Source organism: Brevibacterium sp. HMSC08F02 (assembly GCF_001807555.1).
Taxonomy (GTDB): domain Bacteria; phylum Actinomycetota; class Actinomycetes; order Actinomycetales; family Brevibacteriaceae; genus Brevibacterium; species Brevibacterium ravenspurgense.
The window spans coordinates 1-48,398 of the sequence record NZ_KV789354.1 but is presented as its reverse complement, the minus strand read 5'-3'; the positions used below and the strand labels follow the sequence as shown (position 1 = coordinate 48,398).

The 48,398-nt window shown below is 62.1% G+C and carries 45 protein-coding genes; 19 read left to right on the top strand and 26 right to left on the bottom strand.

What is annotated here, in order from left to right; genetic code table 11:
• Positions 1–1,126: 1,126 nt before the first annotated feature.
• From HMPREF3172_RS04990 to HMPREF3172_RS04945, 10 genes are all read right to left on the bottom strand, one after another.
• Positions 1,127–1,411 carry an HU family DNA-binding protein gene (locus HMPREF3172_RS04990; protein ID WP_019174298.1) on the bottom strand — a complete coding sequence of 95 codons (285 nt, stop codon included), beginning with the start codon at positions 1,409–1,411 and terminating at the stop codon, positions 1,127–1,129.
• A gap of 58 nt (positions 1,412–1,469) precedes the next feature.
• Entirely contained in the window at positions 1,470–1,775 is a 306-nt protein-coding gene (rpsN, locus tag HMPREF3172_RS04985) for a 30S ribosomal protein S14 (protein WP_019174297.1), read from the bottom strand.
• A gap of 6 nt (positions 1,776–1,781) precedes the next feature.
• Complete coding sequence (gene rpmG, locus HMPREF3172_RS04980; protein WP_019174296.1) at positions 1,782–1,949, bottom strand: 50S ribosomal protein L33; 168 nt, start codon at positions 1,947–1,949, stop codon at positions 1,782–1,784.
• Positions 1,949–2,185 carry a 50S ribosomal protein L28 gene (gene rpmB / locus HMPREF3172_RS04975; RefSeq protein ID WP_019174295.1) on the bottom strand — a complete coding sequence of 79 codons (237 nt, stop codon included), beginning with the start codon at positions 2,183–2,185 and terminating at the stop codon, positions 1,949–1,951. The genes rpmG and rpmB overlap by 1 nt, the downstream gene beginning before the upstream one ends.
• 373 nt (positions 2,186–2,558) lie before the next feature.
• Positions 2,559–3,893, bottom strand: a complete 1,335-nt coding sequence (locus HMPREF3172_RS04970; protein ID WP_070515879.1) for a dihydrolipoamide acetyltransferase family protein — start codon at positions 3,891–3,893, stop codon at positions 2,559–2,561.
• 8 nt (positions 3,894–3,901) lie between these two features.
• A complete protein-coding gene (locus tag HMPREF3172_RS04965; protein ID WP_070516093.1) occupies positions 3,902–4,867 on the bottom strand; it encodes an alpha-ketoacid dehydrogenase subunit beta in 966 nt (321 codons plus the stop codon).
• 32 nt (positions 4,868–4,899) lie between these two features.
• The gene (gene pdhA, locus HMPREF3172_RS04960; RefSeq protein WP_061944717.1) at positions 4,900–6,048 is read right to left on the bottom strand and encodes a pyruvate dehydrogenase (acetyl-transferring) E1 component subunit alpha; all 1,149 of its coding nucleotides are present in this window, start codon (positions 6,046–6,048) and stop codon (positions 4,900–4,902) included.
• A 145-nt stretch (positions 6,049–6,193) separates the two neighbouring features.
• Positions 6,194–7,600 carry a PGAP1-like alpha/beta domain-containing protein gene (locus tag HMPREF3172_RS04955; RefSeq protein ID WP_070515877.1) on the bottom strand — a complete coding sequence of 469 codons (1,407 nt, stop codon included), beginning with the start codon at positions 7,598–7,600 and terminating at the stop codon, positions 6,194–6,196.
• The gene (locus HMPREF3172_RS04950) at positions 7,597–8,232 is read right to left on the bottom strand and encodes a hypothetical protein (protein WP_070515875.1); all 636 of its coding nucleotides are present in this window, start codon (positions 8,230–8,232) and stop codon (positions 7,597–7,599) included. Before HMPREF3172_RS04950 ends, HMPREF3172_RS04955 begins: the two co-directional genes overlap by 4 nt.
• A complete protein-coding gene (locus HMPREF3172_RS04945) occupies positions 8,229–8,438 on the bottom strand; it encodes a hypothetical protein (RefSeq protein ID WP_141741580.1) in 210 nt (69 codons plus the stop codon). Before HMPREF3172_RS04945 ends, HMPREF3172_RS04950 begins: the two co-directional genes overlap by 4 nt.
• A 141-nt stretch (positions 8,439–8,579) precedes the next feature.
• Between HMPREF3172_RS04945 and recQ the strand changes: the two genes are divergently transcribed.
• A complete protein-coding gene (recQ, locus tag HMPREF3172_RS04940; protein ID WP_070515871.1) occupies positions 8,580–10,412 on the top strand; it encodes a DNA helicase RecQ in 1,833 nt (610 codons plus the stop codon).
• Between the two features lie 7 nt (positions 10,413–10,419).
• Positions 10,420–11,853, top strand: coding sequence for an adenylosuccinate lyase (gene purB, locus HMPREF3172_RS04935; protein ID WP_070515869.1), 1,434 nt, complete (start codon positions 10,420–10,422; stop codon positions 11,851–11,853).
• A 126-nt stretch (positions 11,854–11,979) separates the two neighbouring features.
• On the opposite strand, the gene HMPREF3172_RS04930 is transcribed toward purB, so the two are convergent.
• Together HMPREF3172_RS04930 and aceA are read right to left on the bottom strand one after the other, a co-directional pair.
• On the bottom strand, positions 11,980–13,632 hold the full coding sequence (locus tag HMPREF3172_RS04930) for an aldolase/citrate lyase/malate synthase family protein (protein WP_070515867.1): 1,653 nt from the start codon (positions 13,630–13,632) through the stop codon (positions 11,980–11,982).
• A 156-nt stretch (positions 13,633–13,788) separates the two neighbouring features.
• The gene (gene aceA / locus HMPREF3172_RS04925; protein WP_062022969.1) at positions 13,789–15,063 is read right to left on the bottom strand and encodes an isocitrate lyase; all 1,275 of its coding nucleotides are present in this window, start codon (positions 15,061–15,063) and stop codon (positions 13,789–13,791) included.
• Positions 15,064–15,288: 225 nt separating this feature from the next.
• Between aceA and HMPREF3172_RS04920 the strand changes: the two genes are divergently transcribed.
• Entirely contained in the window at positions 15,289–16,827 is a 1,539-nt protein-coding gene (locus tag HMPREF3172_RS04920; protein ID WP_070515865.1) for a helix-turn-helix transcriptional regulator, read from the top strand.
• Here the strand turns inward: HMPREF3172_RS04920 and HMPREF3172_RS04915 are convergent.
• The 3 genes from HMPREF3172_RS04915 to HMPREF3172_RS04905 form a co-directional block, all read right to left on the bottom strand.
• On the bottom strand, positions 16,734–17,528 hold the full coding sequence (locus tag HMPREF3172_RS04915) for a hypothetical protein (protein WP_070515863.1): 795 nt from the start codon (positions 17,526–17,528) through the stop codon (positions 16,734–16,736). The genes HMPREF3172_RS04920 and HMPREF3172_RS04915 overlap by 94 nt on opposite strands.
• Positions 17,529–17,675: 147 nt before the next feature.
• Positions 17,676–19,334 carry a SulP family inorganic anion transporter gene (locus HMPREF3172_RS04910; RefSeq protein ID WP_070515861.1) on the bottom strand — a complete coding sequence of 553 codons (1,659 nt, stop codon included), beginning with the start codon at positions 19,332–19,334 and terminating at the stop codon, positions 17,676–17,678.
• A 243-nt stretch (positions 19,335–19,577) separates the two neighbouring features.
• Complete coding sequence (locus HMPREF3172_RS04905) at positions 19,578–20,360, bottom strand: GntR family transcriptional regulator (protein ID WP_070515859.1); 783 nt, start codon at positions 20,358–20,360, stop codon at positions 19,578–19,580.
• 224 nt (positions 20,361–20,584) lie between these two features.
• Here HMPREF3172_RS04905 and HMPREF3172_RS04900 point away from each other — a divergent pair, with 224 nt between their 5' ends.
• The 7 genes from HMPREF3172_RS04900 (at position 20,585) to HMPREF3172_RS04870 (ending at position 27,329) form a co-directional block, all read left to right on the top strand.
• Positions 20,585–21,724, top strand: a complete 1,140-nt coding sequence (locus HMPREF3172_RS04900; RefSeq protein WP_070428765.1) for an ABC transporter substrate-binding protein — start codon at positions 20,585–20,587, stop codon at positions 21,722–21,724.
• On the top strand, positions 21,721–22,677 hold the full coding sequence (locus tag HMPREF3172_RS04895) for an ABC transporter permease (RefSeq protein WP_256173207.1): 957 nt from the start codon (positions 21,721–21,723) through the stop codon (positions 22,675–22,677). The genes HMPREF3172_RS04900 and HMPREF3172_RS04895 overlap by 4 nt, the downstream gene beginning before the upstream one ends.
• On the top strand, positions 22,665–23,525 hold the full coding sequence (locus HMPREF3172_RS04890; protein WP_083281421.1) for an ABC transporter permease: 861 nt from the start codon (positions 22,665–22,667) through the stop codon (positions 23,523–23,525). Before HMPREF3172_RS04895 ends, HMPREF3172_RS04890 begins: the two co-directional genes overlap by 13 nt.
• A 95-nt stretch (positions 23,526–23,620) precedes the next feature.
• Entirely contained in the window at positions 23,621–24,592 is a 972-nt protein-coding gene (locus tag HMPREF3172_RS04885) for an ABC transporter ATP-binding protein (protein ID WP_256173206.1), read from the top strand.
• The gene (locus HMPREF3172_RS04880) at positions 24,589–25,350 is read left to right on the top strand and encodes an HAD family hydrolase (RefSeq protein ID WP_070515853.1); all 762 of its coding nucleotides are present in this window, start codon (positions 24,589–24,591) and stop codon (positions 25,348–25,350) included. The genes HMPREF3172_RS04885 and HMPREF3172_RS04880 overlap by 4 nt, the downstream gene beginning before the upstream one ends.
• A 5-nt stretch (positions 25,351–25,355) precedes the next feature.
• Positions 25,356–26,309 (top strand): endonuclease/exonuclease/phosphatase family protein, encoded by a 954-nt coding sequence (locus tag HMPREF3172_RS04875; RefSeq protein WP_070515850.1) that lies wholly within the window; start codon positions 25,356–25,358, stop codon positions 26,307–26,309.
• A gap of 162 nt (positions 26,310–26,471) precedes the next feature.
• Positions 26,472–27,329 carry an NUDIX hydrolase gene (locus tag HMPREF3172_RS04870; RefSeq protein ID WP_070516089.1) on the top strand — a complete coding sequence of 286 codons (858 nt, stop codon included), beginning with the start codon at positions 26,472–26,474 and terminating at the stop codon, positions 27,327–27,329.
• A gap of 35 nt (positions 27,330–27,364) precedes the next feature.
• Here HMPREF3172_RS04870 and HMPREF3172_RS04865 read toward each other — a convergent pair whose 3' ends face one another.
• Together HMPREF3172_RS04865 and HMPREF3172_RS04860 are read right to left on the bottom strand one after the other, a co-directional pair.
• Entirely contained in the window at positions 27,365–27,799 is a 435-nt protein-coding gene (locus tag HMPREF3172_RS04865) for a hypothetical protein (RefSeq protein ID WP_070428761.1), read from the bottom strand.
• An 83-nt stretch (positions 27,800–27,882) separates the two neighbouring features.
• A complete protein-coding gene (locus tag HMPREF3172_RS04860) occupies positions 27,883–29,088 on the bottom strand; it encodes a PucR family transcriptional regulator (protein ID WP_176746129.1) in 1,206 nt (401 codons plus the stop codon).
• Positions 29,089–29,122: 34 nt separating this feature from the next.
• On the opposite strand from HMPREF3172_RS04860, the gene HMPREF3172_RS04855 reads away from it, so the two are divergent.
• Positions 29,123–31,162 carry a hydantoinase/oxoprolinase family protein gene (locus HMPREF3172_RS04855; protein ID WP_019174274.1) on the top strand — a complete coding sequence of 680 codons (2,040 nt, stop codon included), beginning with the start codon at positions 29,123–29,125 and terminating at the stop codon, positions 31,160–31,162.
• Positions 31,159–33,117: a hydantoinase B/oxoprolinase family protein gene (locus tag HMPREF3172_RS04850; protein WP_070428759.1), complete on the top strand. Its 1,959-nt coding sequence runs from the start codon at positions 31,159–31,161 to the stop codon at positions 33,115–33,117. The genes HMPREF3172_RS04855 and HMPREF3172_RS04850 overlap by 4 nt, the downstream gene beginning before the upstream one ends.
• 75 nt (positions 33,118–33,192) lie before the next feature.
• Here the strand turns inward: HMPREF3172_RS04850 and HMPREF3172_RS04845 are convergent, their stop codons facing one another.
• Complete coding sequence (locus HMPREF3172_RS04845) at positions 33,193–33,639, bottom strand: hypothetical protein (RefSeq protein WP_070515846.1); 447 nt, start codon at positions 33,637–33,639, stop codon at positions 33,193–33,195.
• A 414-nt stretch (positions 33,640–34,053) separates the two neighbouring features.
• Here HMPREF3172_RS04845 and HMPREF3172_RS04840 point away from each other — a divergent pair, with 414 nt between their 5' ends.
• Both HMPREF3172_RS04840 and HMPREF3172_RS04835 read left to right on the top strand, forming a co-directional pair.
• Positions 34,054–34,269: a heavy-metal-associated domain-containing protein gene (locus HMPREF3172_RS04840; RefSeq protein WP_070515844.1), complete on the top strand. Its 216-nt coding sequence runs from the start codon at positions 34,054–34,056 to the stop codon at positions 34,267–34,269.
• Positions 34,266–36,503, top strand: a complete 2,238-nt coding sequence (locus HMPREF3172_RS04835; RefSeq protein ID WP_083281418.1) for a heavy metal translocating P-type ATPase — start codon at positions 34,266–34,268, stop codon at positions 36,501–36,503. Before HMPREF3172_RS04840 ends, HMPREF3172_RS04835 begins: the two co-directional genes overlap by 4 nt.
• Positions 36,504–36,624: 121 nt before the next feature.
• Here HMPREF3172_RS04835 and HMPREF3172_RS04830 read toward each other — a convergent pair whose 3' ends face one another.
• A complete protein-coding gene (locus HMPREF3172_RS04830; protein WP_070428756.1) occupies positions 36,625–36,897 on the bottom strand; it encodes a hypothetical protein in 273 nt (90 codons plus the stop codon).
• 104 nt (positions 36,898–37,001) lie between these two features.
• On the opposite strand from HMPREF3172_RS04830, the gene HMPREF3172_RS04825 reads away from it, so the two are divergent.
• The 3 genes from HMPREF3172_RS04825 to HMPREF3172_RS04815 are packed head-to-tail and all read left to right on the top strand — an operon-like array spanning position 37,002 to position 40,335.
• A complete protein-coding gene (locus tag HMPREF3172_RS04825) occupies positions 37,002–38,138 on the top strand; it encodes a CaiB/BaiF CoA transferase family protein (RefSeq protein WP_070428755.1) in 1,137 nt (378 codons plus the stop codon).
• A gap of 34 nt (positions 38,139–38,172) precedes the next feature.
• Positions 38,173–39,078 carry a response regulator transcription factor gene (locus tag HMPREF3172_RS04820; protein ID WP_070424152.1) on the top strand — a complete coding sequence of 302 codons (906 nt, stop codon included), beginning with the start codon at positions 38,173–38,175 and terminating at the stop codon, positions 39,076–39,078.
• 3 nt (positions 39,079–39,081) lie between these two features.
• Positions 39,082–40,335, top strand: a complete 1,254-nt coding sequence (locus HMPREF3172_RS04815) for a sensor histidine kinase (RefSeq protein WP_019174266.1) — start codon at positions 39,082–39,084, stop codon at positions 40,333–40,335.
• Between the two features lie 51 nt (positions 40,336–40,386).
• On the opposite strand, the gene otsB is transcribed toward HMPREF3172_RS04815, so the two are convergent.
• From otsB to HMPREF3172_RS04790, 5 genes are all read right to left on the bottom strand, one after another.
• The gene (gene otsB, locus HMPREF3172_RS04810; protein ID WP_083281417.1) at positions 40,387–43,044 is read right to left on the bottom strand and encodes a trehalose-phosphatase; all 2,658 of its coding nucleotides are present in this window, start codon (positions 43,042–43,044) and stop codon (positions 40,387–40,389) included.
• Positions 43,041–43,697: a hypothetical protein gene (locus HMPREF3172_RS04805; RefSeq protein ID WP_070424134.1), complete on the bottom strand. Its 657-nt coding sequence runs from the start codon at positions 43,695–43,697 to the stop codon at positions 43,041–43,043. The genes otsB and HMPREF3172_RS04805 overlap by 4 nt, the downstream gene beginning before the upstream one ends.
• Entirely contained in the window at positions 43,681–44,070 is a 390-nt protein-coding gene (locus tag HMPREF3172_RS04800) for a QcrA and Rieske domain-containing protein (RefSeq protein WP_061944645.1), read from the bottom strand. The genes HMPREF3172_RS04805 and HMPREF3172_RS04800 overlap by 17 nt, the downstream gene beginning before the upstream one ends.
• Positions 44,071–44,148: 78 nt before the next feature.
• A complete protein-coding gene (locus HMPREF3172_RS04795; RefSeq protein ID WP_070515842.1) occupies positions 44,149–44,733 on the bottom strand; it encodes a DUF421 domain-containing protein in 585 nt (194 codons plus the stop codon).
• The gene (locus HMPREF3172_RS04790; protein WP_070515840.1) at positions 44,730–45,404 is read right to left on the bottom strand and encodes a trimeric intracellular cation channel family protein; all 675 of its coding nucleotides are present in this window, start codon (positions 45,402–45,404) and stop codon (positions 44,730–44,732) included. The genes HMPREF3172_RS04795 and HMPREF3172_RS04790 overlap by 4 nt, the downstream gene beginning before the upstream one ends.
• Positions 45,405–45,566: 162 nt before the next feature.
• Between HMPREF3172_RS04790 and HMPREF3172_RS04785 the strand changes: the two genes are divergently transcribed.
• On the top strand, positions 45,567–46,793 hold the full coding sequence (locus tag HMPREF3172_RS04785) for a pyridoxal phosphate-dependent aminotransferase (protein ID WP_070515839.1): 1,227 nt from the start codon (positions 45,567–45,569) through the stop codon (positions 46,791–46,793).
• 65 nt (positions 46,794–46,858) lie between these two features.
• Positions 46,859–47,470 carry a uridine kinase gene (gene udk / locus HMPREF3172_RS04780; RefSeq protein WP_019174259.1) on the top strand — a complete coding sequence of 204 codons (612 nt, stop codon included), beginning with the start codon at positions 46,859–46,861 and terminating at the stop codon, positions 47,468–47,470.
• Between the two features lie 90 nt (positions 47,471–47,560).
• Here udk and HMPREF3172_RS04775 read toward each other — a convergent pair whose 3' ends face one another.
• Both HMPREF3172_RS04775 and HMPREF3172_RS04770 read right to left on the bottom strand, forming a co-directional pair.
• Positions 47,561–47,812, bottom strand: a complete 252-nt coding sequence (locus HMPREF3172_RS04775; protein WP_141741577.1) for a hypothetical protein — start codon at positions 47,810–47,812, stop codon at positions 47,561–47,563.
• A 185-nt stretch (positions 47,813–47,997) separates the two neighbouring features.
• Positions 47,998–48,249: a hypothetical protein gene (locus HMPREF3172_RS04770; RefSeq protein ID WP_062022920.1), complete on the bottom strand. Its 252-nt coding sequence runs from the start codon at positions 48,247–48,249 to the stop codon at positions 47,998–48,000.
• Positions 48,250–48,398: the final 149 nt, after the last annotated feature.

The following is a 48,398-nucleotide window of genomic DNA, read 5'->3' as shown; positions in this document are numbered from 1 at the left end:
TTACTGCTAAAGCGCAGATCCCGGCTAACGGGTGCCTCCTTGCGGCTAACGGGTGGATCCGTGCCTAAAGCGCAGATCCCGGCCGCCGGGTGCCCGCGGCCAGCAACAAGCCCCCTCCCACCACGAACACGAGGCGCCGCTCCCCTGACCACCAGCACCCACCTCCGCGACCCGGCACCTCGGCCGTTTCCTGCAGCCAGCCCAACCTGACACCTCGGCGCCTCGCCCCACTTCCAGCAACCACCCACGCTTTAGCAACAAAAACTCCCCTTAGCAGTCACTGCTAAGCCGCAGAAACCGGCTAACGGGTGTCCCCTTGCGGTTAACGGGTGGATCCGTGCCTAAAGCGCAGAATCCGGCCACCGGCCCCTCCTCCAGCGTCCGCCCACGCTTTAGCAACAAAAACTCCCGTTAGCAGTTACTGCTAAAGCGCAGATCCCGGCTAACGGGTGTCCCCTTGCGGCTAACGGGTGGATTCGCGGCTAAAGCGCAGATCCCGGCCGCCGGGTGCCCCCAGCGCCAAATGACCCCAGGAATCCAGCAGCCCCACCAGCAGCCCCTCCAGCGCACAAGCAGCACAAACCAGCAACCACCCAACCAAACGCCTCGACGCCTCGCCCCACTTCCAGCAGCCAGCCACGCTTTAGCAACAAAAACTCCCGTTAGCAGTTACTGCTAAGCCGCAGATCCCGGCTAACGGGTGCCCCCGTGCGACTAACGGGTGGATTCGTGCCTAAGCCGCAGAAACCGGCCACCGGCCCCTCCTCCAGCGTCCGCCCACGCCTTAGCAACAAAAACTCCCGTTAGCCGCTACTGCTAAAGCGCAGATCCCGGCTAACGCGTGTCCCCTTGCGGCTAACGAGTGGATCCGTGGCCAAGCCGCAGATCCCGGCTAACGGGTGCCCCCAGCGCCAAATGACCCCAGGAATCCAGCAGCCCCACCAACAGCCCCTCCAGCGCACAAGCAACACAAACCAGCAACCACCCCACCAAACCCACCCCAAACCGCACACACAAAACAACGAGGGGACCCCGACACACGTCGGGATCCCCTCGCGAGCGCTCTCCGCTGCGCCTAAGCGCCGCGGTCAGAGCTCAAGAACGTTGAAGTCCTCAGTCTGCTTGATCAGGGCTTGCCTGCAGCAGCCTTGAGCTTCGAACCAGCCGAAAGCTTCACGGAGTAGCCAGCGGGAATCTGGATTTCCTCGCCGGTCTGCGGGTTGCGGCCCTTGCGAGCTGCACGTTCGGTGCGCTCAACGGACAGCCAGCCCGGGATGGTGAGCTTTTCGCCCTTGCTGACGACATCTGCGAAGGCGTCGAAGACACCATCGAGAACGTCGGAGACCTGCTTCTGGGTCAGGCCGGACTTGTCTGCAACTTCTGCGACAAGCTCGCTGCGGTTCTTAGCCATAAGAACGTCCTCCTCTAGGACTTAGGTTTCGGTATAACCGAGACGAACAGGAAAAACCTTACCAGCTCGACTTGGTAACGCCGGGAAGCTCGCCCTTGTGGGCCATTTCCCGGAAGCGAACACGGGAAACACCGAACTTGCGGAGGTAACCGCGCGGACGACCGTCAACCTGGTCGCGGTTGCGCAGACGGACCGGCGAAGCATCGCGGGGCAGCTTCTGCAGACCCAGGCGTGCTTCCTCGCGCTGTTCGTCGGTGGAATCGGGGTGAACCAGCTGACGCTTGAGTTCGGCGCGGCGTTCAGCGTAGCGCTCGACGATGGCCTGGCGCTGCTTTTCGCGTGCGATCTTAGACTTCTTAGCCATTGACTATCAGCGCTCCTCGCGGAATTCGACGTGCTTGCGGACCACTGGGTCGTACTTCTTCATGACGATGCGGTCGGGGGTGTTGCGGCGGTTCTTCTTGGTCACGTAGGTGTAACCGGTTCCGGCCGTTGACTTCAGCTTGATGATGGGGCGTACGTCCTGTGCTTTTGCCATCAGAGCTTCACTCCCTTAGCGATGAGCTCGTTGACCACAGCGTCAATGCCGCGCGCGTCAATGACCTTGATGCCGCGGGTCGAAACCGTCAGCGTGACCTTGCGGCGCAACGACGGCACGTAGTAGCGCTTCTTCTGAATGTTGATGTCGAACCGACGACGGGTGCGGCGGTTCGAGTGGGAGACGTTGTTCCCAAAACCAGGGGTGGCCCCGGTTACCTGGCAGACTGCTGCCATGACTCTCCTCCAGTTGACTTCTGCCGGCGGCGTTGTCCTCGCATTAAGTGCGTGAGGGCAGCCGCCGAGACATCTTCACAGTTCCACCGGGCTCGTTCCCCTGTCGGCGTTCGCGCCGACGTGAACACAGCGGTGGTTGCTCTTTGCCCGGTGAAGGGCTTGTGCGAAACCTCGGGGTGGATAGTCCCTAGTTCCGACGATGTCTCACCAGCGTGTGTCAGGCCTGTGAGAGAAGGGCCTGTGCTCAGCATCGCTGTGTGAGCGCGTTGGGGCACAATTCGGCCACAACAGGGAATTATTCTAAACCGATGCGCGCCGATGCGCCAAATCGGACTGCAGCTCTGGTACAGCCGAGGCGCATCGGCACCGCACCTTAGGCCAGCATGACCGCCGGGTCTTCGAGTGCGCGACCCACATCGGCGAGGAACTTCGAGATGATCTCGCCGTCGACCAGCCTGTGGTCTGCAGACACTGCCAGCGTGGTGATTTCGCGCGGCACGATTTCTCCGTCGACAACCCACGGGCGCTGGCGCACCTGGCCGAAGGCGAGGATGGCGGCCTCGCCGGGGTTGATGATGGGTGTTCCGGCATCCACGCCGAACACTCCGACGTTGGTGATGGTGATGGTTCCGCCGGTCTGCGCAACCGGGGTGGTCCGGCCGTCGCGCGCGGTGAGTGCCAGTTCGCGGATCTCTCCGGCAAGCTGACCCAGTCCCATCGCGTGGGCGTCCTTGATGTTCGGCACGACCAGGCCGCGCGGCGTTGCTGCCGCAATGCCCAGGTTGACGTAGTGCTTGACGACGATTTCGTCGCCCTCCAGCGAACTGTTGATCCGCGGGTTGCGGGCAACAGCCCAGGTCACAGCCTTGGCAACGACTGCCAGCGGCGACAACTTCACATCGCCGAGAACGCCGGAGGCCTTGAAGCGGCGCACCAGTTCCATCGTGGCGGTCATGTCCACGTCGAGGAACTCGGTGACGTGCGGCGCGGTGAACGCCGAATCGACCATGGCCTGCGCCATGAACTTGGTGACGCCCTTGAACGGGATGCGCTCTTCGGTTCCCGGTGCGGCAGCAGCTGCCGAGGTGCCGGTCGCCGGGGCGGCCGCGGTGCTCGTCTGCCCGCTTTCCATGAAGTTCATGAGGTCGGCGCGGGTGACGATGCCGCCTTCGCCGGTTGCCGGGACATCGGCGAGGTTGATGCCGTTGTCCTTTGCGAGTTTGCGCACGGGCGGCTTGGCCAGGGCGTGTCCGGCACGGGCCGGGGCGGCCGGTTCCGGCTGGGCTGCCGGCTTGGCTTCAGCTGCTGGGGCCGCTGCCGGCGCTGCCGCCGGAGCCTGCTGTCCCTTGCGGGGGCGGCGGCGCTTGGACTGCGCGGTCGTTCCGTAGCCCACGAGGTTAGGGCCGGAGCCTTCATCGTCTGCGCTGTCATCGGCAGCGTCCGCTGCAGGAGTGTCACCGGATGCGGAGCCATCGCCTTCGAACTGGAGGATCGGCGTGCCGACTTCGACGGTCTGGCCTTCCTCTACCAGCAGCTTGGCGATCACACCGGCGTGCGGGCTGGGCAGTTCGACGAGCGATTTAGCGGTTTCGATTTCGACGAGGATCTGGTTGACCGTGACGGTGTCGCCTGCGGCGACCTTCCACGAAATGATGTCAGCTTCGGTCAGCCCCTCGCCCGGGTCGGGCAGGAGAAATGTGTCTGTCATTGGGTTCCTTAGAAGTCCATAGCGCGGTCGACGGCATCGAGAATGCGGTCAAGGTCGGGCAGGTAGTGCTGTTCGAGCTTCGAACCGGGGTACGGGGCGTGCGGTGCGCCGACTCGCAGTACGGGAGCTTCGAGGTGGTAGAAGCAGCGTTCGCTGATCCGTGCGGCGATTTCCGACCCCAGGCCCAGGAAGACGGGGGCTTCATGGGCGACTACCAGACGGCCCGTCTTCTTCACGGACTCTTCGATAACCGGGAAGTCGATGGGGTTGAGACCGCGCAGGTCGACGACTTCAAGGTCAACGCCTTCTTCGGCAGCGGCAGCCGCAGCGTCGAGCGCCTGCGGAACGAGCGGACCGTAGGCCACGAGCGTGCAGTCCTTGCCGGGGCGGGCGATCTGCGCGCTGTAGGCGGTGGTGGCGGGGTTCTCAAGGTCGACGTCGCCGCGCAGCCAATACTGGCGCTTGGGCTCGAAGAAGATAACCGGATCGGGGCTCTTGATGGCTTCCTGGATCATCCAGTAGGCATCGTTCGCATTCGACGGCGTCATAATCTTGAGCCCTGCATGGTGGGCGAAGACCGTTTCGGGGCTTTCCGAGTGGTGTTCGGGCGAGCCGATGCCACCGCCGTAGGGGATGCGGATGACGACCGGCACATTGAGCTTTCCGCGGGTGCGCGCGTGGAGCTTCGCCAGCTGGGTCACGATCTGGTCGTAGGCCGGGAAGACAAACGCGTCGAACTGGATTTCGACAACCGGACGGTAGCCGCGGATGGCCATGCCGATTGCGGTGCCGACAATGCCGGATTCGGCCAGTGGGGCGTCGATGACGCGCTGTTCGCCGAAGTCCTTCTGGATGCCTTCTGTCACACGGAAGACACCGCCGAGCTTGCCGATGTCCTCACCGATGAGAACGACCTTGGAGTCTTCTTCCATGGCCTTGCGAAGGCCCGCGGTGATGCCCTTGGACAGGGGCATCTTCTGGATCGAGTCGAGGGTGGAAGCTGCGGTCACAGTGCACCTTCCTCTGCAAACGAGTCGAGGTATTCGAGGTACTCGCGCTGTTCGGCTTCGATGAGAGGGTGCTTTTCGACGAACACGGAGTCGAACATTTCTGACGGTGCCGGAGGTTCCATGGCCATGCAGGCCGCGCGGATGCGGGCTGCGAGAGCATCCGCTTCTTCGTCGATCTCATCGAAGAACTTCTGGTCGGCGTAGTCCTCGTGGTGCAGGAAGCGGCGAACCCTGTCGATCGGGTCCTTTTCGAGCCACGATTCCGTCAGTGCGTCTGAACGGTACTTGGTGGGGTCGTCAGCCGTGGTGTGTGCGCCCATGCGGTAGGTGAACGCTTCGATCAGCATGGGGCCCAGGCCTGCGCGAATCGAGTCGGCGCTGGCCTTCGCCACGGAGTACATGGCCAGAACGTCGTTGCCGTCGACGCGCACACCGGGCACACCGAAGCCGGTTCCGCGCTTGAACAGCGGGGCTGCCATCTGTGCGGAGTTCGGTTCCGAAATGGCGAACTGGTTGTTCTGGATGAAGAACAGGACGGGTGCGTGGAAGACCGCTGCGAAGTTGAGGCCTTCCGAAACGTCGCCCTGGCTGGTTGCACCGTCGCCCATGCAGGCGACCGAGATGGTGTCGCGGTCGAGGTCGCCGGTGGCGACGTCGCCGTCGAACTTCACGCCCATGGCGTAGCCGGTGGCGTGCAGAACCTGCGAGCCGATGACGATCGTGTAGGTGTGGAAGCGGTTTTCCTGCGGGTCCCAGCCGCCGTGGTGCTGGCCGCGGAACATGCCCAGCAGCGTTTCGGGTTCAACCCCGCGGCACCATGCCAGACCGTGTTCACGGTAGGTGGGGAAGACGAAGTCCTGTTTGCGCAGTGCGCGGCCCAGTCCGATCTGTGCGGCTTCCTGGCCTTTGAGCGGTGCCCACAGGCCCAGCTGTCCCTGACGCTGCAGGGCATTGCCCTCTGCGTCTACTCGACGGATGAGCACCATGTCCCGGTAGAACTCCCGCATGTCCTCGCCTGTGAGGTCTGCTGCGTAGGAATCGTACTCTCCGGAGCGGACTCGCTTGCCTTCTGGCGAAAGCATCTGAATCATCGGACGATCTGAATCTTGTGCAGTATTGGTGTTGCCTGCGAGATTCGAAGTCATAGCTTCTCCTCTAGTCGTGGCCGAGTGGCTTGTGGCCTCTTTGCCATACCAACCGAGCGCTCGGCTGTTCGCCTAGGCGTCGGTGACGCGTTTCACATTGTGAACACAATCTAACGGAAGTGACGACCTATGCCAAGATGAGCGCTTATTTTTCCTTCCGGACCCCTTCGAATTCGCGTGACTCTTCGACCGTGCCGCCAAGAAAACCGCGGTTGTCTTTCGAAAACTGCACAACATCGGGCTGTCGACTCTTCTCGAGATCGCGGATGACCTCAGTGTACGCGTCAGAGGAGTGCGCGCCCAGCGGACTGTCGACGGGTGGTGAGTCGGCGATGATTGTGGTCCAGTTGCGCTTGTCGGGATTGTCAGTGCCGTCGAGTGCCGGAATCACGTCCCGGTCCTGTTCGATGGACAGCACCTTGGTGTTGCCGACGTCGAAGCGCCCGATGGGGCTGCCGACCGTGACCACCTGCCTCACGTTCGCCTGTTTGCGGAATTCGGGATCGGCCGCCAACGATGCCGCGACAATCCCGCCCTGCGAATATCCGACGAGCATGATTTCGTCATCCGGCCCGATGCCGCTTTCCTTTATTGCCGTCCTCACCACGTGGCGCATGGCGGATTCGCGCTGGGCCATGGTCTGCACGTTCGTAGCGGTGTCCGTTGTGTTGCGCCCTCCTTTGACACTCCAGTCAGTTGTTGCGGGCACATACACGATGTAGCGCTTCTTCCCGTCCGGCCCGCGCACGGCGTCCACCCGAACCCTGCCGTTGTCGCGCCCGGAGTGCGCAGCGACTTCACGTTCGTAAAGACCTGACAGGGAACGCGGCGACCCACCGGGCGTCGCCTTGTGGGAGCGGACCTCCGGCGGTTCTGTCGGGAAGGCTCCGCTGGCTTCGCCCGTCCTGGCCAGGGAGCGCGTGAGCGGTCCGGCTCGCATCGCGTCGATGATCGGAGGCAGCGGGGGCAATCCGAACAGGCCGGTGGCGAAACCGGAAAGTCCCGAATCGAGGACTCTGCTGAAAGCGCTCGTGTTGTTTGCCAGCGCCTGTTCAAAGATCCCGCGGGCTGCTGCCATGGCCTTCTTGCCGAATTCGGGGCTGTTGCCGGTGGCAAGCGTGACGAGGCCGTCGGCCACCGCAATCCATCCGGCCGCTGTCAGCGCTGCGATGACCGCCGGCACCGCCCATAGGGGTGCTGTCACCCGCACTGCGACACCCAGTCCCCAGCCGGCGGCCCAACTGCCGATCTGCTGCGCCGCTCGGGCCGCGGAATCCGCCGTTTCATAGCCTGCTGCCGCCAGCAGCGCCTGCGTGCCGAGCTTCGTAATGCTGTCACTGAGCCCGCGTGTGCGCATGAAGAACGCAGTGCAGGCGTATTCAACCTTCGCCCACGTCACTGGCGAATCCAGCAGTGAACTCACGCCCGGCGGCGGTGGGGTTGCCCGTACAAGGTCTCCGACGGTGCCGCCCAGACTTTCCAGCGCACCGCCGGCACTGCGAATGTTTTCCAGTCGGGCAGAGAATCCGCGCTCACCTCCGATGACCCTCATGATTCGACCCATTCATAAGCCGCGGCGAGCGCTGCGTCGAGAACCGCGACAGTGGCAGCGGGGCGGTCGGCGGCCGTGAATTCGACGTACTCGAAAACGTGTCCCGGCTGGCCTTCAGGCGTAAGCGCACCCACGGCGAAAACGCCGTCACTGTAGCCGGCGGCGAGTATGTCGCCGAATATCTGCGGAAGGTCACCCAGATCGCAGAAGGTTCCCCGCAGCAGGCGTCCGCGCACGGCCTCACCCAGGTCTGCCGGAACACCGTCGGCGCCTAAATCACCGCTGTCCCGACGCACGATGACCGCGGCGGTTGCCGGATCGAACACCGCGTGGATTACCAGCGTGCCCGGCGGCCCCCACGCACACGCGGAAAAGACAAAGGGGCTCGAGGCGAAGGCCACTGCGAACGCAAGCTCAGCACCGTCGACGGGCTCCCCAGGGGAGCCCTCCCCACCAGCACCCACTCCACCAGCACCCGAGGTGCCACTCCCCTCCCCCGGAACCGGCACCTCGTCAGCTGGATCACCAAGATCCGGGTCCAAGAGGGCCGGCACGACCCCGAGTGGCAGGAGCGCGACGAGGTCCGGCGGCAAATCGGCAAAAGCGCGAGGATCAAGATCCAGCCACGTCATGGCGCCACCTGCCTGACGTGCTCGGCGAAGGCGAGCACGACCTCACCTGCCATGCGTTCAGCCTCAGAGCAGGCTCGTGCGCGTTCCCGCAGCTGCCAGCGGAAGGCGTCAGCCGCCGCGCCCTCCCAGTAATCGGGGTCGGCGGCGGCGACAGCCCGTGCCAACACCGCCCATTCGCCGCTGGCGGCTTCCCATTGCTTCATCATTGCGTGCAGTTCGTCCATGGCCCGATCTTCTGCACCGCCGCCCCACAGCCACCAAATCCTGCAGCGCCCTGTGGACAAGCGCGCAGTTGTCCACAGCCGGTCGACACTCAGCCGCACACTCCCCAGCAACACGGATAGGGTGTGCCCGTGACTGCCGAACAGCGAACCCCCGCCGAAGTTCTCGATTCCGTCTTCGGCTATTCGTCATTTCGGGGCCAGCAGGAAGAGATCATCGATCACCTATGCACAGGCGGTGACGCGGTAGTCCTCATGCCCACCGGCGGCGGGAAGTCGCTGTGCTACCAGATTCCGGCCCTCGTGCGCCCCGGGACCGGCGTGGTCATTTCGCCCCTCATCGCGCTCATGGAGGACCAGGTCCTGGCCCTCGAAGCGCTCGGGGTCAAGGCCGCCTACCTCAATTCGAGCCTGAGCCCAGAAGAGGCTCACGAGGTGCAGGCCCGCTTCCGCTCGGGTGCTTTGGATCTTCTGTACTTGGCTCCCGAAAGGCTCGTCCAAGAAAGGACGCTTCGCCTCCTCGAACAGACAGAGGTTTCGCTGTTTGCCATTGATGAAGCGCACTGTGTGTCCCAGTGGGGTCATGATTTTCGGACTGACTACCTGGGTTTGTCGGTTCTGCATGAGCGTTTTCCCACCGTGCCGCGTGTCGCACTGACGGCAACCGCCGCCCCGGCTGCCCATGATGAACTGACGCGGCGGTTGGCCATGGGTGAGGCGCGTCATTTTGTTTCGAGTTTTGATCGGCCGAACATTCAGTACCGGATTGCCGAGAAGACGTCCCCGCGCCGGCAGCTGGTGCAGCTGATCAAGGATGAGCATCCGGGTGAGGCGGGCATTGTCTACTGTCTGTCGCGCAAGTCGACGGAGCAGTTTGCGGACTACCTGTGTGAGCAGGGCATTGATGCGCTTGCCTATCACGCGGGTTTGCCGCAGGAGGAGCGTTCGGCCCGGCAGGCCCGATTCCTGCGGGAGGACGGCGTTGTCATGGTCGCCACGATTGCGTTCGGCATGGGCATTGACAAACCGGATGTGCGCTTTGTTGCCCACGTGGATCTGCCGAAGTCCGTTGAGGGCTATTACCAGGAAACGGGCCGTGCTGGCCGTGATGGTCTGCCGGCGACCGCGTGGATGGTGTACGGCTTGGGCGATGTGGTTGCTCAGCGCAGGCTGATCAGTCAGTCGGAGGGTTCGCCGCAGCACCGGCAGAACTTGAGCCGGCATTTGGATTCGATGCTGGCCCTGTGTGAGTCGCTCACGTGCCGCCGACAGCAGATTCTGCAGTACTTCGGCGAGGAATCCGGCCCGTGCGGCAACTGCGATACGTGCCTTCATCCGCCGCAGGCGTGGGATGCGACGGTGGCGGTGCAGATGCTGCTGTCGACCATCATCCGCTTGGAGCGCGAGCGGGGTCAGCGGTTCGGCACGGGGCAGATCATCGATGTGCTGCGCGGCAAGAACAATCCGCGCTCGGACGAATCTGACCACAAGAGCCTGTCGGTGTGGGGCATCGGCGCTGATCTGAGCGAAGCCCAGTGGCGTTCGGTGTTCAGGCAGACCACGGCCCGCGGCTGGACGGTGCCGGTCGGCGAGTACGGCGTGTTCATGGTTGATTCTTCTGCCGACCCGGTGCTGCGCGGTGAGGTCAGGGTCGAACTGGCCAAGCCGAAGAGGCAGACCAAGGCGAGCTCCGCCTCGTCAGGGGGTGTGCGGAAGTACCACCTGACAGAAGACCAGGAGGAGATCTTCAACCGGCTGCGCGCCTGGCGGAAGACCACCGCCGCAGGCTCAGGTGTCCCCGCATACGTGGTGTTCCCGGATGCGGCGCTCATGCACATTGCGATTGCCCAGCCGCAGTCGCTGGCTGCTCTGCGGAAGGTCAGCGGGGTCGGCGACAAAAAGCTCGAGGCGTATGGAACCGAGGTCGTGGAAATCGTCACCGGAGCGGACGTGGGATGATGGGGCTATGACTCGCGTGACTTTGGCTGATCTTGACCCCGCTATTGCCCTGAGCCCGCTTGATGGCCGCTATCGTGCCGATGCGGCGGGCCTCGTCGACTACCTGTCTGAGGCCGCGCTCAACCGCGACCGCATCCACGTGGAAGTGGAGTGGCTGATCCACCTGTCTGAAAACGGCGTGATCGACGGTGTGCGCGCTGTGACGGAAGAAGAGAAGGCCGGCCTGCGCGGTCTGGTCGAGAACTTTGACGCTGACACGATTGCCAAGCTCAAGGACATTGAGAAGGTCACGGTGCATGACGTCAAGGCCGTCGAGTACGTCATCAAGGACCGTCTGGCTGAGCTGGGCGGGGATGATCTGCGCGAGTTCGTGCACTTCTGCTGCACGTCCGAAGACATCAACAACCTGTCCTACGCCCTGGGGCTCAAGGGCGCGGTGGAAAACCAGTGGCTGCCGCGGGCGGAAGCTCTCATTGATCAGCTGACGGACATGGCGCAGGAACTCGCGGACGTTCCTATGCTCGCCCACACGCACGGTCAGCCGGCTACGCCTACCACCATGGGCAAGGAAATCGCGGTGACCGCGCACCGTCTGGCCCGCCAGTTCAAGCGGGTGAAGAACACCGTCTACCTGGGCAAGATCAACGGTGCAACCGGCACCTACGCAGCCCACTCAGTCGCGGTTCCCGGCGCTGACTGGCCGGAGATCGCCCGCAGCTTCGTGGAAGACCGCCTGGGGCTTACGTTCAACCCGCTGACCACGCAGATCGAATCGCATGACTTCCAGGCGGAGCTGTACTCCGACATCGACAGGTTCAACCGGATCGCCCACAACCTGGCGACGGACTTCTGGACCTACATTTCGATGAACTACTTCAAGCAGATTCCTGTTGAGGGTGCGACCGGTTCTTCGACGATGCCGCACAAGGTCAACCCCATCCGCTTTGAGAACGCAGAAGCGAACCTCGAAGTGTCCTGCGCTCTGCTGAACACCCTGGCTGACACGCTTGTCACCAGCCGTCTGCAGCGCGATCTGACGGACTCCACCATGCAGCGCAACATCGGTGTGGCGTTCGGCCACTCGATCCTGGCGATGAACAACCTGGTCAAGGGCCTGAAGATGCTCGACATCAACCAGGAAGAGCTCAACGCCGACCTCGAAGGCAACTGGGAAGTGCTCGGCGAAGCCGTCCAGTCGGTCATGCGCGCGGCCTACCTGCGCGGTGTTCCCGGCATGGAAAACCCCTACGAAAAACTCAAGGAGCTCACGCGCGGCCACCGCATCGGCCAGGCTGACCTGCAGGAATTCACTGCGGGCCTGGGTCTGCCGGAAGACGACGCCGAGCGTCTGAAGGAGCTGCGCCCGCAGACGTACATCGGTCAGGCCCGCCAGCTTGCCGCCGATCACGCCGAACGCTGGAGCGCGCTGAAGAACGGCTGACCGTTCCACTCACTCCCTGCTGACCCCAGCAAAAACTGACGAGGTGCCGCTCACCTGGAGCGGCACCTCGTCAGTTTTTCTGTGTGTGCGGTTCTGTGTGTTTCGGTTCCGTGCGCGAGAACCGGATCACGAGGCCCGGCGTGCGGCCCGCTCCACGAGGAAGCGGTCATAGGCCAGCCGCACGAAGGACTCCGTGAAATCTGGGTGGTCGACGGTTTCGCGCAGCATGTCCGCGATTTCGTGGAAGTAGTCGGCGGCGTGCAGCGGCACAACCGCGAGTTCTTCCGCGACAGCACGCGTGAAGACCGTCGTGTCGAAGGTCCGGCCGTCAGTGAGCTCGACGCTGTTGCGCAGCCACTGCCACAGCTGACTGTGGGACAGTTCCGCCGCGGCGGTGCCGATGATTCGGCCGTCTTCGCGGTACTCGCCCAGACCCGACAGGTAGGTGTCGGTGTAGCCGAGCACGCGGCGGATGTTGGCGTGAACATCGTCGATGCTGATGTTCGGGGTGCGGGCACCCACGATGAGGGCGGTGCGGCCAGGATCAGTGGTCGGCTGGGTTTCGCCGGCGGCCACGCGGGCGCGGGTGGTGTTCAGGAGTTCGCGGGCTTCTTCCACAAGGGCGGGGTCGCCCACGCGGATGCGAGTCATCTCAGGCCGCGTGGAGTCGTATTCAGCGCTGAACAGGGCGCCGTGTGCTGCGCTGAGAGCTGCCGCGCGGTCCAGCAGAGCGGTAACGGACGGTTCGTCGTAGTTAAGCGTCGTCCAGTCGTCGAACGAAATGTCTGCGAAGTCGCGGGCTGCGGAAATGAGCGAGGACATGTAGGCGCGCACACCGGTTGTGACGGTTTCGCAGTGCTCGCGCAGGGCAAAGAGGATGTCCTCAAGGAAGGACGCACCGCCGAAGGTGTCCACCTGGACGGTGGCGCGGATGAAGCCGCGCTCAAAGCCCATGCGGTCTTCCGCGTAGGCGAAGACGCTGTTCCACAGGGCGGCTTCGGCTGCCGTTTCGATGCCCGGCAGGTGCGCCCGCAGGTGTTCACCGCGCATGTACAGGCCGGCTGCGTTGTGGAAGAAGAACAAGCCGAAGTCAACCAGACCGGCAACTGAGCGGACGCGCCGACCGGAGTCGGACTCCCACACCAGGTGAGCTTCGCGGGCGTGGAGGTCACGCGGGCGGATGCTCACCTTCGGCATCTGCCGAGTGCGGATGCTTACCCGGTGACCGTTGTGCGGATCGACGGCGAAAGCCTCTCCCCGCACAACGGCCCTCAGATTCTGCTGAGCGGTGACGACGTTCTTCCACCGGTGGCTCAAACCGGTGTGGAAGTCAGCCACCCACAGCTGTGCTCCCGAACGCAGCGCGTCGGAAATCTGCTGACCCAGAGCAGGAGCAACCACCTCGACAAAGCCGGTGCTGCGGCTGTCAGTGCCACGGGAGGTGTCGCCCGAGATCCCGGCGGTGCGCGGGACGTCCGCGTCGGCAGTGCCAGTCGGGGTGTCTGGGGAGGAACAGACATCTTGACCGGCGCCGACAACGCGGAAGCCCGGCATCGTGCGCGGATCTTCGTCGGACTCTCCCGAGGCGGACTGGACCGAGACCGGCTGCCCCGAGGCGGGCAGGCGACCCACGTCTGAACGCGACCGGGAGACCTGCCGACCGTGCAGCACTGTGCGCAGTTCGGTCTCGAACTCACTGTGCAGAGCCGCAGCGAACTCGAGAGCCGGAGTGGAGAGCACTCGGCCGAACTCGGAAGTCTGGGTTCCGCGGACAATCATGCGAGACACGGTGTGATCCTTTTCTGGGTTAACGTCGGCCCTGGCAGGGGCTGTGACTTGGCTGCCTCCGTGGGGTGGCTTGGCTGCCGCCGTGGAGTGGCTTGGCTGCCGCCGTGGCTGCCAGAGCCGACGTTCTAGGGGTTCTTCTGACGTGGGTCAGAACTGAGCGGACTCGGTGGAGCCCTTCATTGCGGTGGTCGAGGACTGCGGGTTGATGATGTTGGCAACCTGGTCGAAGTAGTCCACACCGACCTCGCGCTGGTGGCGGGTTGCGGTGTAGCCGCGGTCTTCGGAGCCGAATTCGCGTTCCTGCAGTTCGACGTAGGCCTTCATCTGTTCGCGGGCGTAGCCGTGAGCCAGGTCGAACATCGAGTAGTTGAGCGCGTGGAAGCCGGCCAGGGTGATGAACTGGAACTTGTAGCCCATCGCACCGAGTTCGCGCTGGAACTTGGCGATCGTGGAGTCGTCCAGGTGCTTCTTCCAGTTGAACGAAGGCGAGCAGTTGTAGGACAGCATCTGGTCCGGGTATTCCGCCTTGACGGCTTCTGCGAACTGCTTGGCGACTTCGAGGTCAGGCGTCGAGGTCTCCATCCAGATCATGTCGGAGTACGGAGCGAATGCCTTGGCGCGGGCAATGCAGGGCTCGATGCCGTTCTTCACACGGTAGAAGCCTTCCGCGGTGCGCTCACCCGTGATGTAGGGCTGGTCGCGTTCATCAACGTCCGAGGTGATGAGGGTCGCTGCCTCTGCGTCGGTGCGGGCGATGATGAGCGAGGGCACGTTCTCGACGTCGGCTGCAAGACGGGCCGTGTTGAGGGTGCGGATGTGCTGTGCGGTCGGGATGAGCACCTTGCCGCCCAGGTGACCGCACTTCTTTTCCGAGCCCAGCTGGTCTTCCCAGTGGACACCTGCAGCACCGGCGTTGATCATGCCGCGCATGAGTTCGTACACGTTCAGCGTGCCGCCGAAGCCTGCTTCAGCGTCAGCGACGATCGGAGCGAACCAGTCTTCGACGGTCTTCTTTCCGTCGGCCGTTTCGATCTGGTCGGCGCGCATGAGGGCGTTGTTGATGCGGCGCACAACGGCGGGAACCGAGTTGGCCGGGTACACCGACTGGTCGGGGTAGGTCTGGCCTGCGAGGTTCGCGTCAGCGGCAACCTGCCAACCGGACAGGTAGATGGCCTTCAGACCGGCCTTGACCTGCTGGACGGCCTGGTTACCGGTAAGCGCGCCGAGTGCGTTGACGAAGTCTTCCGTGTTGACCAGTTCCCACAGGCGTTCGGCACCGTGGCGGGCGATGGTGTGCTCTTCGATGAGCGAGCCGCGCAGCTTGACGACGTCTTCAGCCGTGTAGTCGCGTTCGATGCCCTTCCAGCGGGGGTTTTCGTCCCAGTCCTTCTGGATTGCCGAAGCGTTGTGCAGGTCAGTCATGGTTTCTCCTTTGTGAGCCGTTGTGAGCCGTTGCACCGGGGAAGCTGGTGCCTCTGGGGCTGTGCCGTTGTGGCTGTGCCTTGGGCGGTGCTGCCGGTTCCGGTGTTGGATTCAATCTTTCTCTGTGATCCAGGTCTCCGGAAGACTTTCTGAGGAGAATTTCAGCTATTTTTCTGCTGTATAGAAATTACTGTCTTATTTTGCATTTGGTGCGATACTGGCCCTATGACGAGCTCACCTGAAAACAGCTTTCTGCCCTCCGGGGCCAGCCAGTCTGACCCTGCGGAAGCTGACGCCCTGTCCATTGGCCTCAACCTGCGTCACTACCGCGGGCAGGCCGGGATGACGATGGCGGAGCTCGGCGGCCTCGTGGGACGGGCGGCATCGCAGATCTCTGCTTTTGAAACCGGCAAACGCGCACCCAGCCTCGACATGCTCGGCACTTTGGCCAGCGCACTGGATGTTTCGGTTGACGACCTCCTCAACCCCACCCCGGCTGATCCTCGCGCGGCGCTGGAACTCGAAGTTGAGCGCCGCCAGAATTCTTCGCTGTACTCCGTCCTGGGCCTGCCGACTGTTCGGGCCAAATCACTGGGCAATGACGAACTCCAGGCGATTGCCTCATTGCAGCGAGCCCTGGCGACAGTCTTGGAACAGCGGGCCGCAACACCAGAGGAGGCTCGCCGAGCCAACCGAGTGCTGCGCGAAGAAATGCGCGCCCAAGACAACTATTTCCCGGACATCGAAGCCGCCGCAGCACAGCTGCTTGGCGCCATTGGGTCGGGCGACGGCCCCCTGTCACAGGCACAGACCGCCGCAATCGCCAACCACTTGGGCTTTTCCCTGCACTACGTGCCGGACCTCCCGGAGTCCACGCGGTCAGTGTCGGACACGCGCAATAAGCGGCTGTACCTGTCGAACGATTCACAGGCACTGGGCGATCCGCGCTCCCACGTGCTGACCGCTTTGGCGTCGCACGTGCTCGGCCACACGCCGCCGAAAAACTTCCAGGATTTCCTCCGCCAGCGCGTCGAAGTGAATTATCTGGCCGCAGCGCTGCTCGTGCCAGAAAAATCAGCCGTTGAGCAGCTGCAGAACGACAAGAAAAACCGGCGTATTTCTATTGAGGAGCTGCGTGACCGTTTTTCGGTTTCCTACGAAACGGCCGCACACAGGTTCACAAACCTAGCTACGCGCCACCTGGATCTTCCGGTGCACTTCATGAAGGTCGCCAAGACGGGAACCATCCACAAGGCGTACTCAAATGATGGGCTACCCTTCCCCCAGGACCCCCTGGGGTCTGTCGAAGGGCAGTTTGCGTGCAAGCGGTTCACGTCGCGTGCCGTGTACCGGGTGGAAGACCGTTTCAGCCCGTATTTTCAGTACACGGACACCCCGGAGGGAACCTTCTGGTGCACCGCTCGAGTGCTGCCCGGAGGCGAGTACTCGATCAGCGTCGGCGTGCCGTTTGCCCACGTCAAGTGGTTCATGGGGCAGGAAACGCCCCACCGGTCGGTATCGAAGTGCCCGGACCCCAGCTGCTGTTCGCAGCCCCCTGAACAGCTCAGTGCCAAGTGGGAAGACGCCTCGTGGCCGGCAGCCCGAACCCACGCCTCGCTCCTTGCCGCGGTCCCACCGGGAGCGTTCCCCGGTGTTGACCGCACCGAGGTCTACGCCTTCCTCGAGCGCCACGCGCCGACGGACACGGCAATCAATGCGAACAATGCAAGCGCGCCGATGAACCAAAGGATCACGTCGAGGTAAGTGAAGTCGTAGAACTGCCCAGGGCCGCCATAGGCTGTGATGGGCAGAGAGAAGATCGACATGAGCGTCGGCAGTGACAGCACTGCAAACAGGGTGAACAGCTTCCACGGCTGCGCGCAGCCGCTCAGTTCACGGGCGCGCAGGGCGCACGTGAGCGCCGCGGTCATAAGCAGCAGCGCCAGGATCTGGGAGGCAGGGAAGGCCACATTGTTGTTGAGGATGCCTTCGAGGAAGACCCCGAACACAGTCACGGCAAGCACTGCAGCATAGAGAATCGCGCACAGAAGCCAGGCCGAAGCTTCGGCAGACAAGGCTGCGGGAAAGGCTGCGGCCAGGCAGATTGCTGCTGCAATGATGAGTGCCGGCAGGGCCACCAGCATGAGGAAGCCGGGAAATTCGCCGAACAGCGCCTTCTCTGCGCTGGTGTCAAGCAGCACAAGGACACTGCCGATAACCGCGGACAATCCTAAGCCGATGAGCGCGCCCTTGCGTCGCGAGGATTGGCCGTGCTGCTGCCCCGGTGCGGCGAGGACCATTGCGAGACCTGCCGCTGCGAACACGGCAGTTCCGATAAGGGCGAATCGGTAGGAAACAACGTCGAGGAGCCCATCACTGAAGCCGTTGATGCTTGCCGCAATGACAAACAGAGCCCCGGAAACAAGCCACAGTGAGCCACCGGGCTTTCTACTCGAATCACGCATTGATTTCCCTTTCCACACCGGGGAGCGCAGCTCTGGTTCGGTGCTTCTCTGCACTCAAGCTGCGCTTCTCAGCGGCGTTTCTCAGCGGCCTCGGCGCTCCTGTGCTGCCGAAGTCAGATTCGCTCAGCTTAACCTACAAGCGGCGAGTCAGCCGCGTTTTGCGGCGACGATTTCGCGAGCCTGAGCTACAGCGTCCGGCAGTGAGGCAATGATGTAGTCGTCTTCGCGCAGTGATGACAGGACGCCAGTCGAGGTCGCCAGGTGTTTGTGCCGTTCTTGCAGACCCTTGACGATCACGGTGATCTTGCGCCTGCCGAAGACTTTGATGAGTTCGGCGAGCACGCGCGCTCCGGAAGAGTCCATGAACCGCAGCTGGGACAGTTTGAGGATGACGACGTCAACGTCGTTGATGCCCTCAATTGCTTCGACAGCGGTGAGGATGCGGTCGCCGATGCCGAAGTACAGCGCACCGTCGAAGCGGACGATCGCAATGTGCTTGTCTTCCGGCTGGTGGGGTTCGGGAATCTCTTCGTGTTCCACGGCAGCGGTTTTCGACAGGGCGCGCAGTGCGAACACTGCGGTGACCGCAATGCCGATGAGCACTGCGAAGATCAGGTCGAAGGACACCGTGATGAGTGCTGTCAGGGCGAAGATGAACGCGTCCTGCCGGCTGCTTCGGATGATCTTGCCGGCGTTGTGGTAGTCGACCATGTTGACGGCTGTCACCAGCAGAACACCGGCGAGCGCGACCATCGGGATCTGGCTGACCAACCCTGAGGCCAGGTAGACGACCCCGGCGAGGAACAGTGCGTGGACGATGGCGGCCAGGCGGGTGCGTGCTCCCGCGCGGACGTTCACGGCGGTGCGGGCGATGGCACCGGTGGCGGGCATGCCGCCGAAGAAGCCGGAAGCGACCCCGGCCAAGCCCTGGCCGAGCAGTTCACGGTCACCGTCATAGGCTCCGGCCGATGTCATGCCGGAGGCCACGCGGGCTGACAGCAGGGATTCGATGGCGGTGAGTGCTGCAACCGCGAATGCGGGGCCGATGAGTGCTTGCAGCAGCGCAAGATCAGCGTCCGGCGCACTCGGTGCGGGAAGTGATGTGGGCAGTTCCCCGATCACGGCGAGAGGCGCCTCGGCGACCTGAGCAATGACCGCTACCGCGATGATCGCGAGGATCGAACCGGGCAGACGTTCGTGCAGGCGGGTTGACCCGACCATGATGATGGCCACGACGGCGACCATGGCCAGCGACCACAGCATCTGGGTGGTGTTGATGTGGGCGAAGGATTGGACGGCCGCGATGATGGCGTTCGTCGACTCTCCCGGCTCTGACCCCAGGGCCGCGGGCACTTGCTGCATGAAGATGATGATCGCGATGCCCAGCGTAAAGCCCTCGATGACGGGCCACGGGATGAAGGCGACCACGCGACCCAGTTTGAGCACGGCGGCGGCGATCACCAGGATTCCGCCCATGATGGCCACAATCGGCAGTGCCTGATAGCCGAATTCGGTGGCGATCGGCAGGAGGATGACGACCATGGCGCCGGTCGGGCCGGACACCTGCACGTGGGAACCGCCGAAGATTGCGGCGACAAAACCTGCCACCACCCCGGTGATGAGCCCCATTTCGGCGGGTGCTCCACTGGCAATTGCAAAGGCGAGCGCCAGGGGAATCGCAACGATGCCGACGGTGATGCCGGCCATGATGTCGCGCAGCCAGCTGGAGCGCAGTTCAGCGTAGTCGGACAGGCGCGGGGACAGACGCGTGAATCGCTTTGCCGCTGCTTCTGCCCGCTGTCCCATGAATCTGCTCCTTGTACTTGCGCTGCATCTGTCCAGTGCCAGCACTGTATCCGCGCGTCGAATCAACTGAGGGCCCTGGTGAGCGGCCCCCACCTGGAGTTTATAGGCGGACCGGGCAGGCACCTCGTGATGTGCGGTAGAAAACCACGAGGCGCCAGATGGCTCGGTCTTCTTTCGCGGCCGGGTGCGGGCCTGCTGGTAGCGCGCCTGGTGGTGGGGCCAGTCGTCGATGGTTTCGGCGGCCTAATCGCCCTCCGGTGTGATCCACTGCAGCGGATTGGAGTGCCACGAGTTTCCAACTGAAACCATGACCTTGCCCGCAATGTACTTGTCGATTGACCACTCCAAACGACGCCCGGAAGGATCGCGGGTCACTCGTCGATGGACAAGAAGGGCGGCACCCTCAGCCACACCCAACAACTTCGCGGTCGCAGCATCTGCAGATTCTGCACCAAACCTGTGTTCTGCATGGCTGAAGCGCACACCGTGCTCATCCGCCAAAAGCCTGGTCACCGAACTGGCGTTGTCCGGCAATGACGTAATGATCTGGCCAAGCCACTCCGGGTAATGCGTTTGCTCCAGCATGACGTTCTCGCCATCAAGCAGACGCTGACGCACAACAGCAAGCACGCGCTGGCCTTGAGCGACTTTCAGCAGCTGTTCGTCTGAAGCATCGGCTATCTGCCACTGCATTGACACCACCAGTCCACCCGGCTGGTGCCCCGCCTTCCATGCCCACTGGGCAAAGGAATGGAACTCGGAGAACGATGCCATCGGACGGGGCTTCTTCACCACTCGCTTACGTCGGCCGCGAGTCCCATCAACAATGCCTTCTGTCACCAGCTGGTTAACCGCAACGCGAACCGTGCCAGGCGACACATTGAACCGTTCGCTCAAAGCCTTTTCAGATGGCAGTGAATCCCCCACGGCGTACTCACCCGAAAGGATGTCCGCCTTCAGCGCTTCAGCAATCTGCTCAAAAGCAAAGTCCTTCGACGCCGCGGCACCGGAACTCGGTTCGGTCACCTTGCGCCTCCTACGCGTGCTCGCCACGCATCCATAATTTGGAATCTGTCACAACCATTGTCTGTCTGAACATCACCAAGTTGGCACGAAGAACGGCGCAGCAGATCCAAAGTTCATCTTTAATTCATCCTCACTAGTGAACTTATACACCGAAACGCGAACTTCACTAGTGATATTGATCTTGGCGTTCACAACCCCACTACGTACAGCGAAGGAGAGCTTCCGTGAAAAAACGAACCCTCACGTTTCTGGCTGCAGGCCTGGCAGCCGGTTCACTCGTTCTGTCGGCCTGCGGCGAATCTGGAGCAACAGCCACAGAAGGATGGCGCGACGCAACGTCAGCAGCCGACGGCGGCGGCATGGACAAACTCATCGAAGATGCCAAAGCTGAAGGCGCATTCAACGCCATGGGACTCTACGAAGACTGGGCAAACTACGGCGAACTGCTTGAAGCGTTCTCTGAAAAGTACGACATCGAAATCAACAACGACACCTCAACCGGAAGCTCCCAGGACCTCATCAACGCAGTAGTCAACCGCAAGGGCCAGGACGATTCCCTTGACTACCTGGACACCGGCATGAGCTTCGCGCAGACCGCTGACGAAGACGGACTGCTGGCACAGTACGCACCCGAAACGATCGATACCATCGACAAGCAGTACATCGGCGAAAACGGCACGTGGATCAACCACCTGGGCGGGACCATGGCTATCGGCTGTGACGCCAACGCCGTTGACAACTGCCCAGAATCCTTCGCAGACCTTAAGAAGCCCGAATACAAAGGCAAAGTTGCCATTACCGGAAACCCTACAACCGCTGAGGCTGGATTCATGGCAGTCCACGCAGCAGCCGTCGCCAACGGCGGCAGTGTTGACAGCATCCAGCCGGGCCTGGACTTCTTCGCAGAGCTGAAGAAGAACGGCAACTACCTGCCCGCTGAAGCAAATGCCGGAACCATCGAAACGGGCGAAACCCCGATCGTCATCAACTGGGACTACCTGCTCAAACCGATTGCTGAAGACCTCAAAGAATCCAACGGCCACGAACTGAAGATCATCGAACCGTCTGATGGCACCGTGTCGTCGTTCTACGCTGCATCGATCAACGCCGACGCACCGCACCCGGCGACCGCACGCCTGTTCTACGAATTCCTGTTCTCCGACGAAGGCCAGAACCTTCTGATGAAGGGCTACGTCACCCCGGTCCGCCTGAGCTCCATGCTTGATGAAGGCACGGCAGACCAGGAAGCTGTTGACGCTCTTCCGGGCGAAGACCCCGAAATCACCGCTCCTATGCCAACGCTTGAAGAACGTGCCGCGAACCAGAAAGTGGTCGAAGCCGAGTGGCCTAAGGCGATGCAGTGACGCAGACAATAGCCGCGGCCGCTGCGGATGAGGTCAGCATCGGGCACACACCCGAAGCACCCGATGCTGACCAACCCCGCAGCGCCTCGCACAGCCGACTGACCAAAATCCTCAAGGCATTGAAGTCACCAGCTGCGACGTCCCTTGCACCCTTGGCACTCATCATCGCAGCCTTCTTCGTGCTGCCGATTGTCGTGATGACGGTGCTTGCGTTCACCGTGAAAACTGACGGCTCAACACACTTTGGGCTGGGGAACTTCGCTGGATTATTCGATGCTCACCGCAGTGCACTTCTCAACTCGGCTCTTGTATCCGGAGTCGGTTCGCTGATCGCCGCTGTCGTGGGTTCGATTACCGCACTGTGCATTGCACAGATCAAGTCAAAGCGACTGGACTCCATCACCGCCGTGTTTTCCTCTGTCCTTGCAAATGATGGCGGCGCACCACTGGCGTTTTCGTTCATCGTGACACTGGGCAACAGCGGCGTCATTTTCGCAGCGCTCGGACTAGAGAAAATCGGTTTCACACTGTATTCATGGCAGGGGCTCGTGGCCATGTATCAGTCATTTCTGATTCCCACCATGATCATGGTGACGTTGCCAACTTTCCGCGGGCTTCGCCGCGAATGGGCCGAAGCCAACACATCCTTGGGCGGAAGCCCCTGGACCTACTGGCGCCGAGTGGGCATCCCCGTTTCGCTGCCCGCGCTGTTGGGCGGATGGGTGCTGCTTTTCGGCTCCGCCTACGCCACCCACGCCTGTGCGGCAGTTCTTTTGGGATCTGGCGGTTTCCAGCTGATCCCGCTGAACATTGCATCACAGCTGAGTTCGGGAACCTCAAGCGGCGGCGAAGCTGCGGCAATGGCTCTCGGTGTTTCCATGATCGTCATTGCGATCATCACCCTGTTCCTCTTTTCTCGCCTGCAAAGGAGGAGTGAGAAATGGCTAGCATGACGCAAGCCCCAGCTCCCGCATCGACGCCAAGATTCTCGGCCGTCCGCGCACTCAGCTGGGGACGCTGGCTGCCGGTCTTGGCAGTTGCGGCCTACGTGATCATCCCGCTGATCTGCTCGATTGCGTTTGCAGTGTTTCCCGGCGGCAGCTTTTCGCTCGATGCGTTCCACGTGCTGGGTTCTGACGCGAAACTCTCCAGCGCGATTATTCGCACACTGCTCATTACGGCTGTCACAATCGCGGTGCTCATAGCAGCACTCGTTCCAGCTGTTGTCGCGGTCCACCTGTGGGCCCCACGCCTGCGCACCATACTTGAAATTCTGTGCACGCTCCCGCTGGTGGTCCCACCCATCGCGCTGGTCGCCGGCGTTGTAGCAATCCTTCGGTGGGGTGCACAGCAGGGACGCGGCAGCACTCCCAATGCCATCAGCCAGTTCCTGCAGAACCAGGACCTTCCGCTGATCCTGGTGGGAACATACGTTGTTTTGTGTCTGCCGTTTACTTTCCGCTCTATCGATGCCGGCCTTCGGACCATTCCGCTGAAAGCAATAGTGGAAGGTTCTCAAGTGCTCGGTTCCAGCATGTGGGGAACCATCTGGCGTGTGGTGCTGCCCAACATGCGGGGCTCCATTCTGTTTTCGGTGTTCTTCGCCACCGCACTGTGCTTCGGCGAATTCACGATCGCTGCAACGCTGAGCCAGCAAACAGTACCGGTATGGCTCTACACCGTGTCCTCAACCCAGTTCCGTTCCTCAATCGCAATCGCAGTGCTGTTGAACCTCATTACATGGGCACTCATGTTGATCGCCACCTTTGCAACAGGCAAGGAAAACCGCACCCGGGATTGAGCGCCCGTGATCCACGTGATCGCACACGAATGAATGCCACCTGACGGCAACCGATACTTCTGGAGATAGTTGTGACTGATAATTCAAACGGCGTTGTGTTCGACAGCGTTTCAAAATCCTTTGGAACGCAGACGGTTCTGAACAACCTCAATTTGTCGCTTGCCCCTGGGGAGCTCGTGACTGTCCTTGGGCCATCGGGCTGTGGAAAGACCACGGCTTTGCGTGTGCTTGCTGGTTTCGAGCGGCCGACATCCGGCCGGATCCTCATTGACGGTAAGGACGTCACCGCGGTTCCTGCGAACAAGCGTGGAATCGGCATGGTGTTCCAGGCCTACAGCCTTTTTCCGAATCTCAGTGTTCTAGACAATGTCGAATACGGTCTGCGTATTCGTCGCGTTGGCCGGGGCGAGCGCCGTCGCCGCGCACAGGAGTTGTTGGAAATGTGCGGCCTTGGCCCGTTTGGTGAGCGTTTCCCGCATCAGCTGTCCGGTGGTCAGCAGCAGCGAGTCGCACTTGCCCGAGCTCTGGCCGTTCAGCCTTCTGTGCTGCTGCTGGATGAACCGCTGTCGGCTCTTGATGCTGCGGTGCGCACCCAGATCCGTGATGAGATCCAGCGCTTGCAGCGGGAATTGGGGATCACCACGCTGTTTGTTACCCACGACCAGGGTGAAGCCCTAGCGATTGCCGACCGAGTTGCTGTGCTGAACAAAGGCATTGTGGAACAGCTGGATGTTCCACAGGTTATTTACCAAAAGCCCGCTACTGAGTTTGTGGCGCGGTTTGTTGGGACCGCTACCGAACTGGAAATCGGTGGGTGCAAGACGTTTATTCGTCCAGAAGATCTCAAGCTCGAAGCGGATCCCCATGGCGCATTCACCGTTACCGGTCATTCTTACACCGGTGAGCGCACCACCATTCGCGCGGCTGGAAACACTCGGGAGACGGAAGGAATTGAGCTTGTTTCGTCTGCGTTCCTGGCTGAAGCCCAGGGTCTGCCAGCCGGGGCACGCGTTCGGTGGCGGCTCAGTGGGGAACCCGCATTCACTGCGGAAGGCAGCGCTGCGTGAGGGCCGAAATCACTCTCACCACCCCTGACCGCCCAGTTAAATTCCTTGCGGAGGGAGCTGTTTTCGACTGTGATGGTCTGCTGTTTGATTCTGAATCCGTGTGGCTTGACATGATTTCGGATTGGCTGGCTGAGCACGCTCTGGAGTTCCCGGATATCAACCAGCTGATCGGCGTTGACGCCACGACTGCCGCTCGTATCCTGGTGGATCAGCTGCAGGCTGCACAGCACCCGCGCTTCAGCGCTCTACGCTCAAGAACGCCTTCGCCCACACTCCGCAACGCTCTTCGCATTGAGATCACCGATGAGCTCGATGCTGACTACTCCGCACGCTTGTCATCCGGTGTACCGGTCATGCCGGGAGCAGCTGACCTGCTGAAGCAGCTGTCAAGCATCATCCCGGTGGCAGTGGCCAGCAACGGGCGCCGGACAGATGTCATGGCTATGTTGCGCTCTGCCGATTTGGACCACCTTCTGCACAGTGTGTGCACCGTCGAAGATGTTGCAGAAGGCAAGCCTGCCCCCGATTTGTACGTGCGCGCAGCCGCCTTGATCGGGGTTGCGCCTAAAGACTGTGCTGCTTTTGAAGACTCCCGAGTGGGGACACAAGCAGCACGGGCTGCAGGAACAACTGTTGTCGGAGTCAATGCAGACCACAATGCCGCACTCGTGTGCGATTACCGTCTAACATCCCTACGCCACGTCAGTGCGACGCCTGCTGGCAATGTCGCACGACTGGCCGCCAACACCAGGAGTTAAACCTCATGAGCACAGCCGACCTTGTCAAGAAAACGAACGCCGGTCACGTGACGAGCATGTCCTCCCAAGCAACCCGCGCCGCGGCAGATCCCGCCAACCCAGTCGAGAGCATTTCTGTGCTCAGCTGGAACCTGTGGTTTGGCGGTCTGATGATGGCGGATGGCCAAACCAAGCAGATGAACTTTCTGCGTGAGCAGGCCGCTGACATTGTCTGCTTACAGGAGTCCGTGCACATTGCGCCAACTGTGCTTGCGGATGAACTTGGCTACGGCCTTGCGCAGCAAGGTTCGGATACCGCGATCCTCAGCCGCTACCCCACCCAGCTCCTAGCCACTGAAACCGCACCGTTTGCGACTGCTGCATTCGTGAAACTGCCGAGCGGTCCCGTGATGGTGTGGTCGGTTCACCTGGAGCATTCTGACTATGGGCCGTACCGCGCCCAGGATCTCGAGCACCACGCAGATCAGGTTTTCGGCCAGGCAGGTGAGCAGCTCCGCGACCAGCAGATTGCCGCGGTCCTACACGAAACCGAGCGTCTCACGGCAGATTCGGCTGACAGCATTCCGGTCATCATCAGCGGTGATTTCAATGTGCCTTCGCCACTGGACTGGAATGGCGTGACACGCCCACAGGCTGCCTGGCCTGCGACTTCCCGTATGGAAGCAGCGGACTACACCGATGCTTTCAGGGCTATCCACCCCGATCCGGTGGCGGCACCTGGGCTCACGTGGTCGCAGATCCACACGTTGGAAGACGAACCGCGCGATCGCATCGACTTCGTCTACACCCTGGGGTTTCCCGTCGAAGACTGTGTCCACATCGGCCAGACCGCCGACGCTGACATATCCGACACCGGTCTGATCGAAACCTCCGGTACCGTCGCGCACATCCCCCACCACCGCGCGAACGACTTCGCTTCCGACCACCTGGCGGTTCGTGCCACTCTCGCAGTTAATTAACGAGGCGCCTTCCCGGTCCCGTTCATACGGAACTTCAGGCGGCAACCCGATGGGGTTTCCGCCTGAAATGGGGTTTCCCGCAATGTGCTGGCTGACCGAATGATCCACAAACGTGCGGGCCTGCTGGTGGCACGCCTGGTGGTGGGGCCATACAGTGAGGGCATGGATCCCAGAATTCACTTCTCAGCAGAGTCGCTGGCGAAGATCAAAGAGCGTATGAGCGGCGTTGAGCCGGACACTCCCCGACCGTCGGCCACCGTGATCTTGTTGCGAGATGGCGAGCGCGGACCGGAGGCGTACCTGCAGAAGCGCCAGTCGTCGATGGTGTTCGGAGGCCGGCCTGTTTTCCCTGGTGGGAAGGTCGACGCTGCTGACAGTGCAGAAATTGATGCGTGGCATGGGCCCTCGCCTGAGGAATGGGCGCAGCGGCTGGGTGTCAGTGCGGATGAAGCGCGGGGCCTGCTGGTTGCGGCGGCGCGGGAGACTTTCGAAGAGTCCGGTTATCTGCTGGCCACGGCGGTTGATGGCAGTGAGCTGACGACGCTGAACACTGATGAGTGGCGGGCTGACCGGGAGGCGGTTGATGCCCGAGAAATGTCCTTTGCTGATCTGCTGCGCAAGCACGGCTTGGTTCTGCGCACTGATTGGCTCACCCCGTGGAGCGTGTGGGTGACCCCCGAGGTTGAGCCGCGCCGCTTCCATACGTGGTTCTTCTTGGCCGCTTGCCCTGTTGGGCAGGAGGTTCTTGGGGTGTCGGCTGAGTCGACTGTCGACGGGTGGATCACGCCTGAAGACGCTGTGCGCAAGAGTGCCGCCGGTGAGCTGCAGCTGATGCCCCCTCAGCTGTGCACTTTTGTCGAACTGTACGGGCACGCTGATGTTTGCGAGGTGCTTGCGGGCAATCGTGACGTGCTCGAGGTGCGGCCGTTCGTTGTGGAGAACAGCGACGGGTCGGGGCACCTGGAACTGCCGGAAAAGCTCATTCGTCTGGCTGACGAGGTGGGGCGGGCAGTTCTGTAGGGACGGGTCTGCCGGGCTGGGGTTGCCGGCCCGGTTTACCTGTTCTTTTTTGCCCTCTTGGCTTCTCGGCGCTGGCGGGCGCGGGCGCGCTTCTTCTTGCGGATGTCGACAACCCAGCGAGGCACAAAAGGCCATGGCAGCGGGATTCCCAGGATGCCGGTCATGCCGATGATCGCAATGACGAAACCCGCTATAAGCGGAACAGAAATGATCGTGTCGAGCGGCTCAGGGATGCTCATGCCTCCCAGCAGCATCATCATCCCGACAACACCGAAGAACAGCGAACCATAGGGAACCAAATACAGGGAAGCATCACGGTCCGTGACACCGCTCTCCGCCCCATTAGCCGAGTCGTACCACTTTTCGGTTTCAGGGTGTTTTCGTATGGCTTGCATGTAGAAGGTCCAGCCAAGACCCCCGCCGAGCACCGAGCCGATGCCAAGCAGCAGATCGGTGGTATCCAGACTCATAAACGGTGGCCTCCGGCAGATGCTTAGGACGGTGCTGAACAAAAACCTACCAGCGTTCGGCGAGGGCCACCTAGCCAGAAAAATCAGAGCGCGGCGCCCTCCCGCCACAGGTGCGCAATGAAGAGGCTCGCCAGAAAGTCGACGTTCTTCATCGACTCACCGTGGGCCTGCTCGATCTGGCTTAGGCGATACCGCACGGTGTTCGGGTGAATGGACAGCGCTTCTGCGCACTTATCCACGCTCTGGTCATGCTGAATATAGGCGCACACCGTGGAGACCAGGTCCTGTTTGTCGGCAATGACGGCCGCAAACCGGTCGAACTGCGAATAGTCCAAACGCGAAGGACGCTGTGCCAGCAGCCACTCCAAAGGTCGAAGCTCAACAACGGTCTGCACTTTTCGCCCCCGGTTGATCGCCATCCGCTCAGCGCGGATTGCCGCGGCCGCATGATCCGGAACCGTGCCCAGGTCGTCGAACACCTCGGAAACCCCTGCCGATTCCACACCCTCGATCTCACGGAGAGCGTCCACAATGTTCAGGTCAGCGCTGATGAGCATGCGAAAGGTGGAGCGCTCATCCCCGCTGATTGACTGATGGATCAGCGCGATTCCCCCGTCGGCGGCCAACTTCTCGGTTTCTTCGACAAGCGAGGCCGGTTCGACATTCACCGTGCCGCGCACGTAGACCACGGGAGAGTAGACCGTGAACCCCAACCGCTCCAGACTGTCCCAGTAATACGGCACGCGCGCTGTCAGAACACCCGATTCCAGCTGGCGGAGAATCTGCTCGGACCAGCGCACACGCTCATAGGCAGCAAACGCGGCAACACCGTCAAGACTTGCCAACACTGCCTCAAGACGCTCAAGCAACCACAGGCCGTCATCCTGCATAAAACCTTCGTCCGACCCAACGAGAACCGCACAGTAGCGGCTGCCGCGAATCGTCACAGCGCGCACCAAAGCACGCCACCGCCCCAACTGCAGCTGCCCCTCGGCAATGCCGTTCTCCAGGGACGCCGCGAGCAGGTGAACGGGTGCCCTCCCGGCCGCACGGACGGGATTGCCCGAATGGTCGAAGATGATTGCCCCGCCGTCGACATAGGCATTGAGCTGGCGAACTACAGCGCCCAGAGGATCGGGCGAACCCATGGCCCGCAGCAGGGCCTCAACAGCGGCAAGCCTTTCTTCAGCGTCCATGGCACCTCCCCTTTCGACGTCTTTGGAGAATCTACAAAAACGGCCGGGGAAGACTTCGTTTTCACCATTGAACCACGGTGTGCTCCGAACCACACTGGGAGGCACATCATGAAACAAAGGAGTATTCGTGAAACCACTTCGTGTCGCTGTCGATGTCGGAGGAACCTTTACCGACGTCTGTATTTTTGACGAAAAAACCAAGTCGATGCGCGTGACAAAAGTCCCGTCGACTCCCTCAAACCCCATGGAGGCCATTCTCAACGGCGTGAAGCGCGGTGAGATCAACCTCGAAGACGTTGAGCTTTTCTCCCACGGCACGACCGTGGCAACCAACGCGCTCATCACCCGGCGGTTCCCCGAGGCCGCGCTTGTCACCACGAAGGGCTTCCGGGATGTCATTGAGATCCGCGACGGCACAAAGGACGACCTGTGGGACGCCTACAAGGACGTGTCCCCGCCGTACATTCGCCGCCGCGACCGCTTCGAAGTCACCGAGCGGATCGATTACTCCGGCCGTGTTGTCACACCCCTGGATGAAGACGAAGCGGTCGAACTCGCCGGCCTGCTGCGTCGTCGCGGTGTGAAGACCGTTGCGGTGTGCTTCATCAATTCGTACGCGAATGCGGAAAACGAAAATCGGATGGTCGAAATCCTCCGTCGTGAACTTCCCGACGTCGCGGTGACGAACTCGGCGGAAGTGCTGCCGGAAATCTTCGAGCACGACCGCTTCACCACCGCCACGGCCAATGCGCTGCTGGGCCCGCTCGTGTCGGACTACGTCGAACAGCTTGACGAAAAGCTCACTGACGGCGGCTACGACGGTGACCTCCTGCTGCTGCACTCCGGCGGCGGATCCATGACTCCCCCGCTGGTGAAGAAGCTGCCGGTGCGCCTTGCCGCATCTGGCATTGCTGCGGGCGCCATCGCAGCCCAGCACGTCGCCCTGCAGTGCGGTTACGAAAACGCGGTCGGGCTCGACATGGGCGGCACCTCGACCGATATTTCTCTGGTCGACCGCGGCAACCTGCGCACCACCCACAGGTGGGAAGTCGAGTTCGGCCACCCCATCGTGTTCCCCAGCATCGAGGTACTCACCATCGGCGCCGGAGGTGGATCCCTGGCTCACATCGACATCGCCGGCTCCCTGCGCAACGGACCCCAGTCGGCCGGTGCTGACCCCGGTCCGGCCTGCTACAGCCTCGGCGGTGATGCCCCGACGAACACGGACGCCAACCTGCTGCTGGGCCGGCTGGGAACCGACCTTGCCGATGGCGCTATGTCACTCGACAAGAGCCGCTCGAAGACCGTCATCGAGCGTGACATCGCGAAGCCGCTGAGCATGGATACGGACGATGCCGCCGAGGCGATCCTCCAGGTTGCCAACGCCAACATGGCTGATGCTGTGCGCCTGGTGTCCATCCGCCGCGGGCTCGATCCGCGTGAATTCGCGCTTGTCGCCTTCGGCGGTGCGGGTGCACTCCACGGTGCTGATGTTGCTCGTGAACTCGGCATCCCCGCCGTCATTGTTCCCCCGAACCCGGGCGTGCACTCGGCTATGGGCTGCCTGCTGGTCGACATCCAGCACGACCTGTCGGAGATGTTCGACGCTGACGCCAAGAACGCAGACACCGACGAACTGTCCGCCGCCTACGGTCGTTTGGAAGACGAGGCGTGGGAGCGACTGCGCGCTGAGGGTGTCGCTGCCGAAGACTCGACAATCCAGCGCGGCATTTCGATGCGCTATCACGGCCAGTGGCGTTCGCTGCAGGTGCCGATCACGCAGGAAGGCGGCCTGGCTGAGGCCATCCAAACCTTCCACGAAGAACACGAGCGCCGCTATTCGTTCCGTCAGGACGACAAACCGGTTGAGATCTACCAGATCCACGTCAAGGCCATTGGACGCACACCCAAGCCGAGCTTTGTTCCCGAAAAGGAGAAGACCACCTCGACTGCCGAACCGGTTTCCACCCGTCAGGTGCGCTGGAACGGCGAATGGACCGACACTCCCATCTACAACCGCGATGAACTCGGTTGGGGCATGGTGATCGAAGGTCCAGCCATCATCGATCAGCTGGACAGCACCACGGTCGTTCCGCCGTACTGCACGGCTGAAATCGACGAATGGCACAACATCCGCATCACTTTGGACAATGGAGTTGAAAAGTGACCACCGCACAGCACGAACTCGATCCAGTCACCTTTGAGGTTCTGAAGAACGCTTTTGCAACGAGCGTTGACCTCATGAGCGAGCAGATTCTTCGAACCTGCTATTCCTTCGTCATCTATTCGCGCGACTTCAGCTCTGCTCTGTGCGATGCCGAAGGCAACACGGTCATGCAGGGAAGCGGCGACATCGCCGTGCACGTCGGGACGCTGCACTTCCAGTGCAAGGCGGTGCTCGAACAGTTCGGCGATGACATCAACGAAGGCGATGTCTTTGCCGTCAACGACCCCTATCGGGGCGGCACGCACTTCAATGACGTGAGCTTCATCCGCCCGATCTTCGCAGAGGGCAAGATCATCGGCTACGCACAGAACAAGGGCCACTGGGCGGACATCGGCGGCAATGTGCCCGGTTCGTTCGACGTCAATGCAACCGAGCACTTCAGTGAAGGCCTGCGCATCACGCCTGTGCGCGTATGGCGCAAGGGCGAGTTCCTTCACGATGTTGCGCAGCTTCTGGTGTCGAACACCCGTGATCCCGAAAGCGCACTCGGCGACCTGCGTGCCCAGTCGAAAGCAACCGACGTGTGTGCCCGCGAAGTGATTCGCCTGGTCGACAAGTACGGCTTCGACACGGTGAAGGCTGCCATGCAGGAAACCCAGGACTACGTGTGCCGCACAGTTCTGGAGAACCTCAAGCAGCTGCCGCAGGGCACGTGGGAGACGACTGACTACCTTGACTTCGACCCGGCCCACGGCGAGGGCATGGTGCCGATCACGGTGAAGCTCACGCTTGATGACGACGGCATTCATTATGACGTTTCGGGCGCACCTGCCGTGTCGACGTTCCTCAACTCCGGCTACGGCACCACGTTCTCGGCCATCTATGCGGGAACCAAGTCCTTCTTCCCCGAGGTGCCGCTCAACTCCGGCTTCTATGAGGCGGTGACCGCCGAGATCGGCGAAGAGGGCACTGTGATCAATGCCGGCTGGCCGCACGCTGTGACCGGCTTCTGCTCCGGTCCGTATGAAAAGGTCATGAACGCCTGCTTCGAACTGTGGTCTCAGGTCATGCCGGACCGTGCCATGGCATGCGCGTTCAACCTGGAGTATCTGCTGGTCGGCGGCCATGATGCGCGAACCGACGATGACCAGTACTTCATGTGGTACGACTGGATGGCCGGCGGCTGGGGTGGGCGCTCCACAAAGGACGGTTCGTCTGCCACCGCACCGGTTTTCGGCACGGGTCTTGCCGTGCAGCCGATCGAAGGTCAGGAGCGTTTGAGCCCGGTTCTCACAACCGAGCACGCCATCGCCACCGACTCCGGTGGACCGGGACAATTCCGCGGCGGATGCGGTATTTCGAAGGGCGGTATGCTCACCGATGCTGCACGCACTGTTATGAGCTACTGCTGTGACCGCGGACGGTCTGTCACGTGGGGAATCAACGGTGGCCTGCCGTCGATTCCGCACGGCGTGTGGCTCAACCCTGACACTGAGGACAGCCGCTACCTGGGTGCCACGTTCTCGAATGTTCCGGTTGGTCCCGGCGACACGTTCACCCGTCCGTCTGCTGGCGGCGGCGGCTTTGGTGACCCGCTGAAGCGCAAGCCGGAGGACGTGCTCGAGGATGTTATCGACGAATATGTTTCACTTGAGCGAGCCGAACTCGACTACGGCGTTGTCATCACGCCGATCGACCCTGAACTCGACAAGTATGAAATCGACTTCGATGCAACCGAAGCTAAGCGCGAAGAAATCCGCTCGCAGCGCGATGGCTGGTTGGAAGAAGACGCTTCGTCTGTGGCAGAGCGCTACAGCAAGGGCGATCTGAGCGTCCACGATGTCATCCGCCGCTACGGAGTTGTGCTCGACTGGGGCACCGGTGAGCTCTACCCGAAGACAACAGAGGAATACCGGGCACTCATGCGCAAACGCTCACAGACTCACTGGAGCTGACAGATTTGGAGCTGGCTTGGCCGGGATGTCCTCTGAGGAGGATGCCCCGGCCAAGTCGGTTCCACCTCGGCCGCCCTACTTGTTCTTTTCTGCCCTCTTCGCCGCCCTCTTGGCTGCTCGGCGCTCGCGGGCTCGGGCGCGCTTCTTCTTGCGGATGTCGACGACCCAGCGCGGCACAATAGGCCACGGCAGCGGGATTCCCATAATTCCGATCATGCCGATAACCGGAAGGGCGGCAGCCACTGCGTACACACAGAAAAGCACCGGTTTGACCGAGTCTGGGATAGTGAAGCAGGACAGCAGCATTAGGAACCCGAAAAGAAAGAAGAACAGTGAACCGAAGGGAACCAAATACAGGGAGGCATCGCGGTCCGTGACGCCGCTCTCCCAACCATCAGCCGAGTCGTACCACTCTTCGGTTTCAGGCTTTTTTCGTATGGCCTTCATGTAGAAGGTCCAGCCGAGGCCCCCGCCGAGAAGCATGCCAATGCCAAGCAGCAGAGCAGTCGGGTCCAGATTCATAGACGGTGACCTCCAGCGGATGCTTCGGGCGGTGCTGAACAAAAACCTACCAGCGTTTGGCCTGGGTCAGTGTTTCCAGAGGGGCTGCTGATTCCGATCTGTTGGTCATGAGACTTGAAGTTTTTCGCCGGCTGCGACACGTTAAGCCCCTCGGAGGTCCGAAGAAAAATGAGGACCGGCCCTGGACTGCTACGAAGAGCAGCGGAACCGGTCTTGATAAGCCGTATTTTACCGAACTTACCGCCCTCACACAACGCCCACAGCCCACCACAGCCCCCATGGAATATTCTGGCGGGTGTCGTCGTTGCCCCGGTAGACCCACCAAACCGGCGACACACGCCAACTCGGTGGGCACCCGAAACTCAATGCCACGGCGAAGCCGCGCACGGCATCGCCTGAATTTTAGGAGGGCTCATGGCTACGACGACCATCAACGTTTCCGGCCTCACCTGCAACCACTGCGTCAATGCAGTCAAGGACGAAGTCGGCGCAATCGACGGCGTGCAGTCCGTCAAGGTGGAACTCGTCGAAGGCGGAATCTCGCCGGTCACCATCGAATCGGCCACACCGCTGGCCGAAGCCGACCTCAACGACGCAATCGACGAAGCCGGCTACACCATCGTCAAATGACTCCCACCCCAGCCGAACACCCAGACCCGGTCGGAAGCTCCACCTCGGCAACACAAGTCCGGGAAGTCGACCTTGCCATTACCGGCATGACGTGCGCGTCATGCTCGTCACGGGTGCAGAAGAAGCTCAACCGGCTTGACGGGGTCGAGGCGGTGGTCAACCTGCCTCTGAACTCGGCTCACGTCGAGGTCAGCTCAGATGTCACCGACGAGGACCTCATCGCAGTGGTCGAAAAGACCGGCTACGGGGCGTCGGTGCAGTCCTTTGAGGACCCAGCAGACGAACCGGATCTCGCCTCTCGCTTCCGTACCCGCCTGATTGTCAGCGCAATCCTCGGGGCTCCGGTCATCGCCATTTCGATGGTCATGTCGTGGCATTTCCCGGGATGGCACTGGCTGATTCTTGCGCTGTCGCTGCCGGTTGTGACGTGGGGTGCGTGGCCGTTCCACGAGGCGGCGTTCAAGGCCGCACGCGGTTTTTCCTCCACAATGGACACCCTGATTTCAGTGGGTGTCATCACCGCGACCCTGTATTCGCTGTGGACTGTTTTCGCGCAGGCGGCGGCCGGAAATTGGGTTCTGCCGCACAATGCGCACGTGTGGTTCGAGGCCGCCGTCGCCGTCACAGTGTTCCTGCTGGCCGGGCGCGTGCTGGAGCACCGCGCCAAGTCGAATGCCACGAAGGCGCTGCGTGAACTCATCAACCTGGGCTCAAAAGAGGCGCTGCTGGTTGAAACCGACGCTGACGGCCAGGTCACTGAGCGCACTATCGCCGCTGATCAGTTGCGTGTGGGCGATGTTTTCCGCGTCCGCCCCGGTGAAACAATTGCCGCTGACGGCACAGTTGTCGGCGGTACTTCAGCCGTTGATGAATCCATGCTGACAGGCGAATCCGCACCCGTCGAGGTCACCGAGGATTCGAAGGTCACGGGCGCAACCATGAACACCTCGGGCACTTTGACGGTGCGGGCCGATCGCGTCGGTTCGGACACCACTCTTGCCGAGATGTCCCGCCTAGTCGCCCGCGCCCAAACCGGCAAACCTGCCGCGCAGCGCATTGCCGATTCGATTTCCGCAGTTTTCGTGCCCACGATTTTGGGCATCGCCGTGCTCACCCTGCTGGGGTGGGGCATTTTCGGCGGCGACTGGATTTACGGTCTGCACGCCGCGATCACGGTCGTCGTCATCGCCTGCCCGTGCGCGCTGGGGCTGGCCACACCGACCGCGCTCGCGGTGTCGTCCGGCCGCGGTTCGCAGCTGGGCATTCTGGTCTCCGGGCCCGAGGCCATGGAAGCAGCCCGCACGCTCGACACCGTCGTGCTGGACAAGACCGGCACCGTCACCGAGGGCCGCATGCGGGTGGTTTCGCACGATCTGACACCTGACGATCTGGCGCTCGCCGCCGCTGCCGAGGGTGCCAGCGAGCACCCGATCTCTCGCGCTGTTGTTCAGGCCGCTTCCCACATTGACGAGGCGGAGGCTGGCTCAGATTCGCCTGTTTCCGTTAGTCGTGAAGTCACCGATTTTGCCAACATCTCAGGTGGCGGGATCACTGCCACAGTTGATGGGCACAAGGTTCTCGTTGGAAGCTCGGCGCTTCTGGCTGACCAGGGTGTTTCTGTCCCGGAGGTTGATGACCACCCGGCTGCGACTGAGGTTGCTGTTGCGGTTGATGGTGAATTCCGGGGTCGGGCCTGGGTGGCCGACACGATTAAGAACTCCGCCAAGCCTGCCATTGACGAACTGCACGAACTCGGTCTGCGCGCTGTTCTGCTCACTGGTGACAACCCGGTGTCCGCACAGGCAGTGGCTGACGCCATCGGCATTGACGAAGTTCACGCGGGTGTGAAGCCGGAGGACAAGTACGCGCACGTTCAGGCCCTCCAGGCTGAAGGCCGCAGTGTTGCGATGGTCGGCGACGGAGTCAATGACGCCGCTGCCCTGGCCGGAGCGGATCTGGGCGTAGCGATGGGCACGGGAACCGATGTTGCGATTGCGGCTTCGGACATTACACTCATGCGTTCGGACCCACAGCAGATTCCACAGGCTATTCGCCTATCCCACCGCACTGTTCGCAGCATTAAGCAGAACCTGTTTTGGGCATTCATCTACAACGTGCTGGCTGTGCCCATCGCGGTATCGGGCAAACTCGACCCCATGATCGCAGGGGCCGCCATGGCGTTCAGTTCAGTGTTTGTTGTGCTCAACAGCCTGCGGTTGCTTCGGTTCAAATAGCCGGTTGCACCAAGGATTAATCCGCACTGCCGGGTTTCGATTCACTCACCCCAGGTGAGTGAAGCGAAACCCGGGGAAGAAAAAGAACGGGGCAGGCGCCTCGTTCTTTTTCTTATTCAAATCAGTCCATCACGGGCGAATCGGGGTCGTGAACGGTCTTGTCCTTCGACACGATGTAGTTCATGAGTGCCGCCAGTCCGGTGACCACGATCGCCGTGATCACGGTGTAGAGAAGCACCAGGCCGAAGCGCTCAAACGACTGCCAGCCGCGGGTGAAGATCATTGTCAGCACGAACACAATAAGGCCCGTGATGATGCCGAAGGTGTACGTGTCCTTATAAGACACAGCCTTGGACGAACCCGAATTCTGCGAAACCGACGTGTCTTTTGCCATGCCGTCCAGTGTACGCGCGTCCGAATGGCAAGCACCGTTCGGCCGTGTCAGTGCCCCTGTCTAATATGTGACCCAGATGACAAAGCAGTCACAGAAGGGACACCATGACTCAGCACAGCACAGCCGGCGGCAACACGGAAACAAGCCAGCACACAAGCACAGCCGGGCCGCTGGCCGGACTGAAGGTCGTTGAGTTCACAGGACTGGGCCCGGGTCCGCACGCCGCGATGATCCTGGCTGACCTCGGCGCTGATGTTGTGCGAATCGACAGGCCGGGCAACGCTAAGAAATCTGACGTCACGGCGCGCGGCCGCCGAATTGTCGAAGCTGATCTGAAAGACCCTGCGGCTGTCGAAGGTGTGCTCGAACTGCTCGATCGGGCCGATGTGCTCATTGAGGGCTTCCGCCCCGGTGTCATGGAGCGCCTTGGCCTGGGGCCGGATGTGCTTCTCGAACGCAATCCCGGCCTGGTGTACGGCCGTATGACCGGCTGGGGGCAGGACGGCCCGCTGGCAGACCGTGCGGGTCACGACATGGGCTACATTGCGCGCACCGGCATGGCCTCGCTCATCGGCAGCGCTGACAGCGGCCCCGTCCCGCCGCTGAACCTTGTTGGCGACTTCGGGGGTGGGTCCATGTTCCTGGTCACCGGCATCCTCGCCGCCCTGTTTGAGCGCAGCTCCACTGGCCGCGGCCAAGTGATCGATGCCGCTATCGTCGACGGCACAGCAACACTGGCCACCATGCTGTGGGCCCTGAAAGACACGGGCATGTGGCAGGACGCTCGCGGCCGGAACTTCCTCGACGGATCGCAGCCCTCGTACTCCTACTACCGAACCTCCGACGGCGAATACCTTGCCGTGGCACCGCTGGAACCGCAGTTCTTCGAAGAGCTGCGCGAACACCTGGGCCTGCCCGAATGGACCCAAAAGGGCCGCTTCGACCCGCGGAAGTTCGCGGAAGTCCACCAGCTCATCGCCGATGCCATCGCACAGCACCCGCTGGCGCACTGGACTGAGATCTTCGACCCCACCGACGCCTGCGTTGCCCCCGTGTGGTCCATGGAACAGGCACTGGACGACCCCCAGCTGAAAGCCCGGGGCACTTACACGGAAGTCGACGGCGTCACCCAACCGCGACCGGCACCTCGTTTTTCTGCCCACGGCCGTCTGGACCCCCGCCCGGTCAGCAAAGAAGCTCAGCCGATCGACACAGTGGTCCGAGGGTGGTCTGTCGACTAGAACTCAGTAGAATACCCATCGGAAAGGGGTGGGCATGCATATTGTCTTGGTCGAAGACGACGAAGTGATCCGCGAAACCACACAGTTGGCTCTGGAGCGCTTCGGCTACACGGTCACGACATTCGCCGACGGCCGCGACGGCTACGAATACGTGGCCGAACACGGCGCTGACGCCGTTCTGCTCGACCTCATGCTGCCCACCATGAACGGCGCGTCCATCACTCGTGCCATCCGCGAAAAGTCGACCGTGCCGATCATTGTGATCTCTGCGCGGTCTGACCCAATCGACATCGTCCAGGCGCTCGAAGCCGGGGCGGATGACTACCTGACGAAACCGTTCGACATGCAGGTTCTCAACGCCCGCATCCGCACTATCGTGCGCCGTTTCGTCACCGCGGGCACCGGGGCGATGGGCTTCGGCTCCGCCCCCGTCGGACAGGACCCCGTTGGATCCCCCAGCCCGCACACAGCTCCCACTGGCGGCACAAACACAGCGACCGCCCAGCAGTGGGAGGGCGGCCGCAACGACACAGCGCCCATCCTGGGCGCCAGCGCGATCCCGGAAGTCCTGGGCCCCACCCCGGGACTGCAAGATCCGTCGAGCACCACCTCGGGAGGTGCCTCGAGCCCAACTGTAGGCCCCGATGCGCGCTCCACGACGACCAAGCTGGGTTCCCTCGAACTCGACAACAGCCGCCTGACGGTCACGGTCGACGGAAAAGAAGTCCACCTGACCCCCACCGAGCTGCGAATTCTTCTGCTGCTGACAGAAGACCCGAAACACGTCTACTCACGCGAAAAGATCGCGATGACCGTGTGGGGCGGCGAATGGGCTGGCGATTCGCGTGTTGTCGATGTCCACATTCAGCGGCTGCGCAAGAAGATCGGTGCCCGCATGATCGAAACCGTCCGCGGTTTCGGCTACCGCTTTGCAGGCTGAGCCGTGTCACTGCGGCTGAAACTCGTCCTCGTTCTGTTCGCGGGCGTGGTGCTCACAGCGCTCATGCTCGGGGCGGTTGTGCGCAATACGTCGAGCAACACTGACGATGCTCTGTTGCGCAGACAAGCCCAATGGAAGCTCGAACAGGCACACAGCGTCTACCGCGAAACGGGCCAACTGCTGCTGGACGCCCGCATCAACAGCCCGGAAGCCCCCGAAGCCGCACGCGAATCCGCCCAACAGGGACGGACCGCCACCGTGAAGGGGACGCTGCCCGAAACCGGTGAACCCGTCATGTGGGCGGCCATGCCGATCACCGTCGGTGGGGAAACCGAGGTGCTGTCGACCTACCATTCGGCGGTCGAATACGAACAGATGCGCAAGAAGTCCAACACGACCATCATCATCGCGTCAGTCATCGGAGCGCTGCTCGTCGGCGGCTTCGGAGCGCTCACAATCGGGACGATTTCCGGCCGACTGACACGCGGGGCCGAAGTGGCCAGGCAGATTGCCGCCGGCGACACCTCGGTGAAGATCGGCGATGTCATCACCAGCGGCCACGACGAAGTCGCCGACTTCGCCGATGCCGTCGATTCCGCTGTGGCCCGGCTGTCAGAGCGCATCGACACCGAACAGCGGTTCACAGCTGACTTGGCGCACGAACTGCGCACGCCGCTCACCGGCCTCATCACCGCCGCCGGCCTGCTGGAAGAAGACTCCCGAGCAGCGGAACTGGTCAAGGAGCGAGCCCGCCGAATGCAAGAGCTCGTCGAGGACCTCCTGGAGGTCTCCCGGCTGGAGGGCGGAGCCGCACGCGTCATCGTCCAGCCCATGCACGTTGCAACCACACTGCACGCGCTCATCAGCAATCTGCGGTCATCCGGCGCGGTGGGCGACCACGTCATCAACTCCGACTTCGCACTGGCAGACGTGACCATCAACACTGATCAGCGGCGCTTTGAGCGGATCGTCACCAACCTGGTCATCAACTCCATCAGGCACGGCGCCGATCCGATCACGGTCACCGCAACAGACACGGCCGTGCGCGTAGAAGACCACGGTCCCGGCTACCCCACCGACATCCTGACCATCGGCCCCACGCGCTTCTCCAGCGGCGGGGGCGGCGGCATGGGACTGGGCCTCGTGATCGCTCAGGGGCAGGCGAAGCTGCTGGGCATGGACCTGGGGTTCGGCACCGGACAGGCAGGCGGCGCAAAGACCGACCTCAAATGGGGCAAAGACGCGCTAGCCGGCTGACGCGGGCGCCCCGCGGGGCACGCCTGCACTGAGCGCGTGCGGGCTCCAGTCTCACTCGCTCAGGGCGATTGCCGCCTTGATGTGTCCGATGTGGCTGTAGGCCTGCGGTGTGTTGCCCAGGTGCCGTTCGGCAACGGGGTCGTATTCCTCTGGCAGCATGCCGGTGGGGCCGATTAGTGCTTCCATGCGGTTGAACAGGTTGCGCGCATCAGCGGTCCGGCCGACCATCTGCAGCGATTCGATCAGCCACGACGTGCAGATGTGGAAACCACCCTCAAGGCCCGGCAGGCCGTCGTCGTAGCGGTAGCGGAACACGGTGGGTCCTTCGCGCAGGCTGCGCTCAACGGCGTCGACGGTTGCGCGGAAGCGCTCATCATCAGCCGGCAGCATGCCGGACAGTCCGACGAACAGACACGCGGCGTCGAGATCGTCTTCGCCGTAGGCAACCGTGAACGCGCCGACCTTGGAGTTGAAGCCCTTGGAGCAGACGTCGTTCTTGATGTCCTCGCGCAGCTGTTCCCAGTCAGCACCTGCGGGACGGCCGAACTCTTCGGCCGCTTTGAGCGCCCTGTCGACCGTCTGCCAGCACATGACCTTCGTGTACACGTTGTGCTTCGGTGCCCGGCGGGCTTCCCAGATGCCGTGGTCGGCCTGGTGCCAGCGGTTGGCGACCGCCTGCACGAGGTCTTCCAGCAGCTTCCAATGCGAATCCGACAGTGTCCCGTCAAAGCGGGCGAGGCTCACGATGAGGTCAGCAACCGGACCGAACACATCCAGCTGGACCTGGTGTTCAGCGGCGTTGCCCACGCGCACGGGCCTGGAACCGGCGTAGCCGGGCAGGTGTTCGAGAACGGCTTCTGTGACCAGCTGCGAACCGTCGACCGCGTACAGCGGGCGGAGTTCTTCAACTGTCATGCCCTGTTCGGCGGCCTGCGCGATGATGGCGTCAAGCCACTGCAGGAAACCGCGGGCCTCAGCCGCAGAGCCAAGATCAACAAGCGCCGAGGCGGTGAGCGCACCATCGCGCAGCCACGTGTAGCGGTAGTCCCAGTTGCGCACACCGCCGATGCCTTCGGGCAGCGAGGTGGTCGCAGCTGCCAGGATGCCCCCGGTGGGTGCGTGGCACAGCCCGCGCAAAGTCAGGGCGGAGCGCCCAACCCGATCGCGCGCCTTGGTGGGCAGGCTAAGCGCTTCGACCCATTCGCGCGATTCTTCTTTCACTGATGTGCGAACGGCGGCTTCGTCTTCAAGGACCGCAGCCGCAGTGTTTTCAGCTCCGCCGAGGATGAGCGCGAGCACAACCGGTGCGTCCTCTTTTAGTTTGACGCGGGCAATCGCGGTTTCGGATTCGCCGTCCTGGATGACTTTGAACTGCACGTCGGGTGCAACCAGCTCAACGGATTCTGCCACACCGCGCACCCGCACACCGCGGTCGGTGAGCTTCAGACGTACGGGGTAGGCGCCGTAATCGGGCCGAGGTGCAAAGCGGATGAGCGCTTCCCCTTCGCCTTTGAGGGCGCGCACCAGAACGGCGGATCCGGCTGGGTCGCCGTCGGCCACGGGTGCCAGGTAGTCCGTAACGGAAACCTGCTGCCAGCGGGTTTCGAGGATGTGCGTGGCGTCGCGGTAGCGCTGGGAAATGGGCAGTGCATTGGGTTCGCGGGCCGGCACCACGGAGAAGTAGCCGGCGTCGTCGCTGCCGAGGATTTCCGAGAACAGGGAGTCCGAATGCGGCAGAGGGTGCGGCAGCCAGGAAATCTGTGCGGTCGGGTCGACCAGCGCGGTGGTTGTCCCGTTGGACAGCAGGGTGTAGCGCTCAATCGGCACGGCTTCTTTGCCGAACAGCCACGCGCGGCGCAGCGCAACAACCGAGGACAAGACGAGTGCCACCTCGTCAGGTCCGCTCAGCAGGAACCGAGCGGCGGTTTCCACACCGTTCCCGTTTTCGCCGTGTCGGTTTTCGGCTGCGACCTCTGTGACTTTCAGCCCCAGGTCGTCTTCGCCGAGTGAAGCGAAAGCCGGTTCGTCTGATGCGTCGTCGCCGATGTACAGCACGGTCGGCTGATCCAGGCGGCGGCGCAGTTTGTTCAGGGCGTCGCCCTTGGTGGAGTCGACCACTGTGAGGTCAACGACTTCTTTGCCGCGCACCGAACGCACACCCGACAGCGCTTCGAGCCGTGCCACGGCTTCTTCTGCCTGGCGGCGCTGAGCTCCTTCGAGCCCGCGCAGGTGGATGGCAGCACCGGAGGGTTTGGGTTCGATGTTGAGCGCAGGCATGGCCGCCTGGACCGAGGCCAGACCGTGCCGCAGGGTGGACAGCGCGTGCTGTTCTGACCGGCTGAGCGATTCTTCGAAGTCCGTGTCGGTTTCCCCGCCGTGAGAGCCGACCAGGTGGACTTCGCGTGGAAGCCGCGACATGGCGGCGAGGTCCCGCAGGGACCGCCCGGAAATCACTGCCGAGGTGGTGTTGTCGAGTTCTGCAAGGGCCCGCATGGCCTGTACCGATTCTTCTTTCGGGTAGGCGTGGGCGGGTGAATCGACGATGGGGGCGATGGTGCCGTCGTAGTCAGTGGCGACGAGGAGCTGTTCCGCGCGGGCCAGCTGCTGGATGATCCGGAAGAGCTCCGGGTCGAGTTTCCGCAGAGCGGTCTGTACGCCGATGCCGTGGGCGTCGGCTGAGCTGGTACCGATGTGCGCGTGGTTGCTCATTCCCCATCCTCGCTGATTGCGCCGGTGTTTTTCCTATTGTTGCGCGTAAAGCCGCCGACCGCATAGACCACGCCGATGATCGTTGCAGCCGCTCCGGTAAGGCCCATTTCCGACAGTGCCTTCATGTTCGATCCGGCGATCATGGCGATGGCCAGAAGCAGGTGGACGGCGGCGGCGATTGCGAAGTCGGTGGACATCCGCTGGTGTTTCACGCGCAGGTAGATCCACGCTTCGAGCAGTCCGTGCAGCAGCGCCCACACCATGATCGCCGCTCGCACTGCGCCGGCTTCAGACGCAAACAGCAGGAAGCCGGCTGCCGGCAGAACAACAACTGCTTGGCCCAGAAGCTGGGTGCGCAGGGCTGGGGTTTTCGCCGCCTGGCCCAGCAGCATGAGGGCCTGCACGACGATGTAGGCCAAGATGAGCAGCGCTGCTGTGCGCACTCCGACGGCAGTGTTGAAGGGGCTGTCGATCTGCACGCGCGGCCAGAACACCACGACGATTCCGAAGATGACCGACCACAGTCCCCGGGCGATCATCCACGTGGCTACGCGCCCGTAGTGGGTGAACTCGTTTTCTTTCGCCGCGGATGCGCGAACTTTCTGTGAGCCGCGGGTTTCTTCCGGGCTCGAAGCGTCACTTTCCGGAGACATGCAGCGTGTCGCCGTCCTGGGTCAGCTGAGCTTCGTCAAGCGGTTTCTGGGCGGCACCGGAAATGAACGAGCCGTCCTTGGAAGAGAAGTGCGATGTGTGGCAGGGGCACACGATCTTTTCTTCGTCCACCTGGTTGACCAGGCAGCCCTGGTGGGGGCACACGGCGGAGAACGCTTTGAACTGTCCCTTCTCGGGCTGCACAACGACGAAGTTGTCCTTGATGATGCCGGAGCCTTCCGGAACGTCAGCAACGTTGACTTCGATTTCACCGAGGTCCTGGCTGGAGCAGGCCGCCAGAACGGTTCCCGTGGCTGCGACAGTTCCGATGACACCGGCGCTCTTGAAGACATCGCGCCTGCTCATGGTGGACATAGATGTTCCTTCCCTCGAAGTGTGTTAGGCCCAGCTTCGCACAGCCGGGTTCACGAAACCTGAGAGACCCCGCCGATGCTATTCGGTGAGATCCCCCGGTTTGTGCCCCAGGATCTCCTCGGCCCCAGACACACCTCGGAGCAGCTCCGGGTCGACCTGCTCGTCCGTTTTGATGACGGTGAACTGGCCGGTCTGTTCGAAGATGACGCCGCGCACCTTTTCCGGCTGAAAGACCCCGTTTTGGCGCAGCGCGGCATAGAGGTCAACGCGGGCCAGGTGGGCTCTCTTGAGCTGGTCTTCCAGAACTTCGCCGTTGGCCATGACGACGATGGGATGCGGGGCGGTGCGCGACTGCGCTCCGAATCTGCGGTTGATGAACCGCATGAACGAGGCGAGCGTAAGGATGCACACCAGCGCGATCACACCGGTGGCCAGTGTGGGCTTATTGCCGAGGATGACACGGCCGGCAACCGAGCCGAGCATGATGACTGCGATCGTGTCGGTCATGTACAGCGATGACAGCGAGCGCGCCCCGTAGAGCCGCACGAGCAGCGCCAGGATGAAGTAGATGCCGATTGCCGCACCGATGATGAACGGGATTCGCCACAGTTCGATGCCGAGGTTCGCCGCGGTCTGCGACCACCAGCCAACGGGAGGCGTCATTCCTGTTCCTCTTCTCTGCTCAGGGTGCGGCGGGTGATGGGCCGGATGGACCAGCTGCGCATGGATGAGGGTGCTCGCCAGCCGAAGCGCAGCGCAAGCAGGCGAAAGATGGTCACCATTGCGATGACGCCGACCTCGGACCACCAGGTGATGAGATCAGCCTGGTGGAGCCCGGCGGTGACTGCCGCACCGACGACGGCGGGGATGACGTAGAGGTCGGAGCTTTGGAACACGACGGGGACGCGGTTGGCGAAGACATCGCGCAGCATTCCGCCGCCCACACCGGTCATGAGTCCCAGCAGAACGGCCGACAGCACCGGCATGCCGTAGTGCAGGGCTTTTGTGGTGCCGATGACGACGAACACGCCCAGGCCGATCGCGTCGAAGAACACGATTCCGCGCTCAGCCTGCACAACGCGCGGACCGATCAGGTAGACGATGATGCCGGCGGCAATCGGGATGAGCAGGTAGACGGGATCTTTGAAGGCCGCCGGCCTGGTGGCCAGGATGAGGTCGCGGGCGATTCCCCCGCCGGTTGCGGTCAGCATGCCCAGCACGATTCCGCCGGTCAGGTCGATGTTCTTTCGCGACGCCAGAAGGTTCCCCGACAGGGCGAATGCGAGAACGCCCACCAAGTCGAGGATGTAGATGTACATGTCTGTCGACGGCATAGCGCCTCTATTATTGCTCGCTCGCCCTTTCGGTGCCGCCTGTCTCGTCCTTGAAGATCAGGCGGGAGGCGGGCGGCACCTCGACGGCTGTGTCGTCAGCGAAATCCGGTGGCCTAGTGTGTGGTGTGACGCACACAGCAGAAAGGCAGCAGAAAGGCAGCCATGTTCAAGCAGTCGGACAAGCTCAAAGACGTGCTCTATGACCTGCGCGGTCCCGTCCTGTCGGAAGCCCAGAAAATGGAGGCGGCGGGGCACAAGATCCTCAAGCTCAACATCGGCAATCCGGCTCCGTTCGGCTTTGAAGCGCCCGATGCGGTGCTGGTCGACATGATCAAGCACCTGCCGGAAGCGCAGGGCTATTCAGATTCCAGGGGTCTGCCGTCGGCTCGCCGCGCGGTTGTGCAGTACTACGAAACCCGCGGGATCGAGAACCTTGATTCTGACGAGGTGTTCTTGGGCAACGGCGTTTCTGAGCTCATCACGCTGTCGCTGCAGGCGCTGTGCAATCCCGGTGACGAAATCCTGGTGCCCAGCCCCGACTATCCGCTGTGGACCGCCTCGGTCGCCCTGTCCGGCGGCACCCCGGTGCACTACCGGTGCCTTGAAGAAGACGGCTGGAACCCTGACCTTGAGGATCTCGAAGCGAAGATCACCCCGCGCACCAAGGGCATTGTGGTCATCAACCCGAACAATCCCACCGGTGCAGTGTATTCGCGTGAAACGCTTACGAAGATCGTTCAGCTGGCCGAAAAGAACGACCTGCTGATCTTTGCCGATGAGATCTACGAAAAGATCACCTACGGCGATGCCGAAATGATCAACATGGCCTCCCTGACCGGCGAAGACGTGCTGTGTCTGACGTTCTCCGGACTGTCAAAGGCCTACCGGGTGGCCGGCTACCGTTCCGGCTGGCTGGCGATCACCGGGCCGGACTGGAAAGCCCAGGACTACATTGCCGGGATCAAACTGCTGGCCGATATGCGCATGTGCGCCAATGTGCCCGCCCAGTACGCGATTCAGGCCTCCCTTGGCGGACGTCAGTCAATTGACGACCTCGTGCTGCCGCAGGGCCGCCTGGGTGCGCAGATGGAACTGGCCACACGCAGGCTCAACGAAATCGACGGCGTGGACTGCGTTCCCGCCCAGGGTGCCCTGTACCTGTTCCCCCGTTTGGACAAGGACCGCTTCGGCATTGTCGACGACGAACAGTTCGCGCTGGATCTGCTGCGCGAACAGAAGATCCTCGTCAGCCACGGCACCGCCTTCAACTGGGAAGACACCGACCACTTCCGCCTGGTCACCCTGCCCAGCGTCACCGACCTCGCAGAAGCCCTCGACCGGCTTGAAGAGTTCCTGTCCAGCTACGACCAGAAGAGCATGCACGCATAAGCCGAGCGGCACCTCGGCAGCGGCTGCTCGACTATTCTGTACGGGAACGATTTCGAGGAGGCCCGATGTCCTGTTTCACGGTCGGTGTTGCCGGCGGCACCGGCAGCGGCAAAACAACGCTGACGCGAGCGCTGCTTGACCGGTTTTCCGGGCAGTCCTCGGTTGTCTTCATGGACAACTACTACAAGGACCAGTCACACCTGACGTGGGACGAACGGGTGGTGACGAACTACGACGCACCCGAAGCCTTCGATGTCGAGCTCATGGCCGAGCACCTGCGGCAGCTGCGCGCGGGGCACGCGATTGACTGCCCCGTGTACAACTTCGCGGAACACAACCGCGCCGCCGAGACCATCCGGGTGGAGCCCTCCCCCGTTTTGGTTATCGAGGGGATTCTGCTGTTTGCACTGCCGGAGCTGACCGAGCAGCTGGACCTCAAACTGTTCGTCGACACGGACGCCGACGTGCGGATCCTGCGCCGTATTCAGCGCGACGTGGTGGAACGCGGCCGGTCACTGGCTTCGGTCGAAGAGCAGTACCTCAAAACGGTCAAGCCGATGCACGAACTCTACGTGGACCCGTCGAAGCGCAGTGCGGACCTCATCATCCCCGAAGGCGGACGCAACATCGTCGCCCTGGACACGCTCATCAACAGGATCGAACGCGAAGTCAGCTGAGCGGCTGCTGCGGTTGGAGTTGTAGCTGCGGTTGGGCATTAAACAATGCGGCGGGAGCAGAACGCTCCCGCCGCATTGTTGTTTGGCAATTCAGGCCAGCCCTTCAGATTCGAGCAGTTTCTTACGGCCGCGGTAATAAGTGTCGATAGCGTTCCAGGCTGACATGGACAGAGGAAACAGCAACCACAGGCCAAATACCAAAAAACGGTTATTATGGCCCCCTAGCAAAACTGTCATGGCAATCGCAATACCAAGTGAGGCCAACCCCAACAGTGCGAACTTTTCCCAACACTTTCGTTTTAAGTCAGAAACGGCATCAGACAATTGGGTGAACTTGCTCATACGCACTTCACCTCCTTAATAGCGTCACCACCAGGCGTTCCCGTAATGCGCAGGGACTTACCGTTCTTACATCTGCCGTGATTAGAAATGAAATCTGCTGTCACGGCCCCCAATGCCGCTGATACAAATTTCGCAGCCTTCCCGCCGGGGGGCAGAACGCTCCCGCCACATTGCTGTTTGGAAGTTCAGGCCAGCCCTTCAGACTCGAGCAGTTTCTTACGGCTCTGGTGGAACCTCTCCAAAACTGCCCAAGCCGACAATCCCAGAAAAAGAAGCAAGCCGACGGCGAACACTAGGAAGCGATTGTCCTGCCCCCACGCCAACAGCATCATCCCGAAGGCGACCGCAACGGAGAATATTGACCGCAAGGCGAAGCTGTTCCAGCAGTCCTTTTTCAATTCAGATATTCGCTCGGTTACATCTGATGGTTCAGTCATACGCACTTCACCTCCCGAATTCCGTCAAGTGCTGCAGTTCCGGTAACTCCCAGGGATTTCCTGCCCTTACAAGTTCCGTGGGAAAACAGATAATCGGAAACTGCCGCCCTTATCTGGCTCTTCCGGTTCTAGAGTGCGTTGACCCGGGC

Excerpts from the sequence above, each read along its gene's own strand:
- HMPREF3172_RS04990 (WP_019174298.1), bottom strand. The coding sequence starts at position 1,411 with ATGGCTAAGAACCGCAGCGAGCTTGTCGCAGAAGTTGCAGACAAGTCC.
- rpsN (WP_019174297.1), bottom strand. The coding sequence starts at position 1,775 with ATGGCTAAGAAGTCTAAGATCGCACGCGAAAAGCAGCGCCAGGCCATC.
- rpmG (WP_019174296.1), bottom strand. The coding sequence starts at position 1,949 with ATGGCAAAAGCACAGGACGTACGCCCCATCATCAAGCTGAAGTCAACG.
- rpmB (WP_019174295.1), bottom strand. The coding sequence starts at position 2,185 with ATGGCAGCAGTCTGCCAGGTAACCGGGGCCACCCCTGGTTTTGGGAAC.
- HMPREF3172_RS04970 (WP_070515879.1), bottom strand. The coding sequence starts at position 3,893 with ATGACAGACACATTTCTCCTGCCCGACCCGGGCGAGGGGCTGACCGAA.
- HMPREF3172_RS04965 (WP_070516093.1), bottom strand. The coding sequence starts at position 4,867 with ATGCCCCTGTCCAAGGGCATCACCGCGGGCCTTCGCAAGGCCATGGAA.
- pdhA (WP_061944717.1), bottom strand. The coding sequence starts at position 6,048 with ATGACTTCGAATCTCGCAGGCAACACCAATACTGCACAAGATTCAGAT.
- HMPREF3172_RS04955 (WP_070515877.1), bottom strand. The coding sequence starts at position 7,600 with ATGAGGGTCATCGGAGGTGAGCGCGGATTCTCTGCCCGACTGGAAAAC.
- HMPREF3172_RS04950 (WP_070515875.1), bottom strand. The coding sequence starts at position 8,232 with ATGACGTGGCTGGATCTTGATCCTCGCGCTTTTGCCGATTTGCCGCCG.
- HMPREF3172_RS04945 (WP_141741580.1), bottom strand. The coding sequence starts at position 8,438 with ATGATGAAGCAATGGGAAGCCGCCAGCGGCGAATGGGCGGTGTTGGCA.
- purB (WP_070515869.1), top strand. The coding sequence starts at position 10,420 with ATGACTCGCGTGACTTTGGCTGATCTTGACCCCGCTATTGCCCTGAGC.
- HMPREF3172_RS04930 (WP_070515867.1), bottom strand. The coding sequence starts at position 13,632 with ATGATTGTCCGCGGAACCCAGACTTCCGAGTTCGGCCGAGTGCTCTCC.
- aceA (WP_062022969.1), bottom strand. The coding sequence starts at position 15,063 with ATGACTGACCTGCACAACGCTTCGGCAATCCAGAAGGACTGGGACGAA.
- HMPREF3172_RS04920 (WP_070515865.1), top strand. The coding sequence starts at position 15,289 with ATGACGAGCTCACCTGAAAACAGCTTTCTGCCCTCCGGGGCCAGCCAG.
- HMPREF3172_RS04915 (WP_070515863.1), bottom strand. The coding sequence starts at position 17,528 with ATGCGTGATTCGAGTAGAAAGCCCGGTGGCTCACTGTGGCTTGTTTCC.
- HMPREF3172_RS04910 (WP_070515861.1), bottom strand. The coding sequence starts at position 19,334 with ATGGGACAGCGGGCAGAAGCAGCGGCAAAGCGATTCACGCGTCTGTCC.
- HMPREF3172_RS04890 (WP_083281421.1), top strand. The coding sequence starts at position 22,665 with ATGGCTAGCATGACGCAAGCCCCAGCTCCCGCATCGACGCCAAGATTC.
- HMPREF3172_RS04875 (WP_070515850.1), top strand. The coding sequence starts at position 25,356 with ATGAGCACAGCCGACCTTGTCAAGAAAACGAACGCCGGTCACGTGACG.
- HMPREF3172_RS04870 (WP_070516089.1), top strand. The coding sequence starts at position 26,472 with ATGGATCCCAGAATTCACTTCTCAGCAGAGTCGCTGGCGAAGATCAAA.
- HMPREF3172_RS04865 (WP_070428761.1), bottom strand. The coding sequence starts at position 27,799 with ATGAGTCTGGATACCACCGATCTGCTGCTTGGCATCGGCTCGGTGCTC.
- HMPREF3172_RS04845 (WP_070515846.1), bottom strand. The coding sequence starts at position 33,639 with ATGAATCTGGACCCGACTGCTCTGCTGCTTGGCATTGGCATGCTTCTC.
- HMPREF3172_RS04840 (WP_070515844.1), top strand. The coding sequence starts at position 34,054 with ATGGCTACGACGACCATCAACGTTTCCGGCCTCACCTGCAACCACTGC.
- HMPREF3172_RS04835 (WP_083281418.1), top strand. The coding sequence starts at position 34,266 with ATGACTCCCACCCCAGCCGAACACCCAGACCCGGTCGGAAGCTCCACC.
- HMPREF3172_RS04830 (WP_070428756.1), bottom strand. The coding sequence starts at position 36,897 with ATGGCAAAAGACACGTCGGTTTCGCAGAATTCGGGTTCGTCCAAGGCT.
- HMPREF3172_RS04825 (WP_070428755.1), top strand. The coding sequence starts at position 37,002 with ATGACTCAGCACAGCACAGCCGGCGGCAACACGGAAACAAGCCAGCAC.
- HMPREF3172_RS04820 (WP_070424152.1), top strand. The coding sequence starts at position 38,173 with ATGCATATTGTCTTGGTCGAAGACGACGAAGTGATCCGCGAAACCACA.
- otsB (WP_083281417.1), bottom strand. The coding sequence starts at position 43,044 with ATGAGCAACCACGCGCACATCGGTACCAGCTCAGCCGACGCCCACGGC.
- HMPREF3172_RS04805 (WP_070424134.1), bottom strand. The coding sequence starts at position 43,697 with ATGTCTCCGGAAAGTGACGCTTCGAGCCCGGAAGAAACCCGCGGCTCA.
- HMPREF3172_RS04800 (WP_061944645.1), bottom strand. The coding sequence starts at position 44,070 with ATGTCCACCATGAGCAGGCGCGATGTCTTCAAGAGCGCCGGTGTCATC.
- HMPREF3172_RS04795 (WP_070515842.1), bottom strand. The coding sequence starts at position 44,733 with ATGACGCCTCCCGTTGGCTGGTGGTCGCAGACCGCGGCGAACCTCGGC.
- HMPREF3172_RS04790 (WP_070515840.1), bottom strand. The coding sequence starts at position 45,404 with ATGCCGTCGACAGACATGTACATCTACATCCTCGACTTGGTGGGCGTT.
- HMPREF3172_RS04785 (WP_070515839.1), top strand. The coding sequence starts at position 45,567 with ATGTTCAAGCAGTCGGACAAGCTCAAAGACGTGCTCTATGACCTGCGC.
- udk (WP_019174259.1), top strand. The coding sequence starts at position 46,859 with ATGTCCTGTTTCACGGTCGGTGTTGCCGGCGGCACCGGCAGCGGCAAA.
- HMPREF3172_RS04775 (WP_141741577.1), bottom strand. The coding sequence starts at position 47,812 with ATGAGCAAGTTCACCCAATTGTCTGATGCCGTTTCTGACTTAAAACGA.
- HMPREF3172_RS04770 (WP_062022920.1), bottom strand. The coding sequence starts at position 48,249 with ATGACTGAACCATCAGATGTAACCGAGCGAATATCTGAATTGAAAAAG.